Annotated in this window: 50 protein-coding genes (1 of these 50 cut by a window edge); 19 read left to right on the top strand and 31 right to left on the bottom strand. The window is 71.4% G+C overall.

What is annotated here, in order from left to right:
- Both ACZ4E1_RS34895 and ACZ4E1_RS34890 read right to left on the bottom strand, forming a co-directional pair.
- On the bottom strand, positions 1-467 hold the 5' portion of the coding sequence (locus tag ACZ4E1_RS34895; protein ID WP_467547101.1) for an IclR family transcriptional regulator. 283 nt of this gene lie to the left of the window's left edge; only the first 467 of its 750 coding nucleotides appear in the window; it begins with the start codon at positions 465-467; its stop codon lies beyond the left edge, outside the window.
- A 4-nt stretch (positions 468-471) separates the two neighbouring features.
- A complete protein-coding gene (locus tag ACZ4E1_RS34890; RefSeq protein WP_467547099.1) occupies positions 472-1,422 on the bottom strand; it encodes a sugar kinase in 951 nt (316 codons plus the stop codon).
- A gap of 162 nt (positions 1,423-1,584) precedes the next feature.
- Here ACZ4E1_RS34890 and ACZ4E1_RS34885 point away from each other — a divergent pair, with 162 nt between their 5' ends.
- Positions 1,585-2,172 (top strand): GNAT family N-acetyltransferase, encoded by a 588-nt coding sequence (locus tag ACZ4E1_RS34885; protein ID WP_467547097.1) that lies wholly within the window; start codon positions 1,585-1,587, stop codon positions 2,170-2,172.
- Between the two features lie 30 nt (positions 2,173-2,202).
- Here ACZ4E1_RS34885 and ACZ4E1_RS34880 read toward each other — a convergent pair whose 3' ends face one another.
- From ACZ4E1_RS34880 to ACZ4E1_RS34870, 3 genes are all read right to left on the bottom strand, one after another.
- Complete coding sequence (locus tag ACZ4E1_RS34880) at positions 2,203-2,550, bottom strand: DoxX family protein (RefSeq protein ID WP_467547095.1); 348 nt, start codon at positions 2,548-2,550, stop codon at positions 2,203-2,205.
- A 121-nt stretch (positions 2,551-2,671) separates the two neighbouring features.
- Entirely contained in the window at positions 2,672-4,495 is a 1,824-nt protein-coding gene (locus ACZ4E1_RS34875) for an MFS transporter (protein ID WP_467547093.1), read from the bottom strand.
- A 157-nt stretch (positions 4,496-4,652) separates the two neighbouring features.
- Positions 4,653-7,205: a D-alanyl-D-alanine carboxypeptidase gene (locus ACZ4E1_RS34870; RefSeq protein ID WP_467547091.1), complete on the bottom strand. Its 2,553-nt coding sequence runs from the start codon at positions 7,203-7,205 to the stop codon at positions 4,653-4,655.
- A 204-nt stretch (positions 7,206-7,409) separates the two neighbouring features.
- Between ACZ4E1_RS34870 and ACZ4E1_RS34865 the strand changes: the two genes are divergently transcribed.
- The 3 genes from ACZ4E1_RS34865 (at position 7,410) to ACZ4E1_RS34855 (ending at position 9,791) form a co-directional block, all read left to right on the top strand.
- Positions 7,410-8,147, top strand: a complete 738-nt coding sequence (locus ACZ4E1_RS34865) for a GOLPH3/VPS74 family protein (protein ID WP_467547089.1) — start codon at positions 7,410-7,412, stop codon at positions 8,145-8,147.
- Positions 8,148-8,496: 349 nt separating this feature from the next.
- Positions 8,497-9,354 carry a helix-turn-helix domain-containing protein gene (locus ACZ4E1_RS34860; RefSeq protein ID WP_467547087.1) on the top strand — a complete coding sequence of 286 codons (858 nt, stop codon included), beginning with the start codon at positions 8,497-8,499 and terminating at the stop codon, positions 9,352-9,354.
- 236 nt (positions 9,355-9,590) lie between these two features.
- Positions 9,591-9,791 carry a DUF397 domain-containing protein gene (locus tag ACZ4E1_RS34855; protein WP_467547085.1) on the top strand — a complete coding sequence of 67 codons (201 nt, stop codon included), beginning with the start codon at positions 9,591-9,593 and terminating at the stop codon, positions 9,789-9,791.
- Between the two features lie 139 nt (positions 9,792-9,930).
- On the opposite strand, the gene ACZ4E1_RS34850 is transcribed toward ACZ4E1_RS34855, so the two are convergent.
- The gene (locus ACZ4E1_RS34850) at positions 9,931-10,779 is read right to left on the bottom strand and encodes a hypothetical protein (protein WP_467547083.1); all 849 of its coding nucleotides are present in this window, start codon (positions 10,777-10,779) and stop codon (positions 9,931-9,933) included.
- A 124-nt stretch (positions 10,780-10,903) separates the two neighbouring features.
- Here ACZ4E1_RS34850 and ACZ4E1_RS34845 point away from each other — a divergent pair, with 124 nt between their 5' ends.
- From ACZ4E1_RS34845 to ACZ4E1_RS34835, 3 genes are all read left to right on the top strand, one after another.
- Entirely contained in the window at positions 10,904-11,683 is a 780-nt protein-coding gene (locus ACZ4E1_RS34845; RefSeq protein ID WP_467547177.1) for an SDR family oxidoreductase, read from the top strand.
- A 358-nt stretch (positions 11,684-12,041) separates the two neighbouring features.
- On the top strand, positions 12,042-13,619 hold the full coding sequence (locus ACZ4E1_RS34840) for a sodium:solute symporter family protein (RefSeq protein ID WP_467547081.1): 1,578 nt from the start codon (positions 12,042-12,044) through the stop codon (positions 13,617-13,619).
- 189 nt (positions 13,620-13,808) lie between these two features.
- Positions 13,809-14,924 (top strand): ADP-ribosylglycohydrolase family protein, encoded by a 1,116-nt coding sequence (locus ACZ4E1_RS34835; RefSeq protein WP_467547079.1) that lies wholly within the window; start codon positions 13,809-13,811, stop codon positions 14,922-14,924.
- 36 nt (positions 14,925-14,960) lie between these two features.
- On the opposite strand, the gene ACZ4E1_RS34830 is transcribed toward ACZ4E1_RS34835, so the two are convergent.
- Positions 14,961-17,549 (bottom strand): bifunctional FO biosynthesis protein CofGH, encoded by a 2,589-nt coding sequence (locus ACZ4E1_RS34830; RefSeq protein ID WP_467547077.1) that lies wholly within the window; start codon positions 17,547-17,549, stop codon positions 14,961-14,963.
- A 59-nt stretch (positions 17,550-17,608) separates the two neighbouring features.
- Positions 17,609-18,463 carry an LLM class F420-dependent oxidoreductase gene (locus ACZ4E1_RS34825; protein WP_467547075.1) on the bottom strand — a complete coding sequence of 285 codons (855 nt, stop codon included), beginning with the start codon at positions 18,461-18,463 and terminating at the stop codon, positions 17,609-17,611.
- 153 nt (positions 18,464-18,616) lie between these two features.
- On the opposite strand from ACZ4E1_RS34825, the gene ACZ4E1_RS34820 reads away from it, so the two are divergent.
- Complete coding sequence (locus ACZ4E1_RS34820) at positions 18,617-20,128, top strand: CehA/McbA family metallohydrolase (RefSeq protein WP_467547073.1); 1,512 nt, start codon at positions 18,617-18,619, stop codon at positions 20,126-20,128.
- A 377-nt stretch (positions 20,129-20,505) separates the two neighbouring features.
- On the opposite strand, the gene ACZ4E1_RS34815 is transcribed toward ACZ4E1_RS34820, so the two are convergent.
- The 7 genes from ACZ4E1_RS34815 to ACZ4E1_RS34785 form a co-directional block, all read right to left on the bottom strand.
- On the bottom strand, positions 20,506-22,071 hold the full coding sequence (locus tag ACZ4E1_RS34815; RefSeq protein WP_467547071.1) for an APC family permease: 1,566 nt from the start codon (positions 22,069-22,071) through the stop codon (positions 20,506-20,508).
- A gap of 255 nt (positions 22,072-22,326) precedes the next feature.
- Entirely contained in the window at positions 22,327-23,799 is a 1,473-nt protein-coding gene (locus ACZ4E1_RS34810) for an aldehyde dehydrogenase family protein (protein WP_467547069.1), read from the bottom strand.
- Positions 23,796-25,535, bottom strand: a complete 1,740-nt coding sequence (locus tag ACZ4E1_RS34805; RefSeq protein WP_467547067.1) for an N-acyl-D-amino-acid deacylase family protein — start codon at positions 25,533-25,535, stop codon at positions 23,796-23,798. The genes ACZ4E1_RS34810 and ACZ4E1_RS34805 overlap by 4 nt, the downstream gene beginning before the upstream one ends.
- A 150-nt stretch (positions 25,536-25,685) precedes the next feature.
- A complete protein-coding gene (locus ACZ4E1_RS34800) occupies positions 25,686-26,810 on the bottom strand; it encodes an LLM class flavin-dependent oxidoreductase (RefSeq protein WP_467547065.1) in 1,125 nt (374 codons plus the stop codon).
- A gap of 119 nt (positions 26,811-26,929) precedes the next feature.
- A complete protein-coding gene (locus ACZ4E1_RS34795; protein ID WP_467547063.1) occupies positions 26,930-27,715 on the bottom strand; it encodes an SDR family NAD(P)-dependent oxidoreductase in 786 nt (261 codons plus the stop codon).
- A gap of 31 nt (positions 27,716-27,746) precedes the next feature.
- Entirely contained in the window at positions 27,747-28,673 is a 927-nt protein-coding gene (locus ACZ4E1_RS34790) for a TIGR03619 family F420-dependent LLM class oxidoreductase (RefSeq protein WP_467547061.1), read from the bottom strand.
- 461 nt (positions 28,674-29,134) lie between these two features.
- Positions 29,135-30,394 (bottom strand): amidohydrolase family protein, encoded by a 1,260-nt coding sequence (locus tag ACZ4E1_RS34785; RefSeq protein WP_467547059.1) that lies wholly within the window; start codon positions 30,392-30,394, stop codon positions 29,135-29,137.
- A gap of 215 nt (positions 30,395-30,609) precedes the next feature.
- Here ACZ4E1_RS34785 and afsR point away from each other — a divergent pair, with 215 nt between their 5' ends.
- The 3 genes from afsR to ACZ4E1_RS34770 all read left to right on the top strand — a co-directional run bounded on the left by afsR (position 30,610) and on the right by ACZ4E1_RS34770 (position 34,359).
- On the top strand, positions 30,610-33,636 hold the full coding sequence (gene afsR / locus ACZ4E1_RS34780; RefSeq protein ID WP_467547057.1) for an SARP-family global regulator AfsR: 3,027 nt from the start codon (positions 30,610-30,612) through the stop codon (positions 33,634-33,636).
- 199 nt (positions 33,637-33,835) lie between these two features.
- On the top strand, positions 33,836-34,015 hold the full coding sequence (locus ACZ4E1_RS34775; RefSeq protein ID WP_399128950.1) for a hypothetical protein: 180 nt from the start codon (positions 33,836-33,838) through the stop codon (positions 34,013-34,015).
- Between the two features lie 188 nt (positions 34,016-34,203).
- The gene (locus ACZ4E1_RS34770) at positions 34,204-34,359 is read left to right on the top strand and encodes a hypothetical protein (protein ID WP_384620553.1); all 156 of its coding nucleotides are present in this window, start codon (positions 34,204-34,206) and stop codon (positions 34,357-34,359) included.
- 58 nt (positions 34,360-34,417) lie between these two features.
- Here ACZ4E1_RS34770 and ACZ4E1_RS34765 read toward each other — a convergent pair whose 3' ends face one another.
- On the bottom strand, positions 34,418-34,984 hold the full coding sequence (locus ACZ4E1_RS34765) for an ATP-binding protein (protein ID WP_467547054.1): 567 nt from the start codon (positions 34,982-34,984) through the stop codon (positions 34,418-34,420).
- Positions 34,985-35,099: 115 nt separating this feature from the next.
- Here ACZ4E1_RS34765 and ACZ4E1_RS34760 point away from each other — a divergent pair, with 115 nt between their 5' ends.
- The 5 genes from ACZ4E1_RS34760 (at position 35,100) to ACZ4E1_RS34740 (ending at position 38,174) form a co-directional block, all read left to right on the top strand.
- Complete coding sequence (locus ACZ4E1_RS34760) at positions 35,100-35,951, top strand: helix-turn-helix domain-containing protein (protein WP_467547052.1); 852 nt, start codon at positions 35,100-35,102, stop codon at positions 35,949-35,951.
- Between the two features lies 1 nt (position 35,952).
- Positions 35,953-36,135 carry a DUF397 domain-containing protein gene (locus tag ACZ4E1_RS34755; protein ID WP_467547050.1) on the top strand — a complete coding sequence of 61 codons (183 nt, stop codon included), beginning with the start codon at positions 35,953-35,955 and terminating at the stop codon, positions 36,133-36,135.
- A 20-nt stretch (positions 36,136-36,155) separates the two neighbouring features.
- On the top strand, positions 36,156-36,614 hold the full coding sequence (locus tag ACZ4E1_RS34750) for a pyridoxamine 5'-phosphate oxidase family protein (RefSeq protein WP_467547048.1): 459 nt from the start codon (positions 36,156-36,158) through the stop codon (positions 36,612-36,614).
- Positions 36,615-36,674: 60 nt separating this feature from the next.
- On the top strand, positions 36,675-37,328 hold the full coding sequence (locus ACZ4E1_RS34745) for a hypothetical protein (RefSeq protein ID WP_467547046.1): 654 nt from the start codon (positions 36,675-36,677) through the stop codon (positions 37,326-37,328).
- 156 nt (positions 37,329-37,484) lie between these two features.
- The gene (locus ACZ4E1_RS34740; protein WP_467547045.1) at positions 37,485-38,174 is read left to right on the top strand and encodes a DUF4232 domain-containing protein; all 690 of its coding nucleotides are present in this window, start codon (positions 37,485-37,487) and stop codon (positions 38,172-38,174) included.
- Positions 38,175-38,177: 3 nt separating this feature from the next.
- On the opposite strand, the gene ACZ4E1_RS34735 is transcribed toward ACZ4E1_RS34740, so the two are convergent.
- The 7 genes from ACZ4E1_RS34735 to ACZ4E1_RS34705 all read right to left on the bottom strand — a co-directional run bounded on the left by ACZ4E1_RS34735 (position 38,178) and on the right by ACZ4E1_RS34705 (position 46,223).
- Entirely contained in the window at positions 38,178-39,350 is a 1,173-nt protein-coding gene (locus tag ACZ4E1_RS34735; RefSeq protein WP_467547043.1) for a winged helix DNA-binding domain-containing protein, read from the bottom strand.
- 32 nt (positions 39,351-39,382) lie between these two features.
- The gene (gene hemB, locus ACZ4E1_RS34730; RefSeq protein ID WP_467547041.1) at positions 39,383-40,375 is read right to left on the bottom strand and encodes a porphobilinogen synthase; all 993 of its coding nucleotides are present in this window, start codon (positions 40,373-40,375) and stop codon (positions 39,383-39,385) included.
- A 117-nt stretch (positions 40,376-40,492) separates the two neighbouring features.
- Positions 40,493-42,172, bottom strand: coding sequence for a bifunctional uroporphyrinogen-III C-methyltransferase/uroporphyrinogen-III synthase (locus tag ACZ4E1_RS34725; protein WP_467547039.1), 1,680 nt, complete (start codon positions 42,170-42,172; stop codon positions 40,493-40,495).
- On the bottom strand, positions 42,169-43,131 hold the full coding sequence (gene hemC / locus ACZ4E1_RS34720; RefSeq protein ID WP_467547037.1) for a hydroxymethylbilane synthase: 963 nt from the start codon (positions 43,129-43,131) through the stop codon (positions 42,169-42,171). Before hemC ends, ACZ4E1_RS34725 begins: the two co-directional genes overlap by 4 nt.
- Entirely contained in the window at positions 43,128-44,798 is a 1,671-nt protein-coding gene (locus ACZ4E1_RS34715; protein WP_467547035.1) for a glutamyl-tRNA reductase, read from the bottom strand. Before ACZ4E1_RS34715 ends, hemC begins: the two co-directional genes overlap by 4 nt.
- Complete coding sequence (locus tag ACZ4E1_RS34710) at positions 44,795-45,601, bottom strand: redox-sensing transcriptional repressor Rex (RefSeq protein ID WP_467547033.1); 807 nt, start codon at positions 45,599-45,601, stop codon at positions 44,795-44,797. The genes ACZ4E1_RS34715 and ACZ4E1_RS34710 overlap by 4 nt, the downstream gene beginning before the upstream one ends.
- A 343-nt stretch (positions 45,602-45,944) precedes the next feature.
- Positions 45,945-46,223, bottom strand: a complete 279-nt coding sequence (locus ACZ4E1_RS34705; protein WP_188338330.1) for a glutaredoxin family protein — start codon at positions 46,221-46,223, stop codon at positions 45,945-45,947.
- Positions 46,224-46,338: 115 nt separating this feature from the next.
- Between ACZ4E1_RS34705 and ACZ4E1_RS34700 the strand changes: the two genes are divergently transcribed.
- The 3 genes from ACZ4E1_RS34700 (at position 46,339) to ACZ4E1_RS34690 (ending at position 49,887) form a co-directional block, all read left to right on the top strand.
- On the top strand, positions 46,339-47,274 hold the full coding sequence (locus tag ACZ4E1_RS34700) for an HAD family hydrolase (RefSeq protein ID WP_467547031.1): 936 nt from the start codon (positions 46,339-46,341) through the stop codon (positions 47,272-47,274).
- Between the two features lie 308 nt (positions 47,275-47,582).
- The gene (locus tag ACZ4E1_RS34695; RefSeq protein ID WP_467547029.1) at positions 47,583-48,386 is read left to right on the top strand and encodes an ECF subfamily RNA polymerase sigma factor, BldN family; all 804 of its coding nucleotides are present in this window, start codon (positions 47,583-47,585) and stop codon (positions 48,384-48,386) included.
- A gap of 280 nt (positions 48,387-48,666) precedes the next feature.
- Positions 48,667-49,887, top strand: coding sequence for a DUF5667 domain-containing protein (locus tag ACZ4E1_RS34690; protein ID WP_467547027.1), 1,221 nt, complete (start codon positions 48,667-48,669; stop codon positions 49,885-49,887).
- Positions 49,888-49,945: 58 nt separating this feature from the next.
- On the opposite strand, the gene ACZ4E1_RS34685 is transcribed toward ACZ4E1_RS34690, so the two are convergent.
- The 8 genes from ACZ4E1_RS34685 to ACZ4E1_RS34650 all read right to left on the bottom strand — a co-directional run bounded on the left by ACZ4E1_RS34685 (position 49,946) and on the right by ACZ4E1_RS34650 (position 56,921).
- Positions 49,946-50,977 carry a lysophospholipid acyltransferase family protein gene (locus tag ACZ4E1_RS34685; protein WP_467547025.1) on the bottom strand — a complete coding sequence of 344 codons (1,032 nt, stop codon included), beginning with the start codon at positions 50,975-50,977 and terminating at the stop codon, positions 49,946-49,948.
- A gap of 14 nt (positions 50,978-50,991) precedes the next feature.
- Positions 50,992-52,059, bottom strand: a complete 1,068-nt coding sequence (locus ACZ4E1_RS34680) for an NAD-dependent epimerase/dehydratase family protein (RefSeq protein WP_467547023.1) — start codon at positions 52,057-52,059, stop codon at positions 50,992-50,994.
- A 233-nt stretch (positions 52,060-52,292) separates the two neighbouring features.
- On the bottom strand, positions 52,293-52,391 hold the full coding sequence (locus tag ACZ4E1_RS34675) for a 30S ribosomal protein bS22 (protein WP_003948845.1): 99 nt from the start codon (positions 52,389-52,391) through the stop codon (positions 52,293-52,295).
- A 181-nt stretch (positions 52,392-52,572) separates the two neighbouring features.
- Positions 52,573-52,785 (bottom strand): helix-turn-helix domain-containing protein, encoded by a 213-nt coding sequence (locus ACZ4E1_RS34670; protein WP_188338324.1) that lies wholly within the window; start codon positions 52,783-52,785, stop codon positions 52,573-52,575.
- A gap of 130 nt (positions 52,786-52,915) precedes the next feature.
- The gene (locus ACZ4E1_RS34665) at positions 52,916-53,731 is read right to left on the bottom strand and encodes a phosphatase (RefSeq protein ID WP_467547021.1); all 816 of its coding nucleotides are present in this window, start codon (positions 53,729-53,731) and stop codon (positions 52,916-52,918) included.
- A gap of 96 nt (positions 53,732-53,827) precedes the next feature.
- Entirely contained in the window at positions 53,828-55,003 is a 1,176-nt protein-coding gene (locus tag ACZ4E1_RS34660) for an acetoin utilization protein AcuC (protein ID WP_467547019.1), read from the bottom strand.
- The gene (locus ACZ4E1_RS34655; protein WP_467547017.1) at positions 54,954-56,189 is read right to left on the bottom strand and encodes an MFS transporter; all 1,236 of its coding nucleotides are present in this window, start codon (positions 56,187-56,189) and stop codon (positions 54,954-54,956) included. Before ACZ4E1_RS34655 ends, ACZ4E1_RS34660 begins: the two co-directional genes overlap by 50 nt.
- 78 nt (positions 56,190-56,267) lie before the next feature.
- Positions 56,268-56,921, bottom strand: a complete 654-nt coding sequence (locus ACZ4E1_RS34650; RefSeq protein WP_467547015.1) for an HAD family hydrolase — start codon at positions 56,919-56,921, stop codon at positions 56,268-56,270.
- Between the last annotated feature and the right edge of the window lie 134 nt (positions 56,922-57,055).

The raw sequence follows: 57,055 nt of genomic DNA, 5'->3' as shown, positions 1-57,055 counted from the left end.
TCGCAGGACGCGGTGAGGATCGCGGCGGCCCGTTCGGGCGGCAGACACGCGAGGATCGCCTTCGCGACTCCGGCGGTGTGCAGGGTCACGGGGCGGCCGATCTCGGCGTAGAGACGGATGCCGTCGACCGGGTCGATCTTGTCGGCGTAGACGATCCGGTCGTCCTCCAGCGCGGCGAGGTGCACGGTGTGGCCGGTGCGGGCGCCGAGCCCGCGCAGATGCTCGCGGGCCACGTCGGTCAGCCCGAACTGCTCCTCGGCCAGCCGCGCGAGGCCCGTGAGGCGCAGGCCGATCCCGTACCGGCCGTCGGGCAGGCGGCGTGCGAGCCCGCCGTCGGTGAGGGACTCCAGGAGGCGCAGCGCGGTCGAGCGGTGCACGCCGAGGTGCTCGCCGACCTGCGACTGGGTGCGGGGTTCGCGGGCGACGAACTCCAGGATGTCGATGGCCCGCCGGACCGTCTGCGACACGGTGTCACTCTCCTTCCGCGTCGGCGAACAGCGCGCCGGTGGCCGGTACGTAGTCCTCGACGCTGCTCAGCGTGCGGGCGGCCAAGCGGTGGCCGAGGGCGAGGCGGGCGGGTGCGGGCAGCTCGCGGAGCAGGCCGCTCAGGTAGCCCGCGGCGAACGCGTCCCCCGCGCCGACGGCCTCGACGACCGCCACGGCGGGCGCGGGCACGAACTCCCGTGCCTCACCCGCGAGTTCCGTCGCCCCGACCGCACCGTCCTTGACCACGAGGATGCCGCGCGGGGCGAGGTGGTCGCGGATGTCCCGCGCCGTGGGGGTGCCCCACAGGGTCTCCGCCTCGTCGCGGCCGACCAGGACGACATCGGCCCGGCGGGCGAGCGCGAGCAGTTCCGCCGCGGCGGCCCCGGGTGAACTCCACAGCGCGGGGCGGTGGTTGACGTCGAAGGAGATCCGGGTTCCGGCCGCCCGCGCCCGGTCCATGAGCGCCGCCACGAGCGCGGCGCACCCCTCGGACAGGGCCGGGGTGATGCCGGTCAGGTGCAGGAGTTGTACGCCCGTGAGGTCGACGGCGTCGGCGTCGGCGGCCGTCATCCGGGAGGCGGCCGAGCCCGCGCGGTAGTAGTGGACGCGGGTGCCGCCGTCGGGCGCGGGGTCCTTGAAGTAGACGCCGGTCGGGGCGGAGGGGTCGGTGCGCACGCCGGTGACGTCGACGCCGCGTGCCGCGACGGCGGTGCGGATCCGCCGCCCGAAGGGGTCGTCGCCGACCCGGCTCCGCCACGCGGTGCGGTGACCGAGGTCGGCGAGGTACTGGGCGACGGTGGACTCGGCGCCCGCGACCGCGAGGCGGGCCGTGACACCGCGTTCGAGGCCGCCGCCGTCGACGGGCGTGACCTGCGCCATCGTCTCGCCGACGCAGAGCACCTCCGGTGGGTGCGGGTGCATGGGCGGCGGGTGCATGGGCGACCCCTTCCTCGTAGCGCTCCGTCCGGTCCGGCCGACCGTAACAAGCCTCGCGCAACAGGCGTGCACATGCTGCAACACGCACCATTTCCGCTGGTCAGGTCACCTGCACGGGGAATCTCGGGTGCGTCCGGGCGGTGGAGTCGCCATCATGCGGGCATGCCCTCAGCGCTCGTGAACACGATCAAGCCCGGCACCTTCTCCTCCGTCCCGCAGCCGACCCTGCCCACCGCCGACGGAACGCTCCTGCTCCGCCCGGCCGAGCTGTCCGACGCGGACGCCGTCCACGCCGCGTTCCAGGACCCGGCGCTCCAGTTCTGGCACGCCCGCACGATGGACTCCCGCGACGAGGCGCTCGAATGGATCGAGGAGGTCCGGCGCGGCTGGCGCGAGGAGACCGCCGCGCAGTGGATCGTGGCGCGGGCCGCCGACGGCGCCCCGCTCGGCCGGATGGCGCTGCGCGCGATGGACCTCGTGGAGGGCGTCGCGGAGATCGGCTACTGGATGCTGCCCGAGGCCCGCGGCCAGGGAGCCGCCCCCAGGACCCTGACCACGCTGACGGACTGGGCCCTGGCGGCCGGCTTCCACCGCATCGACCTCCTGCACTCCACCCGCAACGAGCCGTCCTGCCGGGTCGCAGAGAAGGCCGGCTACGCACTGGAGGGCACCCGGCGCAGCTCCGCACTGCACACCGACGGCTGGCACGACATGCACGTCCACGTCCGCATCCAGGACACGCGGGCCTAGAGTCCACCCGGGGTCCCGCCCGGGCCCCGCCTATGCGGCCTGGGCGAGGACCAGCGCCGCGACCACCGGGGCCGCGTACACGAGCGGGAACGCCAGGTGCGAGAACCAGCGGGCCCGCGCCACCGCGATCACGGCCCCGGCGAAGTACAGGATCAGCCCGATCGCGGCGGCCGTGCCGAGCGCGGGGACGGCGAGCCCGGCGAGCAGGCCCAGCGCGCCGGCGGCCTTCGCGGTGCCCAGCCACGGCATCCAGCCGGCCGGGATCCCGTAGTCGGCGATCGGCTTGACCACCCAGGGCGCGCGGGTGAAGACGGACACGGCGGAGAAGCCGACCAGGACGGCGGCGAACATGGTGACGACGACATGGGCGACGGACATCAGGCACTCCTCGGTTCGGGCCCCCGCTGCGGGAACCTCACCCCCTCGACCCGCCGCACCGCACGGATGTGACAGCCCCCCGCGTGTGATGCCCGTCACATGCCAGGGGGGCGAGAAGTGACTACTGGAGTTCCTCCGGGCACGGGGTGCCGCGGGGGATCTTGACCGGGGCCGCCAGGCGGTAGGTGCCGGCGCGGGGGGCGAGGAGTTCGGTCCAGCGGTCGCCGGAGGCGTCCTCCTCGGCCTCCATGAGGCAGCCGTGCGCGTTCGTGTACTTCTTCGGCAGGCTGTCGTCCCGCTCCCGGGCCCGCTTCGACGCCTCCGTCTCCTGCGGCCTGCCGAGACTGTCGCCGTTCTCGTCGACGACGGACAGCCACGGCGAGTACAGGACGCGGATGAGGATCCGGCCCGGCTCGGTGACCTCGATGGTCAGCTCGCTCTGCTCGGCGGCGTCGACCACCGCGTTCGGTTCGGCCATCGGAGTGGGGTCGGTGACGGCGAACAGCTGCCAGTTCGCGTCGCCCCACACCTGGCGCAGATACGGCAGGCCGCGCAGCACCAGCTCCTGCTCGCGCTCGCCGCCGTCCCCGTCGGGCTCGCCCTTGGGCAGCACCACGTAGTGCACGGCCCAGCGCTCCAGCCAGTCGTGGTAGTTCGCCGCGTTCAGGGTGTCGTCGTAGAAGAGCGGGTTGCGCTTCATGTCGGCCTGGCGGGTCCAGCCGCGCGCCAGGTTCACGTACGGGGCGAGCGCGGAGGCCTCGCGGTGCGAGCGGGCCGGGACGACCTCGACGCGGCCACGCTCGGCCTTGACCTCCTGCAGTTCGTTGACGAGCGGGGCCAGTTCGCGGGCCCAGGAGGCGGCCGGGGTGGTGTGGACGACGTCGTCGACGGACTTGAAGCCGACCCACACGTTCATGCCGACGCACGTGACGACGATGACGTACCACTTGCGGGAACGCGGCACGGTGAACGGCAGCGCGGCGAGCAGCGCGACCCCGGCGAACAGCATCGGGAGCCGCGTGATGTTCGACCCGATCTGCGAGCTGATCAGCCAGACGAGCAGCACGGAGAGGCTGTAGACGGCGGAGGTGATCCGGACCGTCACCCACTCCTTGGGCACCAGCAGGTAGCAGAGCACGCCGTACACGAGCGGCAGCAGCGCCGACCAGAACGACATCGGCTGGGTGCCGGAGAACGGGAACAGCCAGGCCGAGAGCCCGACCACGGCGGCCGGCGCGAGCCCGAGCGCGTACGCGCCGGGGCGCCGCTTCTGCAGGAACAGGGCCACCGCGACGAGGCCCACGAACAGTCCGGCGACCGGCGAGCAGGCCGTCGCGAGCCCGGCCAGCGGCGCGGCGACGGCGGCTTTCGCCCAGCGCCGGTAGCGCCAGCGGTACGGCCAGCAGAACACGGCGGCGACCGCGGCGAGGCCGAACGTCATGCCGAGCCCGAAGGTGACGCGGCCCGACGCCGCGTTGCACAGCAGGGCGAAGACACCGGCGAGCGCGGGCCACAGCGGGCGCGCGACGACCCGCGTCCGGATGAGGATCATCGTCAGCAGCGCCGCGGACAGCGTCCCCGCGATCATCATCGTCGTCCGCACGCCGAGCACGGACATCAGATACGGGGACACCACGCTGTACGACACCGGGTGCATGCCGCCGTACCAGGCGAGGTTGTACGCGGAGTCGGGGTGCCGGCCGACGAACTCGGCCCAGGCGTCCTGCGCGGCGAGGTCACCGCCACTGTTCGCAAACGTGAAGAACCACAGGAGGTGGAGCGCGGCGGCGACCGCCGTGGCGACCAGCACGGGGTGCCGCTCGGCCCGGCGCGGCCAGGCGCGGACACCGGAGTCGGAGTCCTGTGCCCCGGGAGGCCCTATTCGGACGCGGCCCGCGTCCGTGCCGGGGTCGTCGTCGGTGCGCGTCGGCTCCGCTGTGGCCACTGCTGACACTCCCGTACGTTCCGTCGTCGTCACCGATCCCGCCGACCGAGGGAACGTCCGCGCCCCGGTCTCGCGACGCTAGCACGCGGCCCGCGCGCGGGCGCCGAGAAGGCCGGGCGCGACGCGCGCCCGGCCTTCCGCAGCCGTACCCCCGGGGCTAGGAGACGCGCTTGATCTTCGCGCCGAAGCCCGGTTCGGCCAGGTCGCTCTGGAGAGCGACCGGGACCTCGACGGCGTCGTTCTTTCCGTCACCGACGCTGAGCACGCCGACCACCGTGCCGGCCTTCGCCGTGTGCGGGATCTCCTTGCCCTTCTGCGCGTCCAGCTGAAGCTTGACCGTCAGGCCCGACCAGCCGACCGCGGAGACGTCCTTCGTCGCGACGACCGGGGTCGTGCCGCCGAGGCCGTCGTCGACCTGGCCGACGACATCGCCCTTCTTGACGATCTTCTTGGCGGTCAGCGCCTCCTGGCCGGACTCGATGAGGCCGCGGACCACGCCGGTGACCTCGTCGATGTTGGCCACGCCGGGCTTGCCGAACTGGCCGAGGGCGGCGCCGATGATCACCTGGCGCTTCCCGTCGACCTCCTTCTCCGCGGCGAACAGGATGTTGCCGCCGGCCGCGGTGGTCGTGCCGGTCTTGATGCCGATCGCGACGGTCGGGACCAGGCCGAAGAAGTTGTTCTGCTTGTCGCCGTTGAGGTCCATGTAGCTGGGCTGGCGGGCGATCTCGCGGAACGCCGCGTTCTCCATCGCGGCGCGGCCCAGCTTCACCAGGTCCTCGGCGGTCGAGACGGTCGTCTTGTCCAGGCCGCTGGGGTCCGTGTAGTGGGTGTTCTTCATCCCCAGCTCCTTCGCGGTCTTGTTCATCTTCTCGACGAACGCGTCCTCGGAGGAGCTGCCGGTGTCCCAGCGGGCGAGCAGCTTCGCGATGTTGTTGGCGGACGGCAGCATGACCGCCTGCAGCGCCTCGTACTCGGAGATCTTCTGGCCCTCGGTGACCTTGACCACCGACTCGTTCTCCGCCTTGCCGGTCTCGTAGTGCTTCTGCGCGGTGGCGTCGACGGGGATCTTCGGGCCCTTGTCGCCGCCGGCCTCGATCGGGTGGTCGCGCAGGATCAGGTAGACCGTCATGACCTTGGCGATGGAGGCGATCGGTACGGGCTTCTGGTCGCCGGAGGTGCCGAACGTGCCGATGCCGTTGACGTCCATCGCGGCCTGGCCCTGGGTGGGCCACGGCACGCTGGGCTTGCCGCCCTCGAACGTCACCATCTCCTGCGCGGTGAGCGCCAGGGTCGGGGCCGGGAGGGGGCGGACGGCCTGCACGATCGCAAACGCGACGATGAGCAGGATGACCAGCGGGGTCCAGATCTTGACGCGGCGCACGGCGGTGCGGACGCCGGTCTCCGGGGGCGGCGGTGTGTTCGTCAGCTCGGCCAGGAGGTCCAGCGGGGGCTTCGGGGGAAGCGGCTGCTGGGTCGTGCGCTCCGGGGTGTCCGGCTCGGGCACGGGGGCCGGTTCGTCCCGCTTCAGCGGTACGAACCTGCTGGTGCGCTCGGACGCGGACTCGGGGGTCGGCTGAGGCTTGGCCGTGGGTGCCTTCGCGGCGGGCGCGGGGTCCTTCGCGGCCGGCGACTTCAGCATGGTCGTCGGCTGGTCCACCTTCGGCGGGGCGACGGCCTTGAACACGGCGGTGGCCTGATCGAGGGCGGGCTTGCCCTCGGCCTTCGACTTGCCGTCGTCCTTCGGCCCGGCGGGCTTGTCGTCGGCCTTGTCCTCGGGCTCGGCCTTCGGCCCGGCGTCCGCCTTCGGACCGACGGGCTTGTCGTCGACCTCGGACTTCGGCTCCGCGTCGGCCTTCGGCGCGGCGGGCTTGTCCTCGGGCTCGGTCTTCGGCGCGGCGGACTTGTCCTCGGCCTTCGGCGGGACGACGGTCTTGAAGACGGCGGTGGCCTGGTCGACGGCAGGCTTGTCGTCGACCTCGGCCTCCGGCTCCGCGTCGGCCTCCGGCTCGGCAGGCCTGTCCTCGGCCTTCGGCTCTACGTCCGCCTCCGGCTCGGCAGGCTTGTCCTCGGCCTTCAGCTCTACGTCCGCCTCCGGCTCCGCCGGCTTGTCCTCGGCCTTGGCCTCCGGCGCGGCGGGCTCGGCCTCCGGCTCAGCAGGCTTCTCCTCGGCCTCGGGCTCGGCGTCGGCCTTCGGCTCCGCGTCCGGCGTCGGCTCGGGCTCGGGCTCGGCGTCGGCCGGCTTGGGCTCCTCGTCCGCGGCGTCCGTCGACTCGGCCTCCGGGGCGTCGGCGGCGTCCTCGGACGGCTCCGCCTCCTCATCGCCCTCGGCGTCCGCCTTCACGGGCTCGGCGCCCTCCGGGGCGTCGGCAGCGGCGCCCTCGGACGCGTCCTCGGAGGCCTCCTCCGACGGTTCCTCGCGGGCCGAAGGGACCGGAGGCGCGTCGGAGGAGACCCAGGCGGCCACGGCGGCCCGGAGCCGCGCGTCACCCGCCGCCTCCGCCTCCGGCTCCGCCGGTTCCACCGAGTCCGGCTCCGGCTCCGCGTCCGCGGAACCGGCGGAGCCCTCGGTCACGTCCCGGGCGGAGAACACCGCCGTCGCCTGATCCACGCCCGCCGGCGCCACGGGCTTCTCCCGCGAACGCGCCACCGCAAGGCGCGGGTCCTCGCCCGGCGTCTGCTGCTCCGACTTGTCGGGGGTCCCCGCCACCGATGCCTCCTCGACCGCTCACCACTTAGCGCCGGACAGTCCAGCCCTGTCCGAACCATGTACCAGTGTCCTGTGCTGGGGGCTTGACCCCCCGGGTAGACGAGAACGACATACCTACTGGTTCCCGCCCAAACTCCCCACGCGCTCTCGACAGACCAATGTGAGAGGGGTCACCCTGTCATTCATCCACGCGGGGAGGCATGGATGGGCAAGAGCCGCAGAACGATTCCGGAGGAGCTTCTGTTGCTCGCTCTGGACCCGGCCACGGGTACCACAGCGCAGCCGCAGTCGCTCGACCTCGGTCTGGCCGGTGCACAGCTAGTAGAGCTGGCGCTGGCCGGACGGATAGCCCCAGACGGGGATCGTATCGCCGTGGTGGTGCCACGGCCGACTGGAGATCCGACACTGGACTGCGCGTTGGAGTTGCTGCGAAGGCGCGGCGCTCCGGTGCGGGCGGTCCACTGGATCGGCGGGCCCCGCCTCGGGCTGCGCCAGACGTATCTCTCGCATCTGGAGCGGTGCGGCATGGTGCATGCCGTGGCGGGCCAGATGTGCGGGGTGCTGCCGACGACTCGCTACCAGGCGACGGACACGGCCATCAGCCGGGAGATCAGGACCCGGCTGGACTCGGCGATCCGTACCGGCGTACCGCCGGACCCACGGACCGCGGCGCTCGCCGCACTGGCCCACGCGGTCGGTCTCGGCAAGCACCTGTACCCGGGCAACGAGGGACGATCGTCCCGCTCCCGGCTGCGGGACCTGATCAGGCACGACCCCATGGGCGGTCTCGTGGCGCACGCCGTGATGGACGTCCAGAACGGCGCGGCCGCGCAGCCACGCCGTTCGCCCGCCACCGCGGCGGGCCGGGGAGCACCGGAGCCGGCCAGGGGTGTTCCGATGCAGCCGCGCCACGGGTCCATGGCACGCGCCGTGGCCCACTAGGCGAGGGCCCGCACCAAAGGCACCGAAGGCACCGCAAGAACAACAGTCACCACATGCACAACAGGCACCGCCGCACCGACGCACGACACATCCGCACACCAGCGCCGCACCTCAGTCCCCAGGACCGGTTCGGGAGCCGCTGTACCGCGCGGGGTGATGGACCGGCCGTCCGGACGACGACCCGGCCCATCGCCCCGCGCGTTCGCGTTCGCACCGCGTATCGCACGCCGGTCCGCCACATATCCGTCATTCCCCAGCGCCGGGACGGACCGAAGTGGCAATCTGCTGAGCAGCAGATACGCAAAGTATGCGGAACAACGAAATGCACGCAGCCGGAGGTGCACGTCCCGTGGCGTCCAACGTCAATCCCACCGTAAGGCGACGCCGACTGGGCCAGGAGCTGCGCCGGCTCCGTGAGCTCAAGGGCATGACCGCCGAAGAGGTCGCCGAGCGCCTGCTGGTGTCGCAGTCGAAGATCAGCCGCCTGGAGAACGGGCGGCGCAGCATCAGCCAGCGCGACGTGCGCGACCTGTGCGGGGTCTACGAGGTCGAGGACCACCGGATCGTGGACTCGCTGATGCAGATGGCCAAGGACTCGCGCCAGCAGGGCTGGTGGCACTCCTTCGGCGACATCCCGTACTCGGTCTACATCGGCCTGGAGACGGACGCGGCGAGCCTGCGCATCTACGACCCGCAGGTCGTGCCGGGCCTGCTGCAGACCCGCGGCTACGCGGAGGCGCTCATCAACGGCGCGCTTCCAGAAACGGTTTCCCAGGACATCGAGAAGCGCGTCCAGGTCCGCATGCGCCGCCAGGAGCGCATCCAGGCCCCGGAGAATCCGCTGCGTCTGTGGACGGTCCTCGACGAGGCCGCGCTGCGCCGCACCGTGGGCGGCAAGAACATCATGCGCGAGCAGCTGGAGCACCTGGTCGAGCAGTCGCAGCTGCCGCACGTCACGGTGCAGGTGATTCCGTTCGACATGGGGGCACACCCGGGGCTGAACGGCCAGTACGCGATTCTGGAGTTCCCGGACGCCGCGGATTCCAGCGTCGTCTACATCGAGGGCGTCACCAGTGATCTTTATCTGGAGAAGGCCAATGACGTGCAGAAATACAGCGTCATGTACGAGCATCTCCGGGCACAGGCGCTGAATGTGGATCAATCGCGACAGTTCATCTCCGACATCGCGAAGGAGTACGCGCGATAGCCGGTTCTTCCAAGACTTCGGGGCAAAGGCGCCGCACGGTACACCTTCGCCTCGGAGAAATGGAAGTCCCTCATGGAATATGCCATCCGGTCGGGTGAACGGCCACTTCACGCGGGTCAGTTGGCGAGTAGCGTCGATCACGCCATCAGGACAACTTCCTTGGCGAGAACCGCTCTGGACCTCCAGGCGGGGATGCAATTCGACCACTGTCTGAACCGTCTGAACCGGAGCAAAACATGGCAATCCAGCAGGGCGCCGCGGAATCCTGGATCAAGTCCTCGTATTCCACGGGGAACGGCGCGTGTGTCGAGGTCAAGTCACCGGTGGTGCACGCGATCGCGGTCCGGGACTCGAAGGTCACCGAAGGCCCCATGATCGGTTTCACGCCCGAGACCTGGAACGCGTTCGTGCACCAGGTGAGCACGGGGTCGTTCTGACCCGGAGGTGCAACGGCACGACCTCACATCTGCACCACTGTTGAAGCCCTCTCGACTGGCCCGCCGTCCTGGCCGAGGGGGCTTTGCCGTGTCTCCGGACCCCGTACCTCCGGACCCCGCGCCTGCGCCACGGCTCCCGTCAGCGCAGCTGGTCCACGTACCGGTCCGTCCCCGGCACCGTCGGCACGAACGGCGCCATGAGCTCGACCCGCGCCCCGAGCCCCGCCTGGGCCACCTCCTCGCCGAGCCCCGTGAAGTGCTCCTCCCAGCACGCACGCGGGTCCTGCTCCAGGAACCAGAGCAGGGTCAGTCGGGTGTCGACGCCCTCGACCTGCTTCACGTAGGTCATGCGGTCGCCCGGCAGCGGGGTGGGCCGGAAGAGCGTGACCATCGCGGCCGGTGATCCGGCGACGGCCCGCGGCAGGTGTGTGGAGCGGAGCCACTCGACGAGTTCGGCGCGCCGCTCGGGGCTCTCGACGTCGATGACCTCCACGACGAGGCCCGCGTAGGGGTGGTCGAGGGCGTGGAAGTCGCGGGGGCCCGCGGCTCCGTCCCGGTAGACGGTCGCCTCGTGGTCCTGGAACGCGGTGAAGACGTGGGTGCGGTCCTGGTAGACGCGGCCGTCGCGGTTGAGCCGCTTGTTGATGCCGACGGTCCACTTCATGTGGTCGGCGTAGCGGCCCTCGGTGATCCAGTACGTGGAGATGTAGCAGCCCGCGGTGACCGGTTCGGCGACGGCCGACTTCTCCGGGTAGCGCAGTTGCTGGAGGTCGCGGGTGGCGACCCAGCGGCGGCCGGAGTACATCCACGGCATGGCCATCGCGCCGGCGTAGTAGTGGTCGTCCTCGTACCAGCGGTTGTACGCGTACTCGTGTCCCGGGTGCGGCTCGACCATGGTGATCAGCGCGTGCCCCGGGCGCACCCCGTACGGGCCGACGGCCGCCAGTTCCGCATAGGTCTCGCTGTGGGTGTCCACGCCCTCGCTCATGCCGTTCCCCTTTTGCCGTGAGGGTTCCGTCCTGCGTCCGACGCCCCTACTCTGACGCTCCGTCAGATAGAGCGCCAGAGTCGGGAGGCAACCGATGACGACGGGATCCAGCGGACCGGGCGGCATGCTCGCGGGGAAGACCGTGATCGTGTCCGGGGTCGGGGCCGGGCTCGGCCACCAGGTCGCGGCGGCGGTGCTGCGCGACGGCGGCAACGCGGTGCTCGGCGCCCGTACGGAGGCGAATCTCGCCAAGGCGGCGGCCGAGCTCGACCCCGAGGGCGCCAGGACCGCGTACCGGTCGACGGACATCGGCGACGAGGCGCAGTGCGAGGCACTGGTGGCGCTGGCGCGCGAGCGGTTCGGCGGGGTGGACGCGGTGGTTCATGTCGCCGCCTGGGACAGCCACTTCGGGGGCCTGGAGGACGCCGACTTCGACACCTGGCGCCAGGTCGTCGACGTGAACCTGATCGGCACCCTGCGCATGACCCGGGCCTGCCTGCCCGCACTGAAGGAGCACGGCGGCTCGGTGGTCATCATCGGCACACAGTCCTCCGTGGCCGCCCCGACCCAGGTGCGCCAGGCGGCGTACGCGGCGTCCAAGGGCGCGCTGACGAGCGCGATGTACTCGCTGGCCCGGGAGCTGGGCCCGCACCGGATCCGGGTCAACACGGTGCTGCCGGGCTGGATGTGGGGGCCGCCGGTGCAGGCCTACGTGCAGTTCGCGGCGCAGACCGAGGGCGTGCCGGAGGAGGAGGTGCTCGGCCGGCTGACCGAGCGGATGGCGCTGCCGGAACTCGCCACGGACGGCGATGTGGCGGACGCGGCGGCGTTCCTCGCGTCCGACCGGTCCCGCGCCATCACCGGCCAGCAACTCCTGGTGAACGCGGGCGAACTCATGCGCTGACGACCGCCTCACCTTCAGATCTTCCGCGACCGCACGGGACCCGCATCCCGTGCGGTCGTTCGCGTTCGCGCGAAGAACCCACTGACACTGACGAAGTGCCCGCTCATGGTGTGGCCCGCGTCACGGACGGGACAACGCCCCGCAAGGTCATGAAAACGCAAAATCGTTCGCTTTACTGATCCCTGTTCACATCCATGACCGCCGGAAGCCTTGACCGGCCCCCGCGGCGGGCGGTTCAATCCCCCCACGTCCCCACTCCCGCAAGGGGGACGCCGCTGAAACGGACGCACCACGGACGCACTGACGAAGAGCCGACACGTTCGACACGTTCACAAGGCGGACCCCCTGGAGGGGAGACATGAACAGTCTCGACTGGGCCGTGCTCATCGGCTACTTCGGCGTGATGGTCGCGATCGGCGTCTGGTCCCACAAACGCGTGGACGACGTCTCGGACTTCTTCACGGCCGGCGGAAAGATGCCCTGGTGGCTGTCCGGCATCTCGCACCACATGTCCGGCTACAGCGCCGTCATGTTCACCGGCTACGCCGGCATCGCGTACACGTACGGCGTGACGTCCTTCGTCACCTGGTCCTTCCCCATCGCGCTCGGCATCGCCATCGGCTCCCGCCTGTTCGCACCCCGCATCAACCGGCTGCGCTCGCGTCTGCACGTCGCCTCGCCGCTCGAGTACCTCAAGAACCGCTACAACCTGCCCACCCAGCAGGCGCTCGCCTGGTCCGGCATGCTCCTGAAGATCGTCGACGTGGGCGCGAAGTGGGCGGCCATCGCCACGCTCCTGTCCGTCTTCACCGGCGTCTCCCTCAACCAGGGCATCCTCATCACCGGCGTCATCACCGCCGTCTACTGCACGATCGGCGGCCTGTGGGCGGACGCCCTCACCGAACTCGGCCAGTTCGTCATCCAACTGCTCGCCGGCGTCGCCATGTTCATCGCCGTTGTCAGCAAACTGGGCCCGCACGGCGGCTTCTTCGGCGTCTGGGACGAGCCCGCGCTCGCCGGTCACGGCAAGCCGCTGGTCGGCCAGTACGGCGCCGTGTTCCTGCTCGCGTTCCTCTTCATCAAGCTCTTCGAGTACAACGGCGGCATGCTCAACCAGGCCCAGCGCTACATGGCGACGGCCTCCCCCAAGGAAGCCGCCCGCTCCGCGCGCCTGTCCGCCGCGCTCTGGCTGGTCTGGCCCGTGGTCCTCTTCTTCCCCATGTGGATGTCGCCGCTCCTGGTGCACTCCCAGAAGCCCGACGGCTCCGACTCCTACGCCCTCATGACCGAGCAACTGCTGCCCCACGGCCTGCTCGGCCTGGTCGTCGTCGGCTTCTTCTCGCACACCATGGCCATGTGCTCTTCCGACGCCAACGCCATCGCCGCCGTCTTCACCCGTGACGTGGCCCCGGCGCTCTCCGCGAAGGCCCGCGCCTGGAACTCCCGGAAGGGCCTGATCGCGGCGCGCGTCACGACGGTCGTCTTCCTCGGCCTGTCCATGGCCGTCGCCACCCAGGTCAACTCCCCCACGTTCAAGGACATCATCACCGTCGTCATCAAGTGGGTGGCCGGACTGATGGGCCCCATCGCGATCCCGATGATGCTCGGCCTGCTCCGCACCTTCCGCCGCTCCGGTCCGACCGCGGCCCTCACCAGCTGGGGTCTCGGCCTGCTCGCCTTCTGGCTGGTCAACTACCCCATCAACTGGAGCGTCGAGGGCGGCGTCCCCCTGGAGTACCAGGTCTCGATCCCGCTGGCCGTCTCGCTCGTCCTCTACATCGTCATCGGCTACGTGAAACCGGAGGACACCCCCGAGCGCGACGCGATCATCGAACGCATCAACACCGACGACGACGGCCCCGGCACGGCGGGCGCCGCCACGATCCCGGCCCAGGCGGACGCGGCCGGAGCGGCGGACGGCGCCCCGCGCGGCTGACCGCACGGAACGCGCCATCCTCGTACACCTTCGCAAAGGGCGCACATACCGCCGAACCCCCGCAAGGGCTCCCGGGGCAGGACCGGGCCCACAGACATCAGCACGCAACTGTCACGCAAGCGAACGGAGGCGGTCGCGCTCGGTCGATTACAGTGCTGACATCCGTGGCCGAGGTCGAGGGGAGGGCCGATGGGCGCACCGCCCACCGCCGCGGCCGTGTGGGGCCGCGCCGAACAGCAGGACTTCCGCAGCCGGGTGCGAGGCGCCCTGCTCGGCGGGGCGCTCGGCGACACCCTCGGCGCGCCGCTCGACGAGTCGTCGGGCGGCGACACCGCGCCGGGCGACACGGTCGGCACCCAGCTCGTGCCCGCGTACGGGCGCGTCGGCGCGGTCACGGCCGCCACCCAGCTGTCCCTGTTCACCGTCGACGGGCTGATCCGCGCCCAGGTGCGGCGCGACGCCGGCGCCTGGCACCCGCCCACCGACGTGCACAAGGCCTATCTGCGCTGGGCCGCCACCCAGCGCGACTGGGGCCCCGACGAGCGGCGCAAGGAGGACGGCTGGCTGGCCCGCGAGGAGTGGCTGTACTCCCGGCGCGGCGCCGCCCAGTCCCTGCTGCTCGGGCTCGGCAACGACGTCATGGGCACCCTGGACCGGCCCAAGAACCCGGAGGACGCCGGGCCCGAGGCGGTGGCCCGCTCGGCGCCGTTCGGGCTGCTCGTCGGCTGGGAGCCGCAGCTCGTCATCCAGCTCGCCGTCGAGTGCGCCGTCCACACGCACGGCGCGCCCGAGGCGTACCTCGCGGCGGGCGCGCACGCCGTGATCGTGCACGCCGTGGCGCGCGGCGACTCGCTCGACGCGGCGGTGCAGCGGGCCCTCGCCCTGCTCGCGGCCCGGCCCGGCCACCAGCCGGTCACGGACGCGCTCCAGCACGCCCTCGGCGCCGTCCGGCAGGGCCTGCCGACGGGAGCCCGCGTCATGGAACTGGTCGACGACGGCAACGCCGCGGGGGTCCTCGCCGCCGCCGTCTACTGCGCACTGGTCGGCGAGGACGTCCGGCACGGGCTGCGGCTCGCCGTGCACCACGGCGGCCCATCCGCTCAGGTCGGCGCCGTGTGCGGGGCGCTGCTCGGGGCGCTGCACGGCGAGACGGCGCTGCCGCCGGCCTGGATCATCGAGCTGGAGGGCCGGCCCACGATCCTGGAGCTGGCCGACGACTTCTCCATGGAGATGACCCAGGGCCCCGCCCTGCACGGGCCCTCGGGCTCCTCCCCCGGCTGGCTGGCTCGGTACCCGCGGGCCTGAGCAAAGCTTTCTCCGGGACGCCGGCCCGCCCCCGGGTCAGTCCTCCAGAACCGGCAGCAGCTCCGGCAGATGCCCGTCCGACGCGGCGGCCGCCCGCACCCGCTCCTCAGGGACCTCCCCGTACAGCGTCGTGCGCGGCTTCGCCGGGCGGCCCGCCGCCGAGGCGACCGCGACGAGGTCCTCGACCGACTTGTACGAGCCGTACGAGGACCCGGCCATCCGCGAGATCGTCTCCTCCATCAGCGTCCCGCCCAGGTCGTTCGCCCCGGAGCGGAGCATCTCGGCGGCGCCCTCCGTGCCGAGCTTGACCCAGCTGGTCTGGATGTTGGGGATGTGCGGGTGCAGCAGGATCCGGGCCATGGCGGTGACCGCGCGGTTGTCGCGGGTGGTCGGGCCGGGGCGCGCGATGCCGGCCAGGTAGACCGGCGCGTTCGTGTGGATGAACGGCAGCGTCACGAACTCCGTGAAGCCGCCCGTCTCCTGTTGGATGGAGGCCAGGGTCCGCAGGTGCCCGAGCCAGTGGCGGGGCTGGTCCACATGCCCGTACATCATCGTGGAGCTGGACCGGATGCCCAGCTCGTGGGCCGTCTTGACGACCTCGATCCAGGTGGCCGTCGGCAGCTTGCCCTTGGTGAGGACCCAGCGGACCTCGTCGTCGAGGATCTCGGCGGCCGTGCCCGGGATCGAGTCCAGGCCCGCCTCCTTCGCGGCGGTCAGCCACTCACGGATCGACAGGCCCGTGCGGGTCGCGCCGTTGACGACCTCCATCGGCGAGAACGCGTGCACGTGCATGCCCGGCACCCGCTCCTTGACCGCCTTCGCGATGTCGAAGTACGCGGTGCCGGGCAGGTCCGGGTGGATGCCGCCCTGCATGCAGACCTCGACCGCGCCGACGTCCCACGCCTGCTGCGCCCGGTCGGCGACCTGGTCGAGGGAGAGCGTGTACGCGTCGGCGTCGGTGCGGCGCTGGGCGAAGGCGCAGAAGCGGCAGCCGGTGTAGCAGACGTTCGTGAAGTTGATGTTCCGCGTGACGATGTACGTGACGTCGTCGCCGACGACCGACTTGCGGATGTCGTCGGCGATGCCGCACAGGGCGTCGAGCGCGGGCCCGTCCGCGTGCAGCAGCGCGAGCGCCTCGTCGTCGGTGAGCCGCGTCGGGTCGTCGGCGGCCTGCTTCAGGGCGGCGCGCACGTCGGCGTCGATGCGGGACGGGACCATGCCGGGCGCCGCCTGCTCGCGCAGCGCCTCCCAGTCCCCGTACACCTCGTCGAAGTCGTCCCGGCGGTCGGCGGTGCGGCCCTCGGTGTCGATGGTGCGGTGCAGGTCGGTACGGCCGCTCGCCGCGACGTACCCCTCGTCCGGCTCCTGCCACGGCCGGCCCACGACGGGCGCGTCCGCGACCGCGAGCCCCGTCTGCGGGTCGGCGAGCGCGCGGACGTGCGGCAGCAGCCGCGGGTCCAGCCACGGTTCGCCGCGCGTCACGAACTCCGGGTACACACAGAGCCGTTCGCGCAGCTCGAAGCCGGCCTCCCGGGACTGCGCGGCGAGTTCCTCCAGGCGCGGCCACGGCTTCTCGGGGTTCACGTGGTCGATGGTCACCGGGGAGACGCCGCCCCAGTCGTCGATGCCGGCCGCGATCAGCCGCGTGTACTCGCCGTCGACGAGGTTCGGCGGGGCCTGGAGGTTGCCGGACGGGCCCATGATGTGGCGGGCGACGGCCACGGTGGCGACCAGGTCGTCGAGTTCGGCGTCCGGCATGCCGCGCATCGCCGTGTCCGGCTTGGCGCGGAAGTTCTGGATGATCAGTTCCTGGACGCCGTGGTACGAGCGGGCGACGCGGCGCAGCGCGAACAGCGACTCGGCGCGCTCCTCGTACGTCTCCCCGATCCCGATGAGCAGCCCACTGGTGAACGGCACCGACGAACGCCCCGCGTCCTCCAACACCCGCAACCGCACGGCCGGTTCCTTGTCCGGGGAGCCGTAGTGCGGCATGCCGGGCTCGGACCAGAGCCGCTCGGCGGTCGTCTCCAGCATCATGCCCATGCTCGGCGCGACGGGCTTGAGCCGCTGGAAGTCGGTCCAGGACAGGACCCCGGGGTTGAGGTGCGGGAGCAGGCCCGTCTCCTCCAGGATCCGGATGGATATCGCGCGGACGTACGCGATGGTGTCGTCATAGCCGTGCGCGTCGAGCCACTCGCGCGCCTCGGGCCAGCGGTCCTCCGGCTTGTCGCCGAGGGTGATCAGGGCTTCCTTGCAGCCGAGTGCGGCGCCCTTGCGCGCGACGTCGAGGACCTCGTCCGGGGACATGAACATCCCGTGCCCGTCCCGGCGCAGCTTGCCCGGGACGGTGACGAACGTGCAGTAGTGGCACTTGTCCCGGCACAGCCGGGTCAGCGGAATGAACACGCTCTTCGAGTACGTGATGACGCCCGGCCGGCCCGCGGCCTCCAGGCCCGCGTCGCGCACCCGGGCGGCGGACGCCGTGAGGTCGTCCAGGTCCGCGCCGCGCGCCTGAAGGAGCACGGCGGCCTCCGTGACGTCCAGCGCGACCCCGTCCCTGGCCCTTCTCAGCGCGCGACGCATGGCGTTGGCGGTGGGCACGCTCGGCGAAGACTGATCACTCATGGGCCGAGCATACGAGCGAGCAGGTAAGTGTTCGATAGTGCGTCGGGGCGCGAAAGGCCCTAGGCGGCCGGCCGCACGTACTCCTGGTAGGCGTCGAGCCTGCGCAGCACGGTCGCCTCGTCGCCGGGCGGCAGTTGCAGCACGACCTCCTCGACGCCCTGTTCCGCGTAGTGCGCGAGCTTGCCCGGGTTGGGATGCACCGCGTACGGCACGATCTGGAGGGCCGCCGGGTCGCGGCCCGCGTCCTGCCAGCGGGCCCGCAGTTCGGGCAGCGTCCGGCTCAGGCCGCCGCCCCCGAGCGGCATCCAGCCGTCCGCGTACGCGCAGATGTGCTCGTAGAGCTTGGGACCGGCCGCGCCGCCGACCAGGGTGCGGGGTGCGCCGCCCCGCACCGGCTTGGGGTGGGCGTGGCTGGCGCGTACTGCGCCGGTGAACTCCCCCGCGTACGCGGTCGGTTCTCCGGCCCACAGGGCCCGCATCAGGCCCATCCGGTCCCGGACCAGTTCGCGCCGCGTCGCCCACTCCACGCCGTGGTCGGCGGCCTCCTCCTTGTTCCAGCCGAAGCCGACGCCGAGCGTGAGGCGGCCGCCGCTGAGGTGGTCGAGGGTGGCGGCCTGCTTGGCGAGGTCGATCGGGTCGTGCTGGGCGACGAGCGTGATGCCGGTGCCGAGCGTGATCCGTTCGGTGACGGCGGCGGCCTGGGCGAGGGCGACGAACGGGTCGAAGGTGCGGGTGTACTCGCGGGGCAGTTCGTCGTCGGGGCCCCCGCCCGGGTACGGGCTCGTGCGCTCGACCGGGATGTGGGTGTGTTCGGGCACGTAGAGCCCGGCGAAGCCGCGCTGTTCGAGCTCACGGGCGAGGCGCACGGGCGTGATGGTCTCGTCGGTCAGGAAGATCGTGGTCGAGATCCGCATGCGGCATTCCTAACGCCGGGCCCGCGCGGAGTCCAGCAGCCGTCGCCGGGACTTGTCCGGCAATTACCTTCCCTTGCCGGGAAGTTCACGGCTCAATGCCAGGGTCGCACCCGTCACCCCCGACTCACCGTCGACCCCTTGGGGAGCCGCCCTATGTGCACCGACGACAGCCGCCACGGACCGGGCAGACGGGCGTTGCTCGTGACCGGGGCCGCCACCGCCCTTACCCTCGGCACCATGAGCTTCGCCAGCGCCGCCGAGGGCTCGCAGAGTACGCAGACGCTCACGGGCACGCTGCCGCCGGGCGCCCCCGACTTCGTCTACCTGCCCGTGGAAGTGCCGCCCGGGACCCGCGAGATCCGCGTCGCGTACACGTACACGAAGGCGACGGTCCCGGCCGGCACGCAGAACAACGCCCTGGACATCGGGCTCTTCGACGAGCGCGGCACGGAGCTGGGCGGGGAGGGGTTCCGCGGCTGGTCGGGCGGGGCCCGCACGGAGTTCTTCGTACGGGCCGACGACGCGACGCCGGGCTATGTCCCCGGTCCGGTCCGCGCGGGCACCTGGCACATCGCGCTCGGCCCGTACACCGTCGCGCCCGACGGGCTGCCGTACACGGTGACGGTGACCCTGACCCACGGCGAACAGGGCCGCACCCCGCGCCCCACGTACCCGCCGGAGCGGGCGCGCGGGCGGGGCCGCGCCTGGTACCGGGGCGACTGCCACCTCCACTCCTGGCACTCGGACGGGCGACGCACCCCGGCGGAGATCGGCGCCCTGGCCCGCGCGGCCGGGCTCGACTTCATCAACACCTCGGACCACAACACGCACACCTCGCACGCGCACTGGGCGGACGTGGCGGGCGACGACCTGCTGGTGATGCTCGGCGAGGAGATCACGACCCGCAACGGTCACGTCGTCGCCCTCGGCACCGACCCCGGCACCTTCGTCGACTGGCGCTACCGGGCCCGCGACAACCGTTTCGGCCACTACGCGGACCGGATCCGCCGCGCGGGCGGCCTCGTCGTCCCCGCGCACCCGCACGCGACGTGCATCGGCTGCGCCTGGAAGTTCGGCCTGAACGACGCGGACGCGGTCGAGGTCTGGAACGGGCCCTACACCCCCGACGACGAGGTCTCCCTGGCCGACTGGGACAACACCCTGGTCGCCTACGCCCGCCGGGGCTCCGCGCGCTGGCTCCCCGCGATGGGCAACAGCGACGCCCACCGCGACCCCGACCGGATCGGCGGCCCCCAGACGGTGGTCCTGGCCGACGACCTGACCCGCACGGCGATCCAGGAGGGCCTGCGCGCGGGCCGCTCGTACGTCGCCGAGTCCAAGGACGTGTCCCTGACCTTCACGGCGACGGGCGGCAAGGGCGAGTCGGCGGGCATCGGCGAACGCCTCCGGGTCCCGGCGGACACCCCCGTCACGGTGACCCTGGAGGCGAAGGGCGCCCCCGGCTGCACCCTCCACCTCGTGACGGACCAGGGCACCCTGTACACCTCGGCCCCCCTGCCCGCCTCCGGCGAGGGCTCGGCGACCTGGCACACGACCCCGTCCTACGCGGCCTACGTACGGGCCGAACTCCGCCACACCCCCGCGATCCCAGGCCTCCCGGGCCCCCTGGCAGCCTTCACGAACCCGGTGTTCCTGGGAGCCTGACCCCAATCCCGGCCGCGCCCCTGAGGCGCACGAAGTGCGCATCTCAGGGGCGCGGGGAACTGCGCGACCAGCCACGACGGCGCGGCAGTCGGGAACGAGCCTCGGCCCCTACGGCGCGTGGCCGATCCCCGGCTAAGGCGTCACCGCCGTAGGGGCTGAGCATCATCGCCGCGTGCGCCACCGTCGTGGTTGCTCGCGCAGTTCCCCGCGCCCCTGGAGATCTCCATCGGGCGGTCACCCATCGGGGAAATGCGACGCGAAGCGTCTGCATTTCAGGGGCGCGGGGAACTGCGCGACCAGCCCCCACCGGCCCGCAGCCGGTGACGGGACCAGCAGGCCCCGCCCTGCGAGACAGACCCGAGCCCGCTCAGGGCGGACTACTCCGAAACCACCAGCACCGGCGTCTGCCGGTTCAGGATTTCGCCGCGGAAGAAGGCCGGGCTCCGGCGCCCCATGACCAGCATGATGACGACCCCGACGAGCAGCAGGCCGACGCCGATCACGAAGACGGAGCCGACGCCGAGGACCGAGGAGCCGCTGCCGTACGCCGGGTTCCACATGTCTACGAGGGTCTTGACGAAGACGGCCGTCAGGAGGACGCCGCCGAGGAGCGGGAACAGTCCCTTGAAGGCGAGGTCGCGGAAGGACCCGGTGAGCTCGCGCCGGAAGTACCAGGCGCAGGCGAACGCGGTCAGCGCGTAGTAGAAGCAGATCATGAGCCCGAGCGCGTAGATCGTGTCGACGAGGACGTGCTCGGAGACCAGCGTCATGACGGTGTAGAAGACGGCGGTGGCGACGCCCGCGGTGACGGTGGCGCGGCCGGGCGTCTTGAAGCGCGGGTGGACCCGGGCGTAGGACGCCGGGAGTGCCTCGTACGTGGACATGGCGAGGACCGTGCGCGCGACCGGGATGAAGGTCGTCTGGAGGCTGGCCGCCGCCGAGGCGAGCACGGCGAGGAAGAGCAGGATGCCGAGGGCGGGCCCCATGACGGGCCCGGCGAGCGCGGCGAAGACGTTGTCGGAGGTGTCGGGGTTGGCGAGCCCGAGCCCCTTGCCGCCGGAGCCGACGATCATCTGGGCGGCGATGCCGGTGGCGAGGTAGGAGCCGACGAGGACGACCATCGCGATGAGCGCGGCGCGCCCGGGCGTCTTCTCGCTGCCGATGGTCTCCTCGTTGGCGGTGAGACAGGTGTCCCAGCCCCAGTACATGAAGATCGACAGGGAGAGCCCGGCGGTGAACGCGCCGAAGGACTGCACGGCGAACGGGTTCATCCAGGACCAGGAGAAGTCCGCCGAGGTCGGGAAGCCGGCGGAGCCGGCCTGGGAGATCGCCATGACGACGAAGACGGCGAGGACGACGAGCTGGAGTCCGACCAGCGTGTACTGGACGCCCTTGGTGGCGGTCATCCCGCGGTAGCTGATCGCGGTCGCGGCGGCGATCAGCGTGAGGCACGTGACGATGTGGACAGCTTTGTTGCCGTCGAGCGCGGCGATGGAGTCGTTGTTGGTGATCTCGCCGGCGAGGAGCCAGAAGTACGAGGTGGCGACGCCGGCCAGGTTCGACAGGACGATGATCGTCGCGATGACGAGGCCCCAGCCGCACATCCAGCCGACGCGCGGTCCGAACGCCTTCACGGTCCAGGTGAAGGAGGTGCCGCAGTCCGGCATGACCTTGTTGAGCTCGCGGTACGCGAAGGCGACGAGCAGCATCGGCAGGAAGCCCGCGAGGAAGACGGCGGGCATCTGGAGCCCGACCTCGCCGGCGGTGGAGCCCAGCGTCGAGGTGAGGCAGTAGACGGGCGCGACGGTGGAGACGCCGATCACGGCGCTGCCGAGGAGTCCTACGGAGTTCCCGCCGAGGCCCTTGCCCCCACCGGCGGCGGCCGCGGCCGCGGGGGTGTCTGCGGCCCGCGACGTCGAGGGCCCTGCGTCCAACTGAGTCATGAACAGGACGTTAAATCCTGCGATTTCCACATTTGAGCCGTTTGCTCCCCATTGACCTTCATGGGAATCAATGGCTCACGCAGCCTAATGCATTCACTCGCATAACCATGACCATGCGAACGCCATCGGATCAAAGGCGAACCCGGCCGCGCGCCCGAGTTCGGGAATCGCAGCCGGGTCCGTTTTGCCCGTTCGAAAAATTTCCGTGCGAACTACATCACTCCCCGCGGGAGCCCGACTCACCCGACACCCGACTCACCCGGGCCAGACGATCGACTGCAGCTCGCTGTACGCGTGCAGCGCGTACGAGCCGACGTCCCGCCCGACCCCGCTCTTCTTGAAGCCGCCGAACGGCGCCTCCATGTTCCGGGCGATCGTGTTCACGCCGACCCCGCCGGCCCGCAGCCGCCGCGCGACCCGGAACGCCTTCGCGACGTCGCCGGACCACACGTAGTCGATGAGCCCGTAGTCGCTGTCGTCCGCGAGCGCCACCGCCTCGTCCTCGTCGCCGTCGAACGGCACGACCGCCACGACCGGGCCGAAGATCTCCTCCCGGACGACCCGCATGTCGTTGGTGCAGTCCGCGAGCAGCGTCGGCGCGACGTAGAACCCGGTGCCGAGCCCGTCACCGTCGGGCCGCTCACCGCCCGCGACGACCGTGGCGCCCTCCTTGCGGCCGAGCTCCACGTACGACTCGACGCGGTCGCGGTGCGCGGCGGAGATGACGGGCCCGACGACCGTGCCCTTCACCCGCGGGTCGCCGACCTTCATGAAGCCGATGTAGCCGCGCAGCTTCTCCACGAACGCGTCGTACACCGACCGGTGCACGAGCGCCCGGGTCGGGGCCGTGCAGATCTGCCCGCTGTAGAAGGCGTACGTGGTGCCGATCCCGGCGACGGCCGCGTCCAGGTCCACGTCGCCGAAGACGATGGCCGCGCCCTTGCCGCCCAGCTCCATCAGCTGCCGCTTCATGGACCGGCCGCACACCTCGCCGATCGCCTGCCCGACGGCGGTGGAGCCGGTGAAGCTGACCATGTCGACCTCGGGCGCCTCGACGGCGGCCTGCCCGACCTCGGCGGCGGACCCGCTGACGACATTGACGACGCCCGGCGGCACCCCGGCCTCCTCCAGGGCCGCCGCCATCCGGAACACGGACAGCGGGTCCTGCGGGGCCGGCTTCACGACGACGGTGTTGCCCATGGCGAGCGCGGGCGCGACCTTGCCCGCCGGGTTCGCCCACGGGTTGTTGTACGAGGTGATGCAGGTGACGACGCCGACCGGCCGACGCAGGGCGAGCGCCCCCACGACGCCCGCCTTGCCCATCGGCCCCGCCTCGTTGATCTGCGGCGGCAGCCCCTGCTCGACCGGCTCCAGGGCCCCCTTGGCGTAGCGCCGGAACCGGGCCACGCCGACCGCGACCTGCATGCCCCGCGCGGTCGCGGAGGTGGCCCCGCTCTCGGCCTGGGCCAGTTCGGCGTTCGCGGCGAAGTCGCGCTGCATGAGGTCGGCGGCGCGGTCGAGGATCGCGGCGCGCTCCTCGGGCCGGGTCCGCGACCACGGCCCGAAGGCGTCCGCGGCGGCCCGCGCCGCGTCCCGCACCTGCTCCTTCGACGCCTCCGGCGCGGGCCCGACGACCTGCTCGCTCGCCGGGTCGATCACGTCGTAGTGCCCGCCGCCCGGCTCGACCCACTCGCCGCCGACGAACAATCTGCCTTCCGTGTAAGTCACTTGGTGCTCACCGTCCGTGTGTCCTGTCCGGAGCGCAGCACCTTGCCGGGCACGGCGCCGCTCACCACGTCGTCACGTATGGCCTCGACGCCGTTGACCCACACGGCGTTGATGCCGAGGGCCTTGGAGTCCAGGCGGGGGCTGTCGCCGGGCAGGTCGTGTACCAGGGTGGCCTTGCCCGCGTCGATGGCCTCCGGGTCGAAGAGGACGAGGTCGGCGTGCCAGCCCTCCTGGATCCGCCCGCGCTCGCGCAGCCCGAACAGCTGGGCCGGGTCGTCGGTCAGCATCTTCACGGCCTGCTCCAGCCCGACGAGCTTGCGCCCGCGCAGACAGTCCCCGAGGAAGCGGGTCGTGTACGGGGCGCCGCACATCCGGTCCAGGTGGGCACCGGCATCCGACCCGCCGAGCATGACGTCCTCGTGCTGCCAGGTCTCGGCGCGCAGCGCCCAGGAGTCCGGGTCGTTGTCGGTCGGCATCGGCCACAGGACCGTACGGAGCCGGTCGGCCGCGCAGATCTCGACGAGGCACTCGAAGGGCTCCTGGCCGCGCTCGGCGGCGATGTCCTTCACGACCCGCCCGGTGAGGCCCTCGTTGGCCTCGGAGTACGTGTCCCCGATGACGTACCGCCCGAAGTGCGCGAGCCGCCGGAAGACGCCGGCCTCCTTGCTGTCGGCGCGGCGCAGCATCTCGGCGCGCACGTCGGGGTCGCGGAGCTTGGCGATCCGCTCGTCGACCGGGAGCCCGAGGATCTCGCCCCAGCCGGGTATGAGGTTCAGTGCGCAGAAGGTGCCGAGCGACATGTTCATCGGCGTGAGGATCGGCATGGTCAGGGCGACGATCCGGCCGCCCGCCTTCCGGGCCCGTTCGCTCGGCACGAGCTGGCGGGGTACGCGCTCGGGGACGGCGGCGTCGATGGTGAGCACGTTCCAGTTGAGCGGCCGGCCGGCCGCCGCGCTCATCTCGACGAAGAGATCGATCTCGTCGTCGTCGAACTGGTCGAGGCACCCGGCGACGATCGCCTCCAGCTGCGTCCCCTCGTGCTCACCGACGGCCCCGCTGAGCGCGAGCAGTTCGGCGGGCAGCGCGTGCCGCGAGGCGACGGGCGCGCCGTCACCGTCGGAGTGCGTGGACGACTGCGTGGTGGAGAGCCCCCAGGCCCCGGCGTCCATGGCCTGATGGAACAGCTCCAGCATCTGCTCCATCTGTTCCGCGCTGGGCTGGCCGCCCACCGCGTCGGCCCCCATCACGTAGCGGCGCAGCGCGCAGTGCCCGACCATGAACCCGGCGTTGACGGCGATCCGCCCGTCGAGCGCGTCGAGGTACTCCCCGAACGAGTTCCAGGTCCACGGCGCGCCCTCCTCCAGGGCGACCAGGGACATGCCCTCGACCTTGGACATCATGCGCCGCGTGTAGTCGGCGTCCTCGGGCCGCGCGGGGTTCAGCGGGGCGAGCGTGAACCCGCAGTTGCCGCCCGCGACCGTGGTCACCCCGTGGTTGAGGGAGGGCGTGGCGTACGGGTCCCAGAACAGCTGCGCGTCGTAGTGGGTGTGCGGGTCGACGAACCCCGGCGCGAGCACGAGCCCCGAGGCGTCCTCGCTGCGCCTGGCCTCCTCGGTGACCTGCCCCGGCTCGGCGATGACGGCGATCCGTCCGTCACGGATGCCGACGTCGGCGACGTAGGCGGGCGCACCGGTGCCGTCGACGACGGTGGCCCCCTTGATGAGGTGATCGAGCATGCCTGTGCTCCCAGATGTCATCGGTACTGGACGACGTCCCCCTGTCACGGGGCTCCGCCCCGGACCCCGCTCCTCAAACGCCGGAGGGGCTGAATGTGCAGGCCCCGGCCTTCCTGTCCGGGAGGAGGAAGGCCGGGGCAGCTCAGCGGATCAGGCCCCGGACTGATTCCGGAACCGCGTAGTCCGGTGCACCGGATCCGTGTCGATCTTCGGAATGACGTGCTCACCGATGAGCTTGATCGAGTTCAGCGTGTCCTCGTGCGAGATCCCGATGGGCAACCCGAACGACAGCTGGTCCGCACCCGCCTGCTCCCACCGCTTGCACTGCTGGAGCACCTCGTCCGGGTCACCGCAGATCATGAGCTCCTCGGCGATGAGGAGTTCGATGATCTCCCGGTTGTACTCGGGCAGCACCTCCGGCCACTCGGGGATGCCCTCGGGCCGCGGGAAGGTGTCGTGGTAGCGGAAGACCAGCGACTGGAGGTAGTTGAGCCCGCCGTTGACGGCGATGTCGACGGCCTTGTCGTGGGTCTCGGCGCAGATCGCGGTCGAGGTCACCATGACGTTGTCGTTGACGAAGTCACCGATCGGCTCGGCGTCCTGGATGGCGGTCTTGTACTGCTCCAGGACCCACTCCATGTCGGAGACCTTCTGCACGCTGAAGCCGAGGACGCCGAGGCCCTTCTTGGCCGCCATCGCGTACGAGGCCGGGGACCCGGCGGCGTACCACATGCCGGGGTGCGACTTCCCGTGCGGCTTGGGGAAGATCTTGCGCGGCGGGAGCGACCAGTGCTTGCCCTGGAACCCGACGTACTCGTCCTGGAGCCACATCTTCGGGAACTCGGCGATGGTCTCTTCCCAGATCTCCTTGGTGTAGTTCATGTCCGTCACACCGGGGAAGAAGCCGAGGATCTCGTGCGAGCCGGCGCCGCGCCCGCTGCCGAACTCGAACCGCCCCTCGCTGAGGTGGTCCATCATGGCCACCTTCTCGGCGACCTTCACGGGGTGGTTGACCTGGGCCAGCGGGTTGAAGATGCCGGACCCGAGGTGGATGCGCTCGGTCGCGTGCGCCAGGTACCCGAGAAACACGTCGTTCGCCGAGAGGTGCGAGTACTCCTCCAGGAAGTGGTGCTCGGACGCCCAGGCGTACTTGAAGCCGGACTTGTCAGCCTGGATGACGTACTCGGTCTCGTTCATGAGCGCGCGGTGCTCGGCGGTCGGGTCAGTCAGCGCCTGCTTGCCCACGTATCCCTGTACAAAGAGCCCGAATTCCAAGGAGGTTCACCGTCCTCGTCAGTTTCTGACGAACCGTCAGATTGGATGCCATGACTGTTCCACCGGAGCCTGGGGCCGTCAATACCTGACGCAACGTCAGCTACGGCACCGAGGCGCCCTCACAGGACGCTGACGCCCGCCAGCCAGCCGCCGTCGATCACGAACGGCTGCCCGGTGATGTACGCCGAGTCCTCCTCGGCCGTGAGGAAGAGCGCGAGCCGCGCGACCTCCTCGGGCTTGCCGACCCGGCCGAGCGGCACGAGCTTGCGGTACAGCTCGTCGAGCGCCTCGGCGGCCTCCTCCGTGTTCGCGGTGGGGTCGAGCTGCGACGGGTTGCTCATGGCGGTGTCGATCGCGCCGGGGCACACGGCGTTGACCCGGATCTTCTTCGCGGCCAGCTCCAGCGCGGCCACCCGCGTGAGCCCCACGATGGCGTGCTTGGTGGCGGTGTACGCGCCGACGTACGCCATGCCTGTCACACCCGTGTAGGAGGCGGTGTTGACGATGGTCCCGCCGCCCGCGGCCTCGATGACCGGCGCGACGGTCTTGATCCCCAGAAAAGCGCCCACCTGATTGACGTTCACGATCTGCTGGAACTCGTCCAGCGGGGTGGACGTCAGCTCGTTGAAGCGCAGGATGCCGGCGTTGTTGACCAGCCCGTCGACCTTGCCGAAGGCGCCGGTGGCGGCCTCCACGGCGGCCTGCCACTCCTCCTCGCGGCTCACGTCGAGATGGACGTAGACCGCGCCGCTCCCGATGTCCTTGGCGACGGCCTCGCCCTGGTCGTCGAGCACGTCGGCGATGACGACCTTCGCGCCCTCGGCGGCGAACAGCCGGGCCTCCTTCTCGCCCTGTCCGCGGGCCGCGCCGGTGATGAGTACGACGCGCCCGTCAAGCTTTCCCATGGTCGATCTCCTTCGCTCGGGCCCTGCTGGGTCAGTTGAGGTGCGGGGCGACCTCGGCGGCGAACGCCGCGATCTGGTCGACGAGCTCGTCGCTGCCGCGGCTGCGGAAGCGGACCTGGATCTGGTCGACGCCCATCGCGGCGTACGCGCGCAGCGACTCGGCGAGCGCGTCCGGGGCGCCGGACAGCGTGCGGCGCCCGACGGCCCACGCGGGCTCGCCCACATAGAGGGGTTCGGCGATGGCGCCGACGGTCAGCGGGGCCTCGATCCCGGCCTCCGCGCGCAGCCGGCGCAGCGTGGCGATCTTCTCGGGCAGCTGGTCGCGCGGGTCGCCCTGCGGCAGCCAGCCGTCCCCCTTGAGCGCGGCCCGCCGCACGGCCGGCACGGAGGACCCGCCGACCCAGACCGGCACCCGGCGCTGCGCGGGCCGTGGCCGCTGACCTAGCCCCTCGAACGCGAACAGCTCCCCCTTGTGCTCCGGGAACTCCTCGGGCCCCAGCGCCGCCTTCAGCGCGTCCACGGTCTCGTCGAGCACGGCCCCGCGCCGCGCGAAGTCCACCCCGAGCGCCTCGAACTCCTCCTGCACGTGCCCGGCCCCGACCCCGAGCACGAGCCGCCCGCCGCTGAGGTGGTCGAGGGTGGCGTACTGCTTGGCGGAGACGAGCGGATGCCGCAGCCCCACGATGGCCACGTGACTGAGCAGCCGCACCCGCTCGGTGGCGGCGGCCAGATAGGCGAGCGTCGCGACGGGGTCGTACCAGGTGGTCGACATCGCGTCGGCGAGCCGGTGCGGGATGGCGACGTGATCGCAGCACGCGACGTAGTCGAACCCGCCGGCCTCGGCGGCCCGGGCGACGGCGACAAGTTCGTCCACCCCCGCCGCCGCCTCCCACGATTCGGCGTACATGGTGCTCTGGGACTGGATCGGGAGCTGTATCCCGTACACGAGTGGCGCCATGAGTACCTACCCCTGACCGTAGCGACCGCGATCTGACGAACCGTCACATCGTGATACCTGACGCGTCGTCAGACAAGGGTCCGGGCAACACCGCGCCCCTGAACGCCGTCCGAAGGGCGGCATTCAGGGGCGCGGGGCTGTATTCGATCTGCGACCACGCGGGCGCGACCCCTGGGGCGCACGAAGTGCGCCTTCAGGGGCGCGGGGAACTGCGCGAGCAACCACGACGGCGCAGCAGTCGGCACCCCTCGGCACCCGCAACGGCGCACCGCCGGGGCGCACGAAGTGCGCATCTCAGGGGCGCGGGGCTGTGCATATCTGCGGCTCCGCCGCGGGGGCGCGACAAGCCCCGCACCCCTGGGGCGCACGAAGTGCGCCTTCAGGGGCGCGGGGAACTGCGCGAGCAACCACGACGGCGCAGCAGTCGGCAACCCCTCAGCAACCCCCAACGGCGCGGAGCCCTACGGCACCCAAAGCCCCTCCGGACTCAGCCCCAACAGATCAATCGCGTTACCCCGCACGATCCGCTCGACAACCCCCGCCTCCAGATGCCCCATCTGCGCCTCCCCGACCTCCTTCGACTTCGGCCAGGTCGAGTCGGAGTGCGGATAGTCCGTCTCGTAGAGCACGTTCTCCAGCCCGATCGCATCGAGGTTCTTCAACCCGAACGCGTCATCGAAGAAGCACCCGAAGACATGCTCGGCGAAGTACTCGCTGGGCCGCTTGCGGACCTTGTCCGCGACCCCGCCCCACCCCCGGTTCTCCTCCCACACCACATCCGCCCGTTCGAGGATGTACGGGATCCACCCGATCTGCCCCTCGGCGTACATGATCTTGAGGTTCGGGAAGCGCTCGAACTTGCCGCTCATCAGCCAGTCGACCATCGAGAAGCAGCAGTTGGCGAAGGTGATGGTGGAGCCGACGGCCGGCGGCGCGTCCGGCGAGGTGGACGGCATCTTGCTGCTGGACCCGATGTGCATGGCGATGACGGTCCCGGTCTCGTCGCACGCGGCGAGGAACGGATCCCACGCGTCACCGTGGATCGACGGCAGCCCGAGGTGCGGCGGAATCTCGGAGAACGCGACGGCCCGCACCCCGCGAGCGGCATTGCGCCGCACCTCCGCGGCGGCCAGCTCCGCGTCCCACAGCGGCACGAGCGTGAGCGGGATGAGCCGCCCGCGAGCGTCGGGCCCGCACCACTCCTCGACCATCCAGTCGTTGTACGCCCGCACCCCGAGCAGCCCGAGCTCCCGGTCGGAGGCCTCCGTGAACGTCTGCCCGCAGAAGCGCGGGAAGGTGGGGAAGCACAGGGCGGACTGCACGTGGTTGACGTCCATGTCCGCGAGCCGCTCGGGCACGCTGAACGACCCCGGCCGCATCTGCTCGTACGTGATGACCTCGAGCTTGATCTCGTCGCGGTCGTAGCCGACGGCCGTGTCGAGCCGGGTCAGCGGGCGGTGCAGGTCCTCGTAGACCCACCAGTCACCGATGGGCCCGTCGTCCCCGGGCGCGCCCATGACCGGCGCGAACTTGCCGCCCAGGAAGGTCATCTCCTTGAGCGGCGCGCGGACGATACGGGGTCCGACGTCGGCGTACTTCTTCGGAAGCCGGTCGGACCAGACGGTCGGCGGCTCCACCGTGTGGTCGTCGACGGAGATGATGAGCGGGAAGTCGGTGGGTATCCGGTCGTTCTGGGCGATTGCGCTCTCCGAGGTCTCCATGGGCTCACGGTAGCGCCGATCTGACGATCCGTCAGCTATCGATTCGGGGCGCACATGCGTGAGATGTCTGTGGTGACTGCCGTCCACGGCTGACGTAACGGTCATGAACAAGGCAAACTGGCGGGGTCGTCCCCGACACGCGCTTCGGCGCGCCGACTGGACGACGCGAACGGCAGATGTAACGGGGTTGGCGCGGCGGCAGGGGGTCGGCGACGATGGACGGTGTACCGCGGGTTCCGGAGCAGCGACGGTCCGGCACACCCGGTGACACCTCGTGGCCCGAGACGGAGGAAGCGTTGGAGCCGGAGCCCGGCGCCGGCGCACCGGACGTTCCGGAGCCGCTCCGCTTCAGCGTGCTCGGACCCGTGCGCGCCTGGCGCGGCGGCGAGCCGCTCGCCACCGGTTCCCCGCAGCAGCGCGCGCTCCTGGCCGCGCTCCTGCTCCGCGAGGGCCGCACCGCCACCGCCGGCGAACTCATCGACGCCGTCTGGGGCGACGAGTCCCCGCAGCAGGCCCTCGCCGCGCTCCGTACGTACGCCTCCCGACTGCGCAAGATCCTCGACCCCGGCGTCCTGGTCAGCGAGTCCGGCGGCTACGCGATCCGCTCCCTCAGCGGCGACGCGCTCGACCTCACCGCCGCCGAGTCCCTGTGGACCGACGCGGAGAAGGCCCGGCACGCGGGCGACCTCTGCCAGGCCCGCGCCCTGCTCAGCAAGGCGCTGGGCCTGTGGGACGGCGAGCCCCTCGCCAACGTCCCCGGACCGTACGCCGAGACCCAGCGCACCCGCCTGGAGGAGTGGCGCCTCCAACTCCTCGAAGCCCGCCTCGACATGGACCTCGAACAGGGCTGCCACGCCGAGGCCGTCTCCGAACTGACGGCCCTCACGGCCGCCCACCCTCTCCGCGAGCGCCTCCGCGAACTCCTCATGCTCGCCCTGTACCGCTCCGGGCGGCAGGCCGAGGCCCTCGCCGTCTACGCGGACACGCGCCGCCTCCTCGCCGACGAACTCGGCGTCGACCCCCGCCCCGGCCTGGCCGAACTCCAGCAGCGCATCCTCAACGCGGACCCGTCCCTCGCCGAGCCCTCCGCCCCCGCGGCGGAACCGGCGGCGACCCCGGTCCGCCCGGCCCAGCTCCCGGCGACCGTCCCCGACTTCACCGGCCGCGCCTCGTTCGTCGACGAACTCAGCGAAGTCCTGTCCTCCGCCCACTCCGAGACGGGCACAGGCTCCGTCATGGCAGTCTCGGCGGTCGCGGGCATCGGCGGCGTGGGCAAGACGACCCTCGCCGTGCACGTGGCCCACGCCTCGCGCGCCGCGTTCCCCGACGGCCAGCTCTACGTGGACCTTCAGGGCGCCGGTGCCCGCGCGGCCGAGCCGGAGACGGTCCTCGGCTCGTTCCTGCGCGCCCTCGGCACGGCGGACTCGGCGATCCCGGACTCCCTGGAGGAACGCGCGGCCCTCTACCGCTCGACGCTGGACGGCCGCCGCGTCCTGGTCCTGCTGGACAACGCCCGCGACGCCGCACAGGTACGTCCTCTGCTCCCCGGCACGGAGGGCTGCGCCGCCCTGATCACGGGCCGGGTCCGCATGGTCGACCTGGCCGGAGCCCACCTCGTCGACCTGGACGTCATGTCCCCCGACGAGGCGCTGCTCCTCTTCACCCGCATCGTCGGCGAGGAGCGCGTCGCCTCCGAGCGCGAGGCGGCCCTCGACGTCGTCGCCGCCTGCGGCTTCCTCCCCCTCGCCATCCGCATCGCGGCCTCCCGCCTGGCGGCCCGCCGCACCTGGACGGTCTCCGTCCTCGCGGCGAAGCTCGCGGACGAGCGCCGCCGCCTGGACGAACTCCAGGCCGGCGACCTCGCGGTCAAGGCCACCTTCGAACTCGGCTACGGCCAGTTGGAGCCGGCCCAGGCCCGAGCCTTCCGCCTCCTTGGCCTGGCCGACGGCCCCGACATCTCGCTGGCGGCGGCGGCAGCGGCCCTGAACCTGGACCAGGACGAGACCGAGGATCTCCTGGAGTCCCTGGTGGACACGTCCCTCCTGGAGTCCGCGGCGCCCGGCCGCTACCGCTACCACGACCTGGTCCGCCTCTACGCGCGTGCCTGCGCGGAGCGGGACGAACTCCCACCGGAGGAAAGGGAGGCGGCCATGTCCCGTCTCCTGGACTTCTATCTGGCGACGGCGGCGGGGGTGTACGCGATCGAGCGGCCCGGGGATCGCCTCGTCGATCACCTGGAGCCGACCAGCAGGGCTGGGCTGCGTTTCAGTGACCGACATGCGGCTCAGGACTGGCTCTACGCGGAAGCCATCACTCTGCTCGCCTGCGTCCAGCAATGCGCAGAGGGCCCGAACCGGCGCCGGGCCGTTGATCTGCTCTGGGCCGCAAAGGACCTGGTCGAGTCCGGCGCCAACTCGAAGCAGTACGAGATCGCCGCGCAGTCTCTGCTCACCGCCGCGGAGCAGGACGACGACCCCCTCGTCCAGAGCCGCGCCCTGACCACCCTCACCAATGTCCATCTCGTCGCGGGTCGCTTCGCAGAGGCCGACGAGAAAGCCAGCCGGGCCATGGATCTCGCACAGCTCGTCGGGGACCACGCTCCCCGCTGCTGGTCCGCGAACGACCGCGGCATCATCGCGCTGTACCAGGGCCGGAACGTGGACGGGGAGGCCTACCTGCAACAGGCCATCGAGGACTTTCGGGCCGACCGCAACCTGGCGGGCGAAGCCAGCGCCCTGTGCAACCTGTCGCGCATCCGGCTCGCCATGGGCAACGTCGGCAGCGCGGTCGAGTTGGCCGAGCAAGGGATCGCCATCTACGACGAGTTGGGTCACACGCTGCGGGGCGCCAACGGGCGCTACGCCCTGGGGCTCGCTCTCACCGGCCAAGGCCGGGTGAAGGACGCCACAGAACGGCTCTCGGAAGCGCTCGATGTCTTCCGTGACAGCCGCCAGCGCCTCTGGGAAGGCATGACCCTCTTCCGGCTGGCCGAGGCCGACCTGGCTGCCCACAAGCCGGCACGTGCTGCCGCGCTCGCCGAGCAGGCACTCGCCGTCCTGCGTGGCATCGGCGGCGAATGGCGGCGAGGTAACGTGCTCTCCGTACTCGGCAAGGCGCTCGCCCGCGTGAACCAGCCAGGCCGCGCACAGGCGTGCTGGCAGGAAGCCCTCTCCATCTACGTGGAGTTGGGGTCCCCCGAAGCTGAGTCCGTGCGAGCGATGCTCACCCCGAGCGCGGCCTAGGCCCGCCCACTGCGGGCGCGTTCATCGTTCGTTTATCGCGGCCCGGCACTCTCGTACATGTCGATCCGTCGCGTCGGGGGGCAGACGGGTCAGTGGTGAAATCGCGCCACTAGGGTGAGCAGCCCTGATATCCCGCCCGGCGACCCACGGGGGAGTCGCCGGGCGGGTCTCGTCCACAGACCACAGGAGTTTGAACGCGATGAGCGAAACGAAGAAGACCGTCACCGAGGTCAAGCCGCTCGACAACCACGCCACCGGCGAGGAGATAACCACCCTGGACAACCACGCCACGGGTGAGACCTTCAAGCCGCTGGACAACCACGCCACCGACACGACGGTGAAGCCGCTCGACAACCACGCGACCGGCGAAGAGGTCTAACACGCTTTCCTCGCACGGGGATCGGCCGCGGTGGCCCGGAGGGGGAGCCACCGCGACCGAGGCGTGTCCAGGGCATCCGCCGATCCGGCCATTCATTGACGGAAACCGTTCGAGTCACTCGAACAAACACCCCCTCAGTCACTAGCGTCACGGACGAACGAAGACCGCCTCGTCCTCAGGCAGTTGGAATGACTCGCGCCAAGAAGATCCTCGTCACCGCCGCGATGGTCGCGGGCGTCGCCGCCGGCGCCGCGGCCCCGGCGATGGCCGACCAGCACGCGACCACCGCTCCGCAGGACAGCCACGCCACCATCGTGTCGCCGCTGGACAGCCACGCGAGCTGACCCACACAGCACGCACCCAGGAGGGGCCGGGCGCCAAGCCCGGCCCCTCCTGGCGTACTCACACCACCCCCACCTCGAACCACACCGCCTTCCTCTCCCCCCGCACCTCGATCCCCCAGGCCAGGGCCACCGCGTCGACCAGCGCGAGCCCCCGCCCCGACTCGTCGTCCCCCCGCGCCACGACGAGCACCGGCAACTCCCCCACCGCCGGATCAAGCACCTCCACCCGCACCCGCCGCGCCGCCCCACCCGCCCGGACCCGCACCCGCGCCGCGACGCCCTCCCCCACGTGCCGCACGACGTTGTTCAGCAACTCGGCGACACACAGCTCGGCCTCTCTCCCGTACCGCGCCCCGACCTCCCGCCGAACCGCCCGCACGGCCTCGCCCCGAGCCGCCAACTCGACCTCCCACCACACGCCGCACCCACCCAGCGCATCGACGAGCCGCCGCGCGGTCCCCGTATTGCAGTTCCCGAGCGCGACGAGCCCCATGGGCGGCGCGTAGTCCCCGGCGAAGGCCGGCAGATCGACCCGGAGCGAGGGAAGGGTGATCCCGTGCGAGGCCAGCGCCCCGCGCAGGGCCTCCACGCAGTCCTCCATCTCGTATCCACTGTGTCCAGACATCCCTGCACCCTTTCGACGCGCTCCGTGACCAACTGACCACACAGTGGCGCGACGCGGCGTACCGTAAAAGGGTTTCTGGTTACGCCCCGCAACTGGCAAACGGCGGTGACGAGTTGTGCCCTCCCGCAAGGATCCCGACGCCTCGGCGAACGTTCCCTCGTTCTACGGCGCCGAGCTGCGCTACCTCCGCGAAGAAGCCGGCCTGACCCTGGAGCAACTGGCCGAGGGCAGCTTCCGCGGCATCCCGTTCCTGAGCCAGATCGAGCGCGGGGAACGCCGCATGCCGATAGACCTCGCCCACCACGTCGACGAAAAGCTCGGCACGAACGGCTTTTTCACCCGCCGCTGTGAAGACGTCCGCAAGGCTCGGCAGAACGGGCACGCGGAGTACTTCGCCGACGTCGTCGAGATGGAGCAGCACGCGCTGACCATCGAAGAGTGGGCGCCGGACCTCCTGCCCGGCCTGCTCCAGACCGAGGCCTACGCACGAGCCGTCGTGAAGGCCGGAAAGCCTTGGCTGCGCCCAGATGCTGTCGACTCGCAGGTCCAGGCTCGCCTGAGCCGTGCACAGCTCTGGGAGCGCGAGGACCACCCCGCCCTCTGGGTGGTCATGCGCGAAGGACTGGTCTCGAAGCCGTTCCTCCCGCCAAGGGCGATGGCCCAGCAACTGGACCACATCGCGCACGTCGTCCGGTCCGCACAGGGCGTTTTACAGATCCTCCCGGAAACGGCCCTGGCCCACCCGCTGATGATGGGCATGATCAAGGTCATGACCTTCCCGGACGCGCCCCCGGTGACCTACACGGAGGGCCTCCACAGCGGTCAGCTCATCGACTTTCCGTCCCTCGTGGCCGACTACCGCAGGTCGTACGATCTCCTCAGGGCAGAGGCGCTCCCCCCGGCGGCCTCCCTGGCCATGATCGAGCAACTCGCGGAGGACTACCGAAATGGCAAGCAAGAGCCCTGACTTGAGCAACGCCCTGTGGCACACGAGCAGCTACAGCAACGCGAGCGGCGGCGACTGCGTGGAGGTCGCCACCAACCTCCCCCACACCGTCCCCGTCCGCGACACCAAGCTGACCGGCACCGGCCCCACCCTCCTGATCACCCCCGGAGCCTGGTCGGCCTTCGTGGCGGAAATAAGCGCGTAGGCAGGGGCGTTGGCGCGATCATGACCCAAGGACCCGCGCCCCGCCCCCTCTCCGACGAAGCCCTCTCCGAGCTGCTGTCCAAGCAGCAGTTCGGCACGCTCGCCACCGTCAAGCGCAGCGGCCACCCCCACCTGACCACGATGCTGTACAGCTGGGACCCGGAGACCCGCGTGGCCCGGTTCTCGACGACAGCGGAGCGCATCAAGGTCAAGCACCTGCGCAACAACCCCCGCACGGCACTGCACGTACAGGGCGGCGACGTGTGGTCGTTCGCGGTCGCCGAGGGCGAGGCGGAGGCCACGGAGGCCACGACGGTCGCCGGTGACGAGGTCGGCCGGGAGCTGCTCGGGATGATCCCGGCGGGCGCGAAGCCGGAGGACGAGACCGCGTGGCTGGAGCAGCAGGTCGCCGAGCGCCGCCTGGTCATCCGCCTGAAGGTGGACCGCCTGTACGGCACGGCGCTCGACATCAACGGCTAGGCCCCGTAGCGAGACCAGGCCAGGCCGGGCCAGGCGTGGCCACCGGGGAGAATGCCGGACATGGCAGCCGTCTCCCCCGCGTCACGACTCGTCGCCGCCGCCGCGCGGTCCCGGCTCCGCCCTCTCGGACTGAGACAGCGGGGCCGCTCGCGCATCTGGCTCGACGACCACGGGTGGTGGCTGGGCGTGGTCGAGTTCCCGTCGCCGCAGTGGAGCCAGGGCAGCGGGCTCACCGTCGGCGTGATGTGGCTCTGGCAGGACGTCGGACACGTGACGTTCGACTTCGTCCAGCAGGCCCGGACGGAGTCGTACCGCGACGAGATCCAGTTCGGCCCGGTCGCCGCGGAGCTGGCCGGTACCGCCGAGGCGCGGGTCATCGAACTCAGGGGGCGGTTCGCCGACCTCGACTCCGCGACCCGTCGGCTCCTGGCCCGTCCACCCCGCACCGCCTCCCTCTGGGAGAACTTCGACGCCGGCGTGGCCGCCGCCCTGACCGGCGACACACCCTCCGCCCGCACCCGGTTCGCCGCGGTCCTGGCCGAGGACCCCTTCACCGACTGGATCGAGGACGTCCAGCGGACGACCCGGCACTTGGCCGAGCGCGCCGATGATCCGGCCGCCGTACGGGTATGGGCCACCACGGCAGTGCTGTCGTGCCGGGCCAAACTGGCGCTCGGAGACCCGCCCGTGCCGCCGGACGAACTGTTCGCGTGACCCGGCGCCGAGCGAACCCGCGTGTAACAGCCCTGTCAGGGACACGTCCCAGCTGGAACGGAACCCACCCCCATCCCGGTCCTCCTGAACAGAACAGCCGCCCGAGAACACGCACACACCCGCCACCGCCTCCCCCACACACCCGAGGACGTTCCGATGCGCACCCAGTCGAAGCACGCCAAGACGCTGACCCTCGCCGCCGTCGCCCTGGCCGCCGGCCTCTCCCTCACCGCCTGCCAGTCGGGCAACGACGGTGACAACGATGCCGCCGCCTCGAACGACCCCGCCGCGTCCGCCTCCTCCGCCCCCTCCTCCCCGGGCGCGGAGGCCTCCACCCCGGCCACGGACAACACCGGCAGCACAGGCAGCACGGGCACCGGCAGCACCACCGGCGGCACCGGCGGCACCGGCGACGACAAGGGCAGCGGCGGCGGCCAGATCAACACCGGCCCCTGCAAGACCGCCAACCTCACCATCACCGCCACCCACGGCATGGGCGAGGGCGACGTCCTGGTCAGCCTCAAGAACACCAGCGACGCCTGCAACCTCAAGGGCTTCGCCGGGGTCGACCTCAAGACCGCCGACGACGACACGATCAGCGCGGGCCGCACCGAGAACGCCGCCCCCTCCGTCGTCCTCCAGAACGGCGAAGCCACCCGCTTCACCCTGCACACCCCGCGCAACGACAGCGGCGGCTCCGGCGTGAAGGTCACCCAGCTCGTGATCACGCCCCCGAACGAGACGCACTCCAAGACGATCCCGTTCAGCCTCAGCCTCCCGGTCACCGACGGCTCCCACCCCGAGCAGGGCGTCATGGTCGACCCCGTCGGCACCGGCAAGCAGTAAGGCTCAGGCCGCCAGGACCCGCGTCCGCGTCACCGGCAGCCCCTTGACCCACCAGTGGTCGTAACGCCGGTACGCGGACACGTCCCGCGCGGAGAGGAACGCGAACAACCCCCGCGCCTCGGCCTCCAGTTCCTCCCACGCCGCCCCCGGCAACTCCCGGAACGCCCCCACCTCGATCCCGGCCCCGCCATCGGCCACCCGCCAGACCCCGGCCACGTACCCGTCCACCAGCACCGTCGGCAGCACATCCCCGTTCACCCGGGTCACGTGCTTGCGGTACTCCGCCGGGATCACCCGGCCCCGGTCCGCGTAGGCGAGCAGCACGCTGTCCCACATCGGCAGCAACCGCACCGGCGCCACGACGTCCTCGTCCGGCACGACCCCGCCCGGCACGTCGTACAGCACCTCGCCCTCCCCCTTCAACTCCCGCACTGCCTCCCCGAGTTCACGCAGGGCCGCCCGCACCCGCCCCTTCTGCACGAGCCCGAACTGCGCCACGTCCGACACGGTCGCCGGACCGAACCCCTCCAGATAGCGCAGGACCAGCGCCCGCATCCCCGCCGCCGCGGCCTCGTCCCCCTCCAGGGCGGGCCGGCGGTCCGCCCCCGCCGCCACGAACTCCTGCCCGCCGTTGCCCACATATGCCCACGGCGCGTCGGCGACCGGGGCGTGCCACAGCGGCGCGTGCTGGCGCAGCATCCGCCAGGCGGGCAGCGCGACCGGCTCCTCGATCCCGGCCGCCCCGACCAGCCAGTCCTTCAACTCCGGCCCACCACACGGCCGTTCGGCGCGTGCCAGCAGCTCCGGCAGCAGCCGCGCCGCGTCCGCCTCCGTCAGCCCCGAGTCCCGGAACCGCCGGTCCCGCAGCCGCGCCCCGCGCACCGTCGGCTCCACGGCCGCCCGCAGCGCCGGATAGTCGTCGACGTGCACCGCGTGCAGCGTGATCCGCATCATCGTCGACTTCACGACCCGGTAGTCGGCGAACAGGGCGTCCAGCGCCGACGCCTCGAAACCCTCCACCCGGTTCCACAGGGCCACATACGGCGAAGCGGGCTGCTGCGCCTGAAGCGCCACAACCCGCCGTACCGCGTCCTCGGCCGATACTCCGGCGCGCTCCAGGAGCAACTGCCGTGCCAGTGTCGACCGGTTGAGGGCGCGCGCGGAGATCGTCGTCATACCGCGATTCTGCCGCGCGGACCCCTCAAGGGTCAGTCCAACTGCTGGGCCACCTCGGTCGCCCAGTACGTGAGGATCATGCTCGCCCCGGCCCGCTTGATGCCAGTCAGCGACTCCATGATCGCCCGGTCCCGCTCGATCCAGCCGCGCTGCGCCGCCGCCTCGATCATCGCGTACTCACCGCTGATCTGGTACGCGGCGACCGGCACGTCGGAGGCCTCGGCGACCTTGGCCAGGATGTCGAGGTACGGTCCGGCCGGCTTGACCATGACCATGTCGGCGCCCTCTTCGAGGTCGAGCGCCAGCTCCCGCAGCGACTCCCGCGCGTTCGCCGGGTCCTGCTGGTACGTCTTGCGGTCGCCCCGGAGCGAGGACCCGACGGCCTCGCGGAACGGGCCGTAGAAGGCGGAGGAGTACTTCGCCGTGTAGGCGAGGATCGCGACGTCGTCGCGGCCGATCTGGTCGAGGGCGTCACGGACGACGCCGATCTGGCCGTCCATCATGCCGCTCGGGCCCACCACATGGGCGCCCGCGTCGGCCTGGACCTGCGCCATCTCCGCGTACCGCTCCAAAGTGGCGTCGTTGTCGACCCGGCCGTGCTCGTCAAGGACGCCGCAGTGGCCGTGGTCGGTGAACTCGTCGAGGCACAGGTCCGACATGACGAGCAGGTCGTCGCCGACCTCCGCCCGCACGTCCCGCAGCGCCACCTGGAGAATCCCGTCGGGGTCGGTGCCGACCGTGCCGGCGCCGTCCTTCTTCTCGTCCAGCGGCACGCCGAACAGCATGATCCCGGAGACGCCCGCCTCGACGGCCTCGGCCGCCGCCTTCTTCAGGGAGTCACGGGTGTGCTGGTACACGCCGGGCATGGACCCGATCTCGACCGGGGCGTCGATCCCCTCGCGCACGAACGCGGGCAGGATCAGATCGGCCGGATGCAGCCGCGTCTCGGCGACCATGCGACGCATGACGGGAGTCGTCCGCAGCCGCCGGGGCCGGGTACCGGGGAAAGAGCCGTACTGGGTCACCGAATAACTCCTCAAGGTACTGGGCCTGCTGTGGGCAGGCGTTCCGCACGGCGGAACGGGTGGGCACAGCCCCCGGTGCCGGGCAACGGCACGGGAGGCGGCGCCCACATCTTCACGCTACGGCGCGGCCCGCCGCCTCCGCGCACCCGGCCGCCGCTCGCTCGGCCGCGTCACCGGGTCCCCGGCCTCCACGGCCGCGTCCCGACGGCGCGCCCCGAACTCCGCCAGCGCCGCCGCCAGCTTGTGCACGGACGGCTCCGGAGCCATGACGTCGACCCGCAGCCCATGCTCCTCGGCGGTCTTCGCCGTGGCCGGGCCGATGCACGCGATCACCGTCACGTTGTGCGGCTTGCCCGCGATGCCGACCAGGTTGCGGACCGTCGAGGACGACGTGAACAGCACGGCGTCGAAGCCGCCGCCCTTGATCGCCTCACGGGTCTCCGCCGGCGGCGGCGACGCGCGCACGGTGCGGTACGCCGTGACGTCGTCGACCTCCCAGCCCAGCTCGATCAGCCCGGCGACCAGCGTCTCCGTGGCGATGTCGGCCCGCGGCAGGAAGACACGGTCGATCGGGTCGAAGACCGGGTCGTAGGGCGGCCAGTCCTCCAGCAGACCGGCGGCGCTCTGCTCACCGCTCGGCACCAGGTCCGGCTTCACACCGAACGCGATCAGCGCGTTCGCCGTCTGCTCGCCGACCGCCGCGACCTTGATCCCGGCGAAGGCGCGGGCGTCGAGCCCGTACTCCTCGAACTTCTCGCGCACGGCCTTGACCGCGTTGACCGACGTGAAGGCGATCCACTCGTAGCGGCCGGTCACCAGACCCTTGACCGCGCGCTCCATCTGCTGCGGCGTGCGCGGCGGCTCGACGGCGATCGTCGGCACCTCGTGCGGCACCGCCCCGTACGAGCTGAGCTGGTCGGAGAGCGAAGCGGCCTGCTCCTTCGTCCTCGGCACGAGCACCCGCCAGCCGAACAGCGGCTTCGACTCGAACCAGGACAGCTGGTCGCGCTGGGCGGCGGCACTGCGCTCACCGACCACGGCTATCACCGGCCGGTTCCCCTCGGGCGAGGGCAGCACCTTGGCCTGCTTGAACGTCTGCGCGATCGTGCCGAGCGTCGCCGACCACGTCTTCTGACGCGTCGTCGTACCGGCCACCGTCACCGACAGCGGGGTGTCGGGCTTGCGGCCCGCCGCCACCAGCTCACCGGCCGCCGCGGCGACCGCGTCGAGCGTCGTCGACACGACGACCGTGCCGTCGGACGCGCCGACCTCGGTCCAGCACCGCTCGGTCGCCGTACGGGCGTCCACGAACCGCACGTCGGCACCCTGCGCGTCCCGCAGCGGGACACCGGCGTACGCGGGCACGCCGACGGCCGCCGCGACACCCGGCACGACCTCGAAGTCGATACCGGCGGAGGCGCAGGCGAGCATCTCCTCGGCCGCGTACGTGTCGAGCCCGGGGTCACCGGACACCGCACGGACGACCCGCTTGCCGCCCCGCGCGGCCTCCATGACAAGATTGGCCCAGTCCCTCGGAGCCGGGACCGCGACGACAGTTGACGACGCGTCAGCGGTGCCGGGCTGCCCGGGTGCGCCCTCGGCGTCGAGCACGGTGACGCCCGCCCCGGCATGCGTGCGGACGACGTCGAGCACTTCGGGCTCGGCGATCAGCACATCCGCTCGGGTCAGGGCCTCCACGGCCCTCAGGGTCAGCAGTCCCGGGTCACCGGGACCGGCACCCAGGAAGGTGACGTGCCCCGGTGCACAGGCGGTCGATTCAGCGGTGGTGGGGCTCAAAGTGCTCGCTCCCCCATCAGACCGGCCGCGCCCTTGGCCAGCATCTCGGCGGAAAGTTCCCGCCCGAGCGCCAGCGCCTCGTCGTGCGACGTGGGTACGGGACCGGTGGTGGACAGCTGCACCAGCTCGGAGCCGTCGGTGGTACCGACGACGCCGCGCAGGCGCATTTCCTTGACAATCTGCCCGTCGGCCAGAAGGTCGGCGAGGGCACCCACGGGTGCGCTGCAGCCGGCCTCCAGGGCGGCGAGCAGGGAACGCTCGGCCGTCACGGCGAACCGGGTGAACGGGTCGTCGAGCTCGGCGAGCGCGGCGGCGAGCGCACCGTTCGTGGCGGCGCACTCGACTGCCAGGGCCCCCTGACCGGGGGCGGGCAGAACGATGTCGGTGGACAGGAAGTCGGTCACTTCTTCCGTCCGGCCGATCCGGCTGAGCCCGGCCGCCGCGAGAACCACGGCATCCAGCTCGCCGTTCTCGACGAACCCGATCCGGGTGTCGATGTTCCCGCGGATCGGTACGGTCTCGATCCGCATCCCGTGGCTCTTCGCGTACGCGTTGAGCTGGGCCATGCGGCGCGGCGAGCCCGTGCCCACGCGAGCGCCGTCGGGCAGCTCGGTGAACGTCAGTCCGTCGCGCGCGATCAGCACGTCCCGCGGGTCCTCACGCACCGGCACGGCGGCCAGCGTCAGGTCGTCGGGCTGCGCGGTCGGCAGGTCCTTGAGCGAGTGCACCGCGAAGTCCACCTCGCCCCGCGTCAGCGCGTCGCGCAGCGCGGTCACGAAGACACCGGTGCCACCGATCTGCGCCAGGTGCTCCCGGGAGGTGTCGCCGTACGTGGTGATCTCCACGAGCTCGACCTCACGGCCGGTCACCTGGCGCACCGCGTCGGCGACATGCCCGGACTGGGCCATGGCCAGCTTGCTGCGGCGCGTCCCCAGCCTCAGTGCTCTCTCGGCGGTCATGCCGGGCCTCGATTCTTGCCTACCGCGTCTTCACGGTCTCGGGGGGTGGCCCGGGAGACGGCGGCGACCGTCTCCGGGTCCAGGTCGAACAGGGTCCGCAGCGCGTCCGCGTACCCGGCACCACCGGGCTCGGCCGCCAGCTGCTTGACCCGTACGGTCGGCGCGTGCAGCAGCTTGTCCACCACGCGCTTCACGGTCTGGGTGATCTCCGCACGCTGCTTCTCGTCCAGGCCGGGCAGCCGGCCGTCGAGGCGGGCGATCTCGTTCGTCACGACGTCCGCGGCCATCGTGCGCAGCGCGACGACGGTCGGCGTGATGTGCGCGGCGCGCTGCGCGGCGCCGAACGCGGTGACCTCGTCGGCCACGAGGGCCCGCACCTGGTCCACGTCGGCGGCCATCGGAGCGTCCGCGGACGCCTCGGCGAGCGACTCGATGTCGACGAGGCGCACCCCGTCGATCCGGTGCGCCGCCGCGTCGATGTCACGCGGCATCGCCAGGTCGAGCAGGGCGAGCGCGACCGGACGGGCCGGCGGCTCGGGCGTGCGCTCGCGGCGCATCTCCGGCACCCGGCCCACGGCGGCGAGCGCCGCGATGGCCTCGGCCTCGGAGGGCTGCGGGGCGGGGCTGACCCGGTCGCCCGGGGCGTTGTCCACCCAGGCGCCGTGCTGCTCCAGGGCGGCGGCGTCGAATCCGGCGACGGCGGCCTCGCCCTCGACGGAGAACCCGCTCTCCATCGGGAGACCGCCACGCACCGTGTCCACGGGGCAGTTGTCGGCGGCGGTCCGGCCCGCGACGGGCGCGGCCGGGGCCGGCACCTCGGCGCCCGCGGTCGGGGTACGGCCCGCGACGGCGGCCCGCACCGCGTCCGCGGTCAGGACCAGGCCGGTCGCGCCGGTGCAGGAGATCGCGACGTCGGCACGTGTCAGCTCGTCCGCCACCGCGTCCATCGCGACGGCCCGCGCGGCTGTGCCGCCCTCCGTCAAGATCTCGGCCAGGCGCTCGGCGCGCTCCAAGGTGCGGTTGGCGACGACGACCTCGGCGACCCCGGCCCGCGCGAGCGTGGCCGCAGCGAGCGAGGACATCGAACCGGCGCCGATCACCAGCGCCCGCTTGCCCTTCGCCCAGGCCTCGACCGGCTGCCCGAGCGCGAGCTGCTCCAGGCCGAAGGTGACCAGGGACTGCCCGGCCCGGTCGATGCCGGTCTCCGAGTGGGCGCGCTTGCCGACGCGCAGCGCCTGCTGGAACAGGTCGTTGAGGAGCTTGCCCGCGGAGTGCAGGTCCTGGGCGCGGGCCAGCGTGTCCTTGATCTGGCCGAGGATCTGACCCTCGCCGACGACCATCGAGTCGAGGCCGCACGCCACCGAGAACAGGTGGTGCACCGCCCGGTCCTCGTAGTGCACATAGAGATAAGGGGTGAGCTCGTCCAGGCCCACACCGCTGTGCTGCGCGAGCAGGGTCGACAGCTCGGCGACACCGGCGTGGAACTTGTCGACGTCCGCGTACAGCTCGATGCGGTTGCAGGTCGCGAGCACACCGGCCTCGGCGGCCGGCTCGGCGGCGAGGGTGTCCTGGAGCAACTTGGCCTGGGCGTCCGCGTTCAGCGACGCGCGCTCCAGGACGCTGACCGGGGCGCTGCGGTGGCTCAGCCCGACGACGAGGAGACTCATGCCGGCATCACGGCGGGGACGTCCCCGTCGGGTCCCTTGCGGTCGGCGGCACCCGCGGGGGCGGCCTTGGTGACCTTGGCGGCCGGGCCCTCGACACCGACACCGCCCGCGGCGGGCGGCACATCGGCCTCGTCCGCGGCGTCCCCGGCCTTGCGCTGCTCGTGGAAGGCCAGGATCTGGAGCTCGATGGAGAGGTCGACCTTGCGCACGTCGACGCCGTCCGGGACGGACAGCACGGTCGGCGCGAAGTTCAGGATGGAGGTGACACCGGCGGCGACCAGCCGGTCGCAGACCTGCTGCGCGGCGCCCGCCGGGGTCGCGATGACGCCGATCGACACGCCGTTCTCGTCGACGATCTTCTCGAGGTCGTCCGCGTGCTGCACGGCCATGCCCGCGACGGACTTGCCGGTCATCGCCGGGTCGGCGTCGATGAGGGCCGCGACACGGAAACCGCGCGAGGCGAAACCGCCGTAATTGGCCAGGGCCGCGCCGAGGTTACCGATACCGACCATGACGATCGGCCAGTCCTGGGTCAGGCCCAGCTCGCGCGAGATCTGGTAGACGAGGTACTCGACGTCGTAGCCGACACCGCGGGTGCCGTACGAGCCGAGGTAGGAGAAGTCCTTGCGCAGCTTCGCGGAGTTGACCCCCGCCGCGGCCGCGAGCTCCTCGGAGGAGACCGTGGGCACCGAACGCTCCGACAGAGCGGTGAGGGCGCGGAGGTACAGCGGAAGCCGGGCGACGGTGGCCTCGGGAATCCCTCGGCTGCGGGTCGCCGGTCGGTGAGTTCGGCCAGTTGCCACGGTGCTCCTGCGGGTAGAGCGGGGCTGCGGGCGGCTGAAACTTCCGTGACCGCCCCGTCGAATGCAGGCTATGTCTTTGTGAACGCGTGCACAAAGATGGTGTCCGATTTGCCCGGCCAACGTGACCGGGGTCACGCGCCCTTCGCACCCGTAACGGGAACCGGCGCGCGGGCTGCTTCGTTGCACACCTGTCGGGGGCAAAACCGCACACCTTCCTTACGATCCACGCCCCCGAGACCAAAACCGCCCCCGATCCTAAGCGACTTTCGGGGCGAGTTGGACTGGTCGGTCAGTGATCTGCACGACCGGGCGGGGGTCACGCCCTCACTCCGTACGCGGTGTGCTACGAGGTGAGCGCACGCCGCAGCCGTTCCTCCTGCACGCGCCAGAAGTCGTGCTGCGCCCCGTCGACGAGCACGACCGGGATCTGCTCCCAGTACTTGCGGTAGAGCTCCTCGTCCTCGGTGATGTCCTTCTTCTCCCAGGATGCTCCGACCTCGGCGCACACCTTCTCGATGACCACCTGTGCGTCATCACACAGATGGCAGCCGGGCTTCCCGATCAGCGTGACGACCCGCTCGCTCGGGTCCTTCTTCTCTCTTCTGCGAAAGACGGGGCTCATACCGGCCATTGTCCCCCGGCGCGCAGCACCCAGGACGCACGGATTTCACAGAACGACAGCTTCCCGAAATCCCCTCGACTCCGGAACCACCGAACAAACTGGCTATGCTCGCCGCATGGCCGCTCTTGGATGGCTCACACCCCGTAGGCGCTCCGCCACCGCGCGGAGCGTGCTGGCCGGCGAGGCCTCTGCCGAGGCCGCCCGCAAGTCCTCCCAGGAGCTGGAGGAACAGCAGGCGCTGGAACAGCCCGCGCAGGAACCGGAGTTCCCGGTCGTCGGCGACGACAAGGCCGCCGCCTTCTTCGACCTGGACAACACGGTGATGCAGGGCGCCGCGATCTTCCACTTCGGCCGCGGCCTGTACAAGCGGAAGTTCTTCCAGCGCCGCGAGCTGACCCGGTTCGCCTGGCAGCAGGCCTGGTTCCGGATCGCCGGGGTCGAGGACCCCGAGCACATGCAGGACGCCCGCGACAGCGCCCTGTCCATCGTGAAGGGCCACCGCGTCTCCGAGCTGATGTCCATCGGCGAGGAGATCTACGACGAGTACATGGCCGAGCGCATCTGGCCCGGCACCCGCGCCCTCGCCCAGGCCCACCTCGACGCGGGCCAGAAGGTCTGGCTGGTCACCGCCGCCCCGGTCGAGATCGCCACCGTGATCGCCCGCCGCCTCGGCCTGACCGGCGCCCTCGGCACCGTCGCCGAGTCCATCGGCGGCGTCTACACGGGCAAGCTCGTCGGCGAACCGCTGCACGGCCCCGCGAAGGCCGAGGCCGTCCGCGCCCTCGCCTCCGCCGAGGCCCTCGACCTCGGCCGCTGCGCCGCGTACAGCGACTCGCACAACGACATCCCGATGCTCTCGCTCGTCGGACACCCGTACGCGATCAACCCCGACGCCAAGCTGCGCAAGTACGCGCGGGAGCGGGAGTGGCGGCTGCGCGACTACCGCACGGGCCGCAAGGCGGCCAAGGTCGGCATCCCCGCCGCGGCCGGCGTCGGCGCCCTCGCGGGCGGCACCGCCGCGGCGATCGCACTGCACCGCCGCCGGCGCTGACTCCCGCCGATTCGGGTGGGCTTACCCACCCCGGCCGCGCGGCAGTCCCGTTGATACCACTCGACCACAACGCGTCACCGGCACAGCCGGAATCTGACACCAATCGATCAACAACCGATCACTCTCCGGTCCTTGAACCACCTCCGAACAGCTTCAGAAGTGACGGAACCGGTGATTTGAGCAACTGGGTGTAGCGCTCCCTGCACGAAGCGTTATTCTCCTCAGACGCAATCCGGTACCCACACGTCAGCACGACGGGTGAACAGACCGGCACTGCACGTGATGGAAGCTCTGCCTCTGGGAGTCCCGTGTACCCACACGTCGGGGTTGACGCCTCGGGCCTGGCTACGCTGCGCGCAACGGTCGTGGACCGCTTGCGCGGCTTCGTCCCCACCGCGTACGCCGTCCCCGCCCTCGCCGTCGCCGCCCCCGCAGCGACCGGTCCCACCGGTCCGTGCTTCGCCCTGGCCAACACCAGCGCGGCCACGGCCGGCAGACGAGCGCGCTCCGGAGCCGCCGGCGCCTCGGGTACGTCCACCGCCCGCCGCCCCGCGGCGGACAGTGACAGCGCCCGCATGATGGATCTGGTCGAGCGCGCACAGGCCGGTGAGGCCGATGCCTTCGGCCGGCTGTACGACCAGTACAGCGACACCGTCTACCGCTACATCTACTACCGCGTCGGCGGAAAGGCGACGGCCGAGGACCTGACCAGCGAGACCTTCCTGCGCGCCCTGCGCCGCATCGGCACCTTCACCTGGCAGGGCCGTGACTTCGGCGCCTGGCTCGTGACGATCGCGCGAAACCTGGTCGCCGACCACTTCAAGTCCAGCCGCTTCCGCCTCGAGGTCACCACCGGCGAGATGCTCGACGCCAACGAGGTGGAGCGCAGCCCCGAGGACTCCGTCCTGGAGTCCCTCTCCAACGCGGCCCTGCTCGACGCCGTGCGCCGGCTCAACCCGCAGCAGCAGGAGTGCGTCACGCTGCGCTTCCTGCAGGGCCTGTCCGTCGCCGAGACGGCGCGCGTGATGGGCAAGAACGAGGGCGCGATCAAGACCCTCCAATACCGGGCCGTCCGCACGCTGGCCCGTCTCCTCCCCGACGACGCGCGCTGATTCACCCGCCGGATCACCCCGGACAACCCCACCGGCCGTCACGGAAGGCGACCCTCAACTCACCTTCTGTGAAAGCCGGATGGGATCGCGGTCGGATCATCTTTCGCGCGTAACCCAAGTGCCGCGCCGCTCGTTGTGCGGGATGCAGGCTCCCTGTGGTCACGTCCGGACCGGCCGCACTCACTCGATCGGGTGCACGTCGGCGCGGTCGTGCAACCCTCAGGACCCCCTGGGGAGTCGACATGGGAGTCGACCGTCATGACGAGAGGAGGTGCCGCCAGTGATCGCGAACGTATCGGCACACCGGCGGGCGAACGCCTTCGCCCAGGCCCTGGAGGAGCAGTCCGACCAGGACCCGGCGGCGCGGCAGCCGGAGGAGCCGGCGGCTCAGCACAGCGACCAGGCCGAGACCGGGCAGGACAGGCTGCTGTCCCTGGCCGAGGGACTGGGCGAGCTGCCCAGGCCGGAGCTCGACCCCGAGGTCAAGGTGGTGCAGCGGGCCCAGCTCGTGGCCGCCATGGAGGCCATGTTCAAGGAGGGCGCCAATCCGGCCGTACCCGAGCAGCGCAGGAGCAAGGGCGCCCACCGGGCGACCCCGCTCGGCAAGCTCCGTCCCCGCTCGCGCCTGTCCAAGGGCATCGCCGCGGGCGGCCTCACGGTGGGCGTGGCCGCGGGTGCGTTCAGTGGAGTGGCCGCGGCCAGTTCCGACGCGCTGCCCGGTGACTCGCTCTACGGGCTGAAGCGCGGCATGGAGGACGTCAAGCTCGGCATGGCCGACAGCGACTCCGACCGCGGGCAGATCTACCTGGACCAGGCGTCGATCCGGCTCAGCGAGGCGCGCCGCCTGATGGACCGTGGCGGTCGCACCGGGCAGCTGGACCACGAGTCGGTGGGCGAGGTCCGCCGCGCCCTGTCCGGCATGCGGTACGACGCCTCCGAGGGACACCGGCTGCTCAGCGACGCGTACAAGCGGGACGGGTCGCTCGGCCCGATCCAGGCCCTGTCCACGTTCACCGAGTCGCACCGCAAGACCTGGACGGCCCTCAGCGACAAGCTCCCGGTCCAGCTCGGCGATGTGCGGGACGAGGTGAGTTCGGTCTTCGCCGCCATAGACGAAGAGGTCGGTCCGCTGCGCTCGCTGCTGCCGCGGACCCCGGACCGGGGCGGCTCCTCCGACCCGGCGCGCGACGGCGCCACGGCGCCGGGCACCTCGGGCACGGAGCGGTCGACGCCGTCCGGTTCGTCGAGCCCGGAGCACAGCGCCGGTTCGTCGACGAAGCCGAAGCCGTCCAGCTCGGGCACCGGCAAGGAGGACGACGGTCTGCTCGGCGGCGCCGCGGGCGGTCTCCTCGACCCGCCGCAGGACAAGCCGTCCACGTCCCCGACCGACGGCCACTCCGGCTCCGGCAGCACGACCCCGGCCCAGCCGGACGTCACCCTCCCCCCGCTCCTGCCCGGCATCCTGCCCGGCCTGGGCATCGAGGGCGAGGACGCGAACTAGCACCCGCGAAAGAGAAAGGGCCCGGGGTAGTGCCCCGGGCCCTTCCTCATGCCAACCCTCAGAAAAACACCGACCGCCGCTGCACCAGCAACTTGTAGAGCGTGTGCTGGATCTGTTCGCGGACCTGGTCCGTCAGGTTGAACATCAGCATCGGGTCCTCCGCCGCCTCCGGCGGATACCCGTCCGTCGGGATCGGCTCCCCGAACTGGATCGTCCACTTCGTCGGCAACGGCACCGCACCCAGCGGACCCAGCCACGGGAACGTAGGCGTGATCGGGAAGTAGGGGAAGCCGAGGACCCGGGCGAGGGTCTTGGCGTTGCCGATCATCGGGTAGATCTCCTCCGCCCCGACGATCGAGCACGGCACGATGGGGGTGCCCGCGCGCAGGGCCGTCGAGACGAAGCCGCCCCGGCCGAAGCGCTGCAGCTTGTAGCGCTCGCTGAACGGCTTGCCGATCCCCTTGAAGCCCTCGGGCATGACGCCGACCAGCTCGCCGGACTCCAGGAGCCGCTGCGCGTCCTCGGCGCAGGCGAGCGTGTGCCCGGCCTTGCGGGCCAACTCGTTGACCACCGGCAGCATGAACACCAGGTCTGCCGCGAGCAGCCGCAGATGACGGTGGGCCGGATGGTGGTCGTGCACGGCGACCTGCATCATCAGGCCGTCCAGCGGCAGCGTCCCCGAATGGTTCGCGACGATCAGCGCGCCGCCCTCCTTCGGGATGTTCTCCACGCCCTTCACCTCGACGCGGAAGTACTTCTCCGCGACCGGCCGCAGCAGCGACATCAGGACCTGGTCGGTGAGCTCCTGGTCGTAGCCGAACTCGTCGACCTCGTAGTCCCCGGTGATCCGGCGGCGCAGGAAGGACAGGCCGCCCGCAATCCGCCGCTCCAGGCCGCCGCGGGGCGTGCGCTCGGGCTCGGCGTCGTCCGGCTCCGGCTCGGGCCGCGCCGGCTCGGGCACGGGCAGCGGCTGCACCTCGGCCACCGCCGCGGGCTCGCCCCGGCGTCGGCCGCCGCCCGGCCCCCTGCGGCGCGCTGCCGACCCTCGCGACCGGTCGTCGTCGAACGGAATGACCTTGGCGTCCGCCATCGTTCCTGCGCTCCTCAGTTGGCGCTCTGCGTCGGGGGGTGACCTGGCGTGCCGCCGAGCAGGGGCAGCGCCGCGATCCTGTCCACGGCTCCGGCGAGGGCCCGCGGCGGCAGCAGCCCGGGACCCCGGCTGCGGACGAAGTCCTCGAACGTCTCCGCGGTCGTGTACTTCGGCCTGTAGCCCAGTGTCTCGCGCATCTGCGCCGTGGACACGACCCGACCGTGTGTCAGGAGCCGGATCTGCTCCGGCGAGAAGTCCGTGACCCCGAGCGTGCGCAGCGCGCCGCCCACCCAGTTCACCGCCGGCAGCAGCACCGGCACGGTCGGCCGCCCGAGCCGCCGCGCGCACTGGGAGAGGAGCAGCACCCCGTCCCCGGCGACATTGAACGTCCCGCTGTTGAGCGTGCCCCGGGCCGGCTCGTGCGAGGCGATCCGCAGCACCTCGATGACGTCGTCCTCGTGCACGAACTGCAACCGCGGGTCGTAGCCGAACACGGTCGGCATGACCGGCAGCGACAGATACTCGGCGAGCGGCGAATCGGCCGTCGGCCCCAGGATGTTGGCGAAGCGCAGCACGCACACGGCGACGTCGGGCCGGCGCCGGGCGAACCCGCGCACATACCCCTCGACCTCCACCGCGTCCTTCGCGAAGCCGCCGCTCGGCAGCGACTTGGGCGGCGTCGTCTCGGTGAACACGGCCGGGTCGCGCGGCGCGGACCCGTACACGTTCGTACTGGACTTCACCACGAGCCGCCGCACACTGGGCGCCTTCTGGCAGGCGCCGAGCAGCTGCATCGTCCCGATGACGTTGGTCTCCTTGACCGCGCCGCGGCCACCGGCGACCAGCGCCGTCCCCGTCACGTCCAGATGCACGACCGTGTCCACGGAGTGCTCGGCGAGCACCCGGGCGATCGCGGGCTGGCGGATGTCGGCCTGCAGGAAGTCGGCCCCGCCCAGATGGTGCGCGGGCGGCACGGCGTCCACCCCGATCACCCGGTCCACCTCGGGGTCCCGCTGGATCCGCCGCACGAAACGGCCACCCAGCTGCCGGGCCACCCCGGTCACGAGCACGACCTTGCCCAAGATCAGCGCCTACCTTCCGTCCGGCCCGCCGCGCCCCACGGCCATGGCCTGCGGGTCACGTTAGCGCCTCGATGTTGCGCTGTGATGACCTGGCGATGCAGGAAGTGACCACATCCACAGTCCGGCGGACGACATCCACACCCCCGGCGCAGGACCGAAGCCCCCGGAAACGCGCTGTGGCCCCTCCACCGATCGGTGAAAGGGCCACAGAGCGCGCTTGTCGCAGCAGTCGCTTACTTCTTGTTACGACGCTGCACGCGGGTGCGCTTCAGCAGCTTGCGGTGCTTCTTCTTCGCCATCCGCTTGCGTCGCTTCTTGATAACAGAGCCCACGATTACCCTCGCTCACTTCTCGGACAACCCCTGCACGCAGGGACAATCACTCGGTGCGGGGCTAATTGGGGCCCACACGACCTACGAGGGGCTAGCCTACCCCGCCCGAGTGCCGAGCTTGAAATCGAGGGGTCTCCGGGTCCACCGGGGGATCGCCCGCGGCCCTCCCGGAGCGGACCCGTCAGGCCGTTTCCACCCCCACATAGGACTCGCGGAGGTACTCGTGAACCGCTTGCTCCGGGACACGGAAGCTCCGCCCCACGCGGATCGCGGGCAGATGACCACTGTGCACCAGCCGGTACACGGTCATCTTGGACACTCGCATGACCGCGGCCACTTCCGCCACGGTCAAAAACTGCACCTCGTTCAGAGGCCTACTCTCACCAGCAGCCATGTCACACCTGAACCTTCCGCACTCGACGGCCACCGGCTTCCCCTTCCGGTGACTCAACGTCGTTGCGTGCTCACTCCCCAATGTAGGGGCGGGTGATGCGAGTGGGGAAGAGGAGCAGCGATCAGGCGGCCTACTGTGACAGACACGCTCGATTGAGTACATAGCGCGTGAGTGGGCGGTAGTAGACGGACCGCACACCGTCATCAAGCGGAACAACGACGGACACCTGCCCCTCCGCCTCCCCCACGAACAGCGCCGGATCGTCCGTGTCCGCGAGCCCGATCGCGTCGAACCCCAACTGACCTGCGCCGCAGACCCATCCGTGATCCCCGACCACGAGCCCGGGCAGCGGCGCCCCGGCCTCGGCGAGCGCCCCGAGCACCGTCCGAACCGGGAGCGGCGAATGCGTGTGCGCGCCGGTCTCACCACCCGGCGGGCGCGCGCCGGGTTCGCGCACCAGCGCGACGCCCCGTACGTAGTCCAGGTTGTACGTGCGTAGACCGAACCGGGTCGTTATGTCGACACTGCGACCCTGCGCCGGAGTGAGAACAGGACAGCCGGCCGCCGACAGGGCGTCCGCAAGCGCGGCGTAGAAACCGAGCAAACGGTGCGGATGCCCCGTACCGAACAACACCGGAACGCGCGCCTCGGCCGCCCGCCCCAGCCGGTCCGCGAACGCGTCGAGCGCCAGCAGCGTCCGCTCCGGATCGATGACGTCGCACCCCGACACGTGCCCCGGGTCCGCCGACACCCCACACCGGTCCGCCATCAGCGCCAGCAGCTCCCGCGGCCCCCACGCCCACTCGGGATCCAGCCCGAGCAGCACCCGCGGGTCCCGCGCCGCGAAGAGCCGATAGCTGCGCAGGCTCACCTCGCGCGAGGTGGCCACGGGCCCGGCGAGCCGTGCCGCCAACAGATGCGCACGCAGGGCGCCGGTGCTCAACACCCCAGAAATGCTGGTCCATCGGGCCCCCGGCCGCCCCGGGAACGCCCGAACACCGCACAGTCGGAGTAACCGTCGGAGTAATCGGCACGGCGCACGCTACGGCAGCAGACCCCGCAGCGGGAAGGCCGCCTTCCGCGTCGCCAGGATCGCCTGGTCGAGCCGGTCCGCCGGGTCGTACCCGGCCTCCCACTCCCGGTACGAGACGGGCCAGCGCCCGTCCGTCATCCGCTGCGGAGCCAGCTGCCGGGTCCGCGCGTACGCTTCCTGCCGCCACCCGTCCGGGATCACCGTCTCCGGCGCGATCTCCCGCCCCGCCGCGATCCCCACCAGATGCGTCCACGACCGCGGCACCACGTCCACCACCGCGTACCCGCCGCCGCCCAGCGCGACCCACCGCCCGTCCGCGTGCGCGTGCGCCAGCTCGTGACAGGCCACCTGCACGGCCCGCTGCGCGTCCAGCGACACCGCCAGATGCGCCAGCGGATCCTCGAAGTGCGTGTCCGCCCCGTGCTGCGTGACGAGCACCTGCGGCCGGAACTCGGCGAGCAGCTCCGGCACCACCGCGTGGAAGGCCCGCACCCAGCCGGCGTCCCCGGTCCCGGCCGGCAGCGCCACGTTCACCGCCGAGCCCTCCGCGGCCCCGTCCGCCCCGGTCTCCTCCGGCCAGCCGGTCTGCGGGAACAGGGTGCGCGGATGCTCGTGCAGCGAGATCGTCAGAACCCGCGGATCCTCCCAGAACGCGGCCTGCACCCCGTCCCCGTGGTGCACGTCCACATCCACGTACGCGACCCGCTCCGCCCCCAGCTCCAGGAGCCGCGCGATCGCCAGCGCCGCGTCGTTGTACACACAGAACCCGGACGCGGCCCCCGGCATCGCGTGATGCAGCCCGCCGGCGAAGTTCACCGCGTGCAGCGCGTCCCCCCGCCACACGGCCTCCGCCGCCCCCACGGACTGCCCCGCGATCAGCGCGGACACCTCGTGCATCCCGGCGAACGCCGGATCGTCCACGGTCCCCAGCCCGTACGCCTGGTCGGCCGCGTCGGGATCCGCCGAAGCGGCCTTCACCGCGTCCACGTAGTCCTCGCGGTGCACGAGCCGCAGCGTCGAGTCCCCCGCCCGCTTGGCGGCGACGACCTCGACCTCCCGGTCCAGCCCGAACGCCCCCACCAGCCCCCGGGTCAGCTCAAGGCGCACCGGGTCCATCGGATGCCCGGTGCCGAAGTCATACCCCGCTACCGCCGGGTCCCACATCAACTGCGCGCGGCCGCTCATGCCCGCCACCGTATCGGTCCGTCCCCCGCCCGAACGAAGGGGCGTACACGAGCGTCACGAGCACCAGCACCATCGGTACGAGCATGGCGCCCCGATAGCTCCACGCGTCACCCAGCGCCCCCACCAGCGGCGAACCCACCAGAAAACCCACGTAGTTGAAGATGTTCAGCCGAGCGATCGCCGCGTCCGACGCGTTCGGGAACAGCCGCCCCGCCGCCGCGAACGTCTGCGGAACGATCACACACAGCCCGAGCCCGAGCAGCGTGAACCCGAGCATGCCCACCCAGGCCCCCGGCGCCACGGCCACCACACCGAACCCACCGGCCGCGACGACGGCCCCGAACCGCACCACCGTCACCGGCCCGAACCGCCGCACCCCGACATCCCCCACGGCCCGCCCGACGAGCGTCATCACCATGTAGACGTTGTACGGAACGGTCGACAGCTGCTCCGAGCTGCCCAGCACGTCCTGGAGGTACTTGGCGCTCCAGTTGGAGACCGTCGAGTCGCCGATGTACGCGAACGACATCACCAGGCACAGCGGCAGCAGCATCTTGAAGACGATGCCGCTGTCCTTCCCGCCGGCCGCCTGCGTCTCCGCCCCGGCGGCCCCGTCCACGTACCAGCGACTGCCCAGCAGACACAGCGGCAGCGCGACGGCGACCACGGGCAGGTACGACAGGAACAGCGACAGATCCCAGTGCGCCCCCACCCAGGCGAGCGAGGCCCCGACGATCCCGCCCAGGCTGTACGCGGCATGGAACCCGAGCATGATGCTGCGCCCGTACGCCCGCTGGAGGCTCACCCCGAGCATGTTCATCGAGGCGTCGAGCGCGCCCACGGACAGCCCGAACACGCCCAGCGCGACGGCGACCTGCCACATCGCGTCGCCGGCTCCGACGCCGAGCAGCGCCAGCAGCAGGACGGGCTGCGACCACCGCAGCACCTGGCTCGGCCGCACCCGCTTCACGAGCTGCTCGGTCCCCACGCTGCCGGCCCCGGCGAGGATCGGCACGGCGGCCAGGAACACGGGCAGCAGCCCATCCGAGATCCCGTACTGGTCCTGGAGCGCGGGGATCCTCGTGACCAGCACCGCGAACGCGGCACCCTGCGCGAAAAAGCTCAACGCGAGGGACTTCCGCCCCCAGCGCAGCACACTCGTGACCCCACCTATGCCGTCCGTCATGGCGGCACAGTAAAGCCGCTTCTTACTGGTGGGTAGACGGTTCGGCAAAGCATGAGACGACCGTTACCTGAGCGATGTTCAACTTTTCTCAGCCAGCAGTACGGGCAGTTCCCGCATGTCGGAGAAGAGCCCGTTCGCACCCTCCAGCCGCTCGGCCGGCGTCGTCGCCGTGAACCCGTAGACGTCCATCCCGGCGGCCCGCGCCGCCCGCACCCCGAGCGGACTGTCCTCGACGACCACGCACCGCTCGGGCGCCACGCCCATCCGCTCGGCGGCGTGGAGGAAGAGATCCGGCGCCGGCTTCCCCCGCCCGACGTCCTGCGCACTGAAGACGCGCCCTGCCTCGAACCAGCGGTCCAGCCCGGTCTTCCGGTGCCCGACCCGGATCCGCTCATGGCTCCCGGACGAGCCGACGCAGTACGCCACACCGTCGGCGCTCAGCTTCTCCAGCACCTCGACGACCCCGTCGACGGCCTGGAGCTCCCGCTCGAACGCGGCGAAGACCCGGGCATGGAAGACCTCGTCGAAGTCCTCCGGCAGCCGCCGACCGCTCCGCTCGAACACGAGGTCGTGGACGCGGTGCATCGCGGAGCCCATGTAGTCGCGAATCGACTCCTCGAGCGTGGTCGGGTGCCCCAGCTCGGTGAGATAGCCGGCCAGCAAGGTGTTGGAGAGGACCTCACTGTCGACGAGTACACCGTCGTTGTCGAAGATGACCAGGTCGTAGCGCATAAAGATCCTCTCTGATGTCCAAAAGACCTGTCCAAAAAGCCCTGTAAACGCAGAAAACCCCGGACCGTATCCCGGTCCGGGGTTTCCCTTTTATCCAAAATTTGTTCGGCGGCGTCCTACTCTCCCACAGGGTC

The organism is Streptomyces sp. NPDC025806 (genome assembly GCF_055558275.1).
Note: the sequence above shows the minus strand (reverse complement) of the source record. Positions and strands in the feature narration are given on the sequence as shown.

Coding starts and splice junctions, on each gene's coding strand:
- ACZ4E1_RS34890 (WP_467547099.1), bottom strand. CDS start 1,422: ATGCACCCGCCGCCCATGCACCCGCACCCACCGGAGGTGCTCTGCGTC.
- ACZ4E1_RS34885 (WP_467547097.1), top strand. CDS start 1,585: ATGCCCTCAGCGCTCGTGAACACGATCAAGCCCGGCACCTTCTCCTCC.
- ACZ4E1_RS34880 (WP_467547095.1), bottom strand. CDS start 2,550: ATGTCCGTCGCCCATGTCGTCGTCACCATGTTCGCCGCCGTCCTGGTC.
- ACZ4E1_RS34865 (WP_467547089.1), top strand. CDS start 7,410: ATGGGCAAGAGCCGCAGAACGATTCCGGAGGAGCTTCTGTTGCTCGCT.
- ACZ4E1_RS34855 (WP_467547085.1), top strand. CDS start 9,591: ATGGCAATCCAGCAGGGCGCCGCGGAATCCTGGATCAAGTCCTCGTAT.
- ACZ4E1_RS34850 (WP_467547083.1), bottom strand. CDS start 10,779: ATGAGCGAGGGCGTGGACACCCACAGCGAGACCTATGCGGAACTGGCG.
- ACZ4E1_RS34845 (WP_467547177.1), top strand. CDS start 10,904: ATGCTCGCGGGGAAGACCGTGATCGTGTCCGGGGTCGGGGCCGGGCTC.
- ACZ4E1_RS34840 (WP_467547081.1), top strand. CDS start 12,042: ATGAACAGTCTCGACTGGGCCGTGCTCATCGGCTACTTCGGCGTGATG.
- ACZ4E1_RS34835 (WP_467547079.1), top strand. CDS start 13,809: ATGGGCGCACCGCCCACCGCCGCGGCCGTGTGGGGCCGCGCCGAACAG.
- ACZ4E1_RS34830 (WP_467547077.1), bottom strand. CDS start 17,549: ATGAGTGATCAGTCTTCGCCGAGCGTGCCCACCGCCAACGCCATGCGT.
- ACZ4E1_RS34825 (WP_467547075.1), bottom strand. CDS start 18,463: ATGCGGATCTCGACCACGATCTTCCTGACCGACGAGACCATCACGCCC.
- ACZ4E1_RS34820 (WP_467547073.1), top strand. CDS start 18,617: ATGTGCACCGACGACAGCCGCCACGGACCGGGCAGACGGGCGTTGCTC.
- ACZ4E1_RS34815 (WP_467547071.1), bottom strand. CDS start 22,071: ATGACTCAGTTGGACGCAGGGCCCTCGACGTCGCGGGCCGCAGACACC.
- ACZ4E1_RS34805 (WP_467547067.1), bottom strand. CDS start 25,535: ATGCTCGATCACCTCATCAAGGGGGCCACCGTCGTCGACGGCACCGGT.
- ACZ4E1_RS34795 (WP_467547063.1), bottom strand. CDS start 27,715: ATGGGAAAGCTTGACGGGCGCGTCGTACTCATCACCGGCGCGGCCCGC.
- ACZ4E1_RS34790 (WP_467547061.1), bottom strand. CDS start 28,673: ATGGCGCCACTCGTGTACGGGATACAGCTCCCGATCCAGTCCCAGAGC.
- ACZ4E1_RS34785 (WP_467547059.1), bottom strand. CDS start 30,394: ATGGAGACCTCGGAGAGCGCAATCGCCCAGAACGACCGGATACCCACC.
- afsR (WP_467547057.1), top strand. CDS start 30,610: ATGGACGGTGTACCGCGGGTTCCGGAGCAGCGACGGTCCGGCACACCC.
- ACZ4E1_RS34775 (WP_399128950.1), top strand. CDS start 33,836: ATGAGCGAAACGAAGAAGACCGTCACCGAGGTCAAGCCGCTCGACAAC.
- ACZ4E1_RS34770 (WP_384620553.1), top strand. CDS start 34,204: ATGACTCGCGCCAAGAAGATCCTCGTCACCGCCGCGATGGTCGCGGGC.
- ACZ4E1_RS34765 (WP_467547054.1), bottom strand. CDS start 34,984: ATGTCTGGACACAGTGGATACGAGATGGAGGACTGCGTGGAGGCCCTG.
- ACZ4E1_RS34750 (WP_467547048.1), top strand. CDS start 36,156: ATGACCCAAGGACCCGCGCCCCGCCCCCTCTCCGACGAAGCCCTCTCC.
- ACZ4E1_RS34745 (WP_467547046.1), top strand. CDS start 36,675: ATGGCAGCCGTCTCCCCCGCGTCACGACTCGTCGCCGCCGCCGCGCGG.
- ACZ4E1_RS34740 (WP_467547045.1), top strand. CDS start 37,485: ATGCGCACCCAGTCGAAGCACGCCAAGACGCTGACCCTCGCCGCCGTC.
- ACZ4E1_RS34735 (WP_467547043.1), bottom strand. CDS start 39,350: ATGACGACGATCTCCGCGCGCGCCCTCAACCGGTCGACACTGGCACGG.
- hemC (WP_467547037.1), bottom strand. CDS start 43,131: ATGACCGCCGAGAGAGCACTGAGGCTGGGGACGCGCCGCAGCAAGCTG.
- ACZ4E1_RS34715 (WP_467547035.1), bottom strand. CDS start 44,798: ATGAGTCTCCTCGTCGTCGGGCTGAGCCACCGCAGCGCCCCGGTCAGC.
- ACZ4E1_RS34705 (WP_188338330.1), bottom strand. CDS start 46,223: ATGAGCCCCGTCTTTCGCAGAAGAGAGAAGAAGGACCCGAGCGAGCGG.
- ACZ4E1_RS34700 (WP_467547031.1), top strand. CDS start 46,339: ATGGCCGCTCTTGGATGGCTCACACCCCGTAGGCGCTCCGCCACCGCG.
- ACZ4E1_RS34685 (WP_467547025.1), bottom strand. CDS start 50,977: ATGGCGGACGCCAAGGTCATTCCGTTCGACGACGACCGGTCGCGAGGG.
- ACZ4E1_RS34670 (WP_188338324.1), bottom strand. CDS start 52,785: ATGGCTGCTGGTGAGAGTAGGCCTCTGAACGAGGTGCAGTTTTTGACC.
- ACZ4E1_RS34660 (WP_467547019.1), bottom strand. CDS start 55,003: ATGAGCGGCCGCGCGCAGTTGATGTGGGACCCGGCGGTAGCGGGGTAT.
- ACZ4E1_RS34655 (WP_467547017.1), bottom strand. CDS start 56,189: ATGACGGACGGCATAGGTGGGGTCACGAGTGTGCTGCGCTGGGGGCGG.
- ACZ4E1_RS34650 (WP_467547015.1), bottom strand. CDS start 56,921: ATGCGCTACGACCTGGTCATCTTCGACAACGACGGTGTACTCGTCGAC.